56 protein-coding genes and 2 tRNA genes (1 of these 58 only partly in view) are annotated in these 54,527 nt (G+C 70.6%); 27 read left to right on the forward strand and 31 right to left on the reverse strand.

The window, feature by feature from the left end; translation table 11 throughout:
• From ACFQUV_RS07130 to ACFQUV_RS07140, 3 genes are all read right to left on the reverse strand, one after another.
• On the reverse strand, positions 1-477 hold the 5' portion of the coding sequence (locus ACFQUV_RS07130) for a hypothetical protein (RefSeq protein WP_129608079.1). Its footprint begins 1,557 nt before the window's first position; only the first 477 of its 2,034 coding nucleotides appear in the window; the start codon lies at positions 475-477; its stop codon lies off the left edge, out of view.
• Positions 474-1,358, reverse strand: coding sequence for a hypothetical protein (locus tag ACFQUV_RS07135; RefSeq protein WP_165363793.1), 885 nt, complete (start codon positions 1,356-1,358; stop codon positions 474-476). The genes ACFQUV_RS07130 and ACFQUV_RS07135 overlap by 4 nt, the downstream gene beginning before the upstream one ends.
• Positions 1,359-1,580: 222 nt before the next feature.
• On the reverse strand, positions 1,581-2,612 hold the full coding sequence (locus ACFQUV_RS07140) for a CBS domain-containing protein (protein ID WP_129608081.1): 1,032 nt from the start codon (positions 2,610-2,612) through the stop codon (positions 1,581-1,583).
• A gap of 265 nt (positions 2,613-2,877) precedes the next feature.
• Between ACFQUV_RS07140 and ACFQUV_RS07145 the strand changes: the two genes are divergently transcribed.
• The 3 genes from ACFQUV_RS07145 to ACFQUV_RS07155 all read left to right on the forward strand — a co-directional run bounded on the left by ACFQUV_RS07145 (position 2,878) and on the right by ACFQUV_RS07155 (position 6,669).
• Positions 2,878-4,305 (forward strand): bifunctional enoyl-CoA hydratase/phosphate acetyltransferase, encoded by a 1,428-nt coding sequence (locus ACFQUV_RS07145; RefSeq protein WP_129608082.1) that lies wholly within the window; start codon positions 2,878-2,880, stop codon positions 4,303-4,305.
• 117 nt (positions 4,306-4,422) lie between these two features.
• Positions 4,423-4,917, forward strand: a complete 495-nt coding sequence (locus ACFQUV_RS07150) for a hypothetical protein (protein WP_129608083.1) — start codon at positions 4,423-4,425, stop codon at positions 4,915-4,917.
• 174 nt (positions 4,918-5,091) lie between these two features.
• Complete coding sequence (locus ACFQUV_RS07155; RefSeq protein ID WP_129608084.1) at positions 5,092-6,669, forward strand: hypothetical protein; 1,578 nt, start codon at positions 5,092-5,094, stop codon at positions 6,667-6,669.
• Positions 6,670-6,673: 4 nt separating this feature from the next.
• On the opposite strand, the gene pyrC is transcribed toward ACFQUV_RS07155, so the two are convergent.
• From pyrC to ACFQUV_RS07175, 4 genes are all read right to left on the reverse strand, one after another.
• On the reverse strand, positions 6,674-7,723 hold the full coding sequence (gene pyrC, locus ACFQUV_RS07160) for a dihydroorotase (protein ID WP_129608085.1): 1,050 nt from the start codon (positions 7,721-7,723) through the stop codon (positions 6,674-6,676).
• A gap of 87 nt (positions 7,724-7,810) precedes the next feature.
• Complete coding sequence (locus tag ACFQUV_RS07165; RefSeq protein WP_129608086.1) at positions 7,811-9,766, reverse strand: ATP-grasp fold amidoligase family protein; 1,956 nt, start codon at positions 9,764-9,766, stop codon at positions 7,811-7,813.
• A gap of 329 nt (positions 9,767-10,095) precedes the next feature.
• Positions 10,096-10,422 carry a hypothetical protein gene (locus ACFQUV_RS07170; RefSeq protein WP_378394460.1) on the reverse strand — a complete coding sequence of 109 codons (327 nt, stop codon included), beginning with the start codon at positions 10,420-10,422 and terminating at the stop codon, positions 10,096-10,098.
• A gap of 38 nt (positions 10,423-10,460) precedes the next feature.
• Positions 10,461-11,486 carry a LysR family transcriptional regulator gene (locus ACFQUV_RS07175; protein ID WP_165364049.1) on the reverse strand — a complete coding sequence of 342 codons (1,026 nt, stop codon included), beginning with the start codon at positions 11,484-11,486 and terminating at the stop codon, positions 10,461-10,463.
• A gap of 128 nt (positions 11,487-11,614) precedes the next feature.
• On the opposite strand from ACFQUV_RS07175, the gene ACFQUV_RS07180 reads away from it, so the two are divergent.
• The 6 genes from ACFQUV_RS07180 (at position 11,615) to ACFQUV_RS07205 (ending at position 17,163) form a co-directional block, all read left to right on the forward strand.
• A complete protein-coding gene (locus ACFQUV_RS07180; protein ID WP_129610212.1) occupies positions 11,615-12,517 on the forward strand; it encodes a hypothetical protein in 903 nt (300 codons plus the stop codon).
• The gene (locus ACFQUV_RS07185) at positions 12,514-13,509 is read left to right on the forward strand and encodes an NAD(P)-dependent oxidoreductase (protein WP_129610214.1); all 996 of its coding nucleotides are present in this window, start codon (positions 12,514-12,516) and stop codon (positions 13,507-13,509) included. Before ACFQUV_RS07180 ends, ACFQUV_RS07185 begins: the two co-directional genes overlap by 4 nt.
• Before the next feature lie 36 nt (positions 13,510-13,545).
• Positions 13,546-14,334 carry an HpcH/HpaI aldolase/citrate lyase family protein gene (locus ACFQUV_RS07190; RefSeq protein WP_129610216.1) on the forward strand — a complete coding sequence of 263 codons (789 nt, stop codon included), beginning with the start codon at positions 13,546-13,548 and terminating at the stop codon, positions 14,332-14,334.
• Between the two features lie 18 nt (positions 14,335-14,352).
• Positions 14,353-15,666: a hydantoinase/carbamoylase family amidase gene (locus ACFQUV_RS07195; protein WP_244601650.1), complete on the forward strand. Its 1,314-nt coding sequence runs from the start codon at positions 14,353-14,355 to the stop codon at positions 15,664-15,666.
• Between the two features lie 127 nt (positions 15,667-15,793).
• The gene (locus ACFQUV_RS07200; RefSeq protein ID WP_129610218.1) at positions 15,794-16,186 is read left to right on the forward strand and encodes a phasin family protein; all 393 of its coding nucleotides are present in this window, start codon (positions 15,794-15,796) and stop codon (positions 16,184-16,186) included.
• 257 nt (positions 16,187-16,443) lie between these two features.
• Positions 16,444-17,163 carry a collagen-like protein gene (locus ACFQUV_RS07205; protein WP_129610220.1) on the forward strand — a complete coding sequence of 240 codons (720 nt, stop codon included), beginning with the start codon at positions 16,444-16,446 and terminating at the stop codon, positions 17,161-17,163.
• Positions 17,164-17,321: 158 nt separating this feature from the next.
• Here ACFQUV_RS07205 and ACFQUV_RS07210 read toward each other — a convergent pair whose 3' ends face one another.
• On the reverse strand, positions 17,322-18,323 hold the full coding sequence (locus ACFQUV_RS07210; protein ID WP_129610222.1) for a tripartite tricarboxylate transporter substrate-binding protein: 1,002 nt from the start codon (positions 18,321-18,323) through the stop codon (positions 17,322-17,324).
• Positions 18,324-18,361: 38 nt separating this feature from the next.
• On the reverse strand, positions 18,362-19,438 hold the full coding sequence (locus ACFQUV_RS07215; protein ID WP_129610224.1) for a tartrate dehydrogenase: 1,077 nt from the start codon (positions 19,436-19,438) through the stop codon (positions 18,362-18,364).
• Between the two features lie 185 nt (positions 19,439-19,623).
• On the opposite strand from ACFQUV_RS07215, the gene ACFQUV_RS07220 reads away from it, so the two are divergent.
• Complete coding sequence (locus tag ACFQUV_RS07220) at positions 19,624-20,469, forward strand: GntR family transcriptional regulator (RefSeq protein WP_307719471.1); 846 nt, start codon at positions 19,624-19,626, stop codon at positions 20,467-20,469.
• A gap of 153 nt (positions 20,470-20,622) precedes the next feature.
• Positions 20,623-21,102 carry a response regulator gene (locus tag ACFQUV_RS07225; RefSeq protein WP_129610225.1) on the forward strand — a complete coding sequence of 160 codons (480 nt, stop codon included), beginning with the start codon at positions 20,623-20,625 and terminating at the stop codon, positions 21,100-21,102.
• Positions 21,103-21,301: 199 nt separating this feature from the next.
• On the opposite strand, the gene ACFQUV_RS07230 is transcribed toward ACFQUV_RS07225, so the two are convergent.
• From ACFQUV_RS07230 to ACFQUV_RS07240, 3 genes are read right to left on the reverse strand one after another with little or no spacing between them, the layout of a single operon-like run.
• Positions 21,302-21,865, reverse strand: a complete 564-nt coding sequence (locus ACFQUV_RS07230; protein ID WP_207211535.1) for a hypothetical protein — start codon at positions 21,863-21,865, stop codon at positions 21,302-21,304.
• On the reverse strand, positions 21,846-22,478 hold the full coding sequence (locus ACFQUV_RS07235; protein WP_129610227.1) for a helix-turn-helix domain-containing protein: 633 nt from the start codon (positions 22,476-22,478) through the stop codon (positions 21,846-21,848). Before ACFQUV_RS07235 ends, ACFQUV_RS07230 begins: the two co-directional genes overlap by 20 nt.
• Complete coding sequence (locus tag ACFQUV_RS07240) at positions 22,475-22,684, reverse strand: hypothetical protein (RefSeq protein WP_129610229.1); 210 nt, start codon at positions 22,682-22,684, stop codon at positions 22,475-22,477. Before ACFQUV_RS07240 ends, ACFQUV_RS07235 begins: the two co-directional genes overlap by 4 nt.
• A 642-nt stretch (positions 22,685-23,326) precedes the next feature.
• On the opposite strand from ACFQUV_RS07240, the gene ACFQUV_RS07245 reads away from it, so the two are divergent.
• The 4 genes from ACFQUV_RS07245 to ACFQUV_RS07260 all read left to right on the forward strand — a co-directional run bounded on the left by ACFQUV_RS07245 (position 23,327) and on the right by ACFQUV_RS07260 (position 26,477).
• A complete protein-coding gene (locus ACFQUV_RS07245; protein ID WP_129610271.1) occupies positions 23,327-24,379 on the forward strand; it encodes a methionine ABC transporter ATP-binding protein in 1,053 nt (350 codons plus the stop codon).
• Entirely contained in the window at positions 24,369-25,034 is a 666-nt protein-coding gene (locus ACFQUV_RS07250; RefSeq protein ID WP_129610231.1) for a methionine ABC transporter permease, read from the forward strand. Before ACFQUV_RS07245 ends, ACFQUV_RS07250 begins: the two co-directional genes overlap by 11 nt.
• 124 nt (positions 25,035-25,158) lie before the next feature.
• Positions 25,159-25,980, forward strand: coding sequence for a MetQ/NlpA family ABC transporter substrate-binding protein (locus ACFQUV_RS07255; RefSeq protein WP_129610233.1), 822 nt, complete (start codon positions 25,159-25,161; stop codon positions 25,978-25,980).
• Positions 25,981-26,144: 164 nt separating this feature from the next.
• Positions 26,145-26,477, forward strand: a complete 333-nt coding sequence (locus ACFQUV_RS07260; RefSeq protein WP_129610235.1) for a hypothetical protein — start codon at positions 26,145-26,147, stop codon at positions 26,475-26,477.
• A gap of 251 nt (positions 26,478-26,728) precedes the next feature.
• Here ACFQUV_RS07260 and cysC read toward each other — a convergent pair whose 3' ends face one another.
• The 14 genes from cysC to ACFQUV_RS07330 form a co-directional block, all read right to left on the reverse strand.
• Positions 26,729-28,687: an adenylyl-sulfate kinase gene (gene cysC / locus ACFQUV_RS07265; RefSeq protein ID WP_129610237.1), complete on the reverse strand. Its 1,959-nt coding sequence runs from the start codon at positions 28,685-28,687 to the stop codon at positions 26,729-26,731.
• A complete protein-coding gene (gene cysD / locus ACFQUV_RS07270) occupies positions 28,687-29,655 on the reverse strand; it encodes a sulfate adenylyltransferase subunit CysD (RefSeq protein ID WP_129610239.1) in 969 nt (322 codons plus the stop codon). The genes cysC and cysD overlap by 1 nt, the downstream gene beginning before the upstream one ends.
• Positions 29,656-29,666: 11 nt before the next feature.
• Entirely contained in the window at positions 29,667-30,185 is a 519-nt protein-coding gene (locus ACFQUV_RS07275) for a DUF934 domain-containing protein (protein ID WP_129610241.1), read from the reverse strand.
• Positions 30,186-30,187: 2 nt separating this feature from the next.
• On the reverse strand, positions 30,188-30,925 hold the full coding sequence (locus ACFQUV_RS07280) for a phosphoadenylyl-sulfate reductase (RefSeq protein ID WP_129610243.1): 738 nt from the start codon (positions 30,923-30,925) through the stop codon (positions 30,188-30,190).
• Positions 30,909-32,570, reverse strand: a complete 1,662-nt coding sequence (locus ACFQUV_RS07285) for a nitrite/sulfite reductase (RefSeq protein ID WP_129610245.1) — start codon at positions 32,568-32,570, stop codon at positions 30,909-30,911. Before ACFQUV_RS07285 ends, ACFQUV_RS07280 begins: the two co-directional genes overlap by 17 nt.
• A gap of 17 nt (positions 32,571-32,587) precedes the next feature.
• Positions 32,588-32,926: a DUF2849 domain-containing protein gene (locus ACFQUV_RS07290; protein ID WP_129610247.1), complete on the reverse strand. Its 339-nt coding sequence runs from the start codon at positions 32,924-32,926 to the stop codon at positions 32,588-32,590.
• Positions 32,927-32,934: 8 nt separating this feature from the next.
• Positions 32,935-34,359, reverse strand: a complete 1,425-nt coding sequence (gene cysG / locus ACFQUV_RS07295) for a siroheme synthase CysG (protein ID WP_129610249.1) — start codon at positions 34,357-34,359, stop codon at positions 32,935-32,937.
• A gap of 26 nt (positions 34,360-34,385) precedes the next feature.
• The gene (locus ACFQUV_RS07300; RefSeq protein ID WP_207211536.1) at positions 34,386-35,486 is read right to left on the reverse strand and encodes a sulfate/molybdate ABC transporter ATP-binding protein; all 1,101 of its coding nucleotides are present in this window, start codon (positions 35,484-35,486) and stop codon (positions 34,386-34,388) included.
• Positions 35,452-36,321 carry a sulfate ABC transporter permease subunit CysW gene (cysW, locus tag ACFQUV_RS07305; protein WP_129610272.1) on the reverse strand — a complete coding sequence of 290 codons (870 nt, stop codon included), beginning with the start codon at positions 36,319-36,321 and terminating at the stop codon, positions 35,452-35,454. Before cysW ends, ACFQUV_RS07300 begins: the two co-directional genes overlap by 35 nt.
• Positions 36,322-36,361: 40 nt before the next feature.
• Positions 36,362-37,264, reverse strand: coding sequence for a sulfate ABC transporter permease subunit CysT (gene cysT, locus ACFQUV_RS07310; protein ID WP_129610251.1), 903 nt, complete (start codon positions 37,262-37,264; stop codon positions 36,362-36,364).
• 8 nt (positions 37,265-37,272) lie between these two features.
• Positions 37,273-38,337, reverse strand: coding sequence for a sulfate ABC transporter substrate-binding protein (locus ACFQUV_RS07315; RefSeq protein WP_129610253.1), 1,065 nt, complete (start codon positions 38,335-38,337; stop codon positions 37,273-37,275).
• Between the two features lie 401 nt (positions 38,338-38,738).
• Positions 38,739-38,814 (reverse strand) — tRNA-Glu (locus ACFQUV_RS07320).
• 115 nt (positions 38,815-38,929) lie between these two features.
• On the reverse strand, positions 38,930-39,064 hold the full coding sequence (locus tag ACFQUV_RS07325; protein ID WP_378394472.1) for a hypothetical protein: 135 nt from the start codon (positions 39,062-39,064) through the stop codon (positions 38,930-38,932).
• 153 nt (positions 39,065-39,217) lie between these two features.
• Positions 39,218-39,676 carry a VOC family protein gene (locus tag ACFQUV_RS07330; RefSeq protein ID WP_129610255.1) on the reverse strand — a complete coding sequence of 153 codons (459 nt, stop codon included), beginning with the start codon at positions 39,674-39,676 and terminating at the stop codon, positions 39,218-39,220.
• A 63-nt stretch (positions 39,677-39,739) separates the two neighbouring features.
• Between ACFQUV_RS07330 and ACFQUV_RS07335 the strand changes: the two genes are divergently transcribed.
• The 8 genes from ACFQUV_RS07335 (at position 39,740) to ACFQUV_RS07370 (ending at position 46,136) form a co-directional block, all read left to right on the forward strand.
• The gene (locus ACFQUV_RS07335; protein WP_111384966.1) at positions 39,740-40,501 is read left to right on the forward strand and encodes a Sir2 family NAD-dependent protein deacetylase; all 762 of its coding nucleotides are present in this window, start codon (positions 39,740-39,742) and stop codon (positions 40,499-40,501) included.
• A gap of 168 nt (positions 40,502-40,669) precedes the next feature.
• Complete coding sequence (locus ACFQUV_RS07340; RefSeq protein WP_111384967.1) at positions 40,670-41,275, forward strand: cold-shock protein; 606 nt, start codon at positions 40,670-40,672, stop codon at positions 41,273-41,275.
• Positions 41,276-41,668: 393 nt separating this feature from the next.
• Positions 41,669-42,157: a DUF192 domain-containing protein gene (locus tag ACFQUV_RS07345; RefSeq protein WP_129610258.1), complete on the forward strand. Its 489-nt coding sequence runs from the start codon at positions 41,669-41,671 to the stop codon at positions 42,155-42,157.
• Positions 42,158-42,315: 158 nt separating this feature from the next.
• The gene (locus ACFQUV_RS07350; RefSeq protein WP_244601651.1) at positions 42,316-42,990 is read left to right on the forward strand and encodes a hemolysin III family protein; all 675 of its coding nucleotides are present in this window, start codon (positions 42,316-42,318) and stop codon (positions 42,988-42,990) included.
• Positions 42,991-43,108: 118 nt separating this feature from the next.
• A tRNA-Pro gene (locus ACFQUV_RS07355) sits at positions 43,109-43,185 on the forward strand.
• 219 nt (positions 43,186-43,404) lie between these two features.
• Positions 43,405-43,710 (forward strand): ETC complex I subunit, encoded by a 306-nt coding sequence (locus tag ACFQUV_RS07360; protein ID WP_129610260.1) that lies wholly within the window; start codon positions 43,405-43,407, stop codon positions 43,708-43,710.
• Between the two features lie 532 nt (positions 43,711-44,242).
• The gene (locus ACFQUV_RS07365) at positions 44,243-45,145 is read left to right on the forward strand and encodes a hypothetical protein (RefSeq protein ID WP_129610262.1); all 903 of its coding nucleotides are present in this window, start codon (positions 44,243-44,245) and stop codon (positions 45,143-45,145) included.
• Positions 45,146-45,188: 43 nt separating this feature from the next.
• Positions 45,189-46,136: a metal ABC transporter solute-binding protein, Zn/Mn family gene (locus ACFQUV_RS07370; RefSeq protein WP_244601652.1), complete on the forward strand. Its 948-nt coding sequence runs from the start codon at positions 45,189-45,191 to the stop codon at positions 46,134-46,136.
• 150 nt (positions 46,137-46,286) lie between these two features.
• Here the strand turns inward: ACFQUV_RS07370 and ACFQUV_RS07375 are convergent, their stop codons facing one another.
• Positions 46,287-46,715 carry an HIT family protein gene (locus tag ACFQUV_RS07375; RefSeq protein WP_129610265.1) on the reverse strand — a complete coding sequence of 143 codons (429 nt, stop codon included), beginning with the start codon at positions 46,713-46,715 and terminating at the stop codon, positions 46,287-46,289.
• Between the two features lie 119 nt (positions 46,716-46,834).
• On the opposite strand from ACFQUV_RS07375, the gene ACFQUV_RS07380 reads away from it, so the two are divergent.
• Complete coding sequence (locus tag ACFQUV_RS07380) at positions 46,835-47,248, forward strand: PilZ domain-containing protein (RefSeq protein WP_244601653.1); 414 nt, start codon at positions 46,835-46,837, stop codon at positions 47,246-47,248.
• A gap of 48 nt (positions 47,249-47,296) precedes the next feature.
• Here ACFQUV_RS07380 and ACFQUV_RS07385 read toward each other — a convergent pair whose 3' ends face one another.
• The 3 genes from ACFQUV_RS07385 to ACFQUV_RS07395 form a co-directional block, all read right to left on the reverse strand.
• Positions 47,297-48,460 carry a GNAT family N-acetyltransferase gene (locus ACFQUV_RS07385; RefSeq protein ID WP_371851725.1) on the reverse strand — a complete coding sequence of 388 codons (1,164 nt, stop codon included), beginning with the start codon at positions 48,458-48,460 and terminating at the stop codon, positions 47,297-47,299.
• 200 nt (positions 48,461-48,660) lie between these two features.
• Complete coding sequence (locus ACFQUV_RS07390) at positions 48,661-49,440, reverse strand: glycerophosphodiester phosphodiesterase family protein (RefSeq protein ID WP_129607627.1); 780 nt, start codon at positions 49,438-49,440, stop codon at positions 48,661-48,663.
• 18 nt (positions 49,441-49,458) lie between these two features.
• Positions 49,459-49,923: a RidA family protein gene (locus tag ACFQUV_RS07395; protein WP_111384977.1), complete on the reverse strand. Its 465-nt coding sequence runs from the start codon at positions 49,921-49,923 to the stop codon at positions 49,459-49,461.
• Between the two features lie 205 nt (positions 49,924-50,128).
• Here ACFQUV_RS07395 and ACFQUV_RS07400 point away from each other — a divergent pair, with 205 nt between their 5' ends.
• Entirely contained in the window at positions 50,129-50,989 is an 861-nt protein-coding gene (locus tag ACFQUV_RS07400; RefSeq protein WP_165363758.1) for a cell envelope integrity EipB family protein, read from the forward strand.
• Here the strand turns inward: ACFQUV_RS07400 and ACFQUV_RS07405 are convergent.
• Positions 50,964-52,286: a DNA polymerase IV gene (locus ACFQUV_RS07405; protein ID WP_129607626.1), complete on the reverse strand. Its 1,323-nt coding sequence runs from the start codon at positions 52,284-52,286 to the stop codon at positions 50,964-50,966. The genes ACFQUV_RS07400 and ACFQUV_RS07405 overlap by 26 nt on opposite strands.
• A gap of 320 nt (positions 52,287-52,606) precedes the next feature.
• Here ACFQUV_RS07405 and ACFQUV_RS07410 point away from each other — a divergent pair, with 320 nt between their 5' ends.
• Both ACFQUV_RS07410 and ACFQUV_RS07415 read left to right on the forward strand, forming a co-directional pair.
• Entirely contained in the window at positions 52,607-52,978 is a 372-nt protein-coding gene (locus ACFQUV_RS07410) for a response regulator (protein WP_111385025.1), read from the forward strand.
• A gap of 11 nt (positions 52,979-52,989) precedes the next feature.
• A complete protein-coding gene (locus ACFQUV_RS07415) occupies positions 52,990-54,366 on the forward strand; it encodes a PleD family two-component system response regulator (protein WP_111385024.1) in 1,377 nt (458 codons plus the stop codon).
• The last annotated feature ends 161 nt before the right edge of the window (positions 54,367-54,527 follow it).

Consider the following 54,527-nt stretch of genomic DNA (forward strand, 5'->3'; position numbering starts at 1 on the left):
CGGCATCAGCCGGCGATGGGCGAGGCCGGCGTCCTCCGCCTCCTGCTGGGTCAGCGCCAGGATGCGCCAGTACTCGCGCCGCAGGTCGAGCCCGCGGTCGACCACGAAGGTCTCGAAGAAGGCGTTCCAGGCGATGTAGTTGCGATGCAGGTCGACGACCGTGTCGCGCGGCGTGGTGCGCCGCACCACCGCCACCAGCACGGCGAGGCGGCCGAGCGCCGTCGTGAAGGCCGCACGGTCGAGCGACAGCATGGTGCCGCGGAAGCTCTTCAGAAGCGCCAGGCACCCGCGCCCGAACGCCTCCCGGATATCGGGCTCGGCGTCGTGCAGCAGCGTCGCCGCGGCGTCCTCGGGCTCGGCGGCGGCCAGCCGTCCGAATCGCGCGCTGCCGGCCACCAGTCGTCGCACCGCCTCGCCGGGATCGGCACGCAGATCGAGCAGCCACTCGGCCTCCGGCGCATCGACGGTCGCGGTCATGAGGCATCCGCCATCCGGCTCGCGCCGAAGTCCGGGCGGCCGGTGGTTGAACGAAGGGTGGCGCGATGACGTTCCCGCGCGCCGACGAGGTCGGGAGCCGGAAGCGGTCCGGTCAGCGTGCCAAACCGTACCACATGATGGTGTTCGTAATCCAAACGCACATGGAGAACCTCCCGCACGGTCGGCCCGCCGGGCGGGCCGAGATCGACCGTGAAGCCGTGCGGGGTCCCCGACGGGACCGGGAAGAAGGCCGGATTGTTCTGGCATTCCAGCACGGTGGCGAGCGCGAAGGGACGGTCGATGCGGCGCGGCTCCGCCTGCGCGAAGACATCGAAGCCGGTGTACTCCATCAGGGCGAAGTGGAAGGTCTCGCCCGCCTTCACCGGGAAGAAGTGATAGAGGCCCAGCCGCAGGGCGAGCCGGTGCAGCCAGTCGGGTTCGGCGAGATCGTCCTCGACCTCGATCTTGGGCGCCGCGAAGGCCGGGCGCTCGCCCCGATATTCGGCGAACAGCTCGGTGAACGCCGTCAGCGTCTCCTCGTCCTTGTCACGAAGCGCCGTCTCCAGACGCTCGAAGCTCAGGCGGGGGTCCAGGCTGGCACGCGGGGCGATGAGGGTATCGATGCGCTCCAGCCGGATCATCTTCCGGTTCCGCTCGACGGTCGCCGGCAGCAGGGCGGCGGCGTTGAGGTCGGGGTCGAAGGTCGAGGGCAGATGGCCGCGCAGGGTGCCCTGCACGGAATCCCGGAAGTAGTCGGTCGTCGCCTCGCTCAGCTCGGTCGCGGCCGACCAGCCCTCGAAGTGGTCGCGCCGTACATCGCCGACGTTCTCCTCCATGTCGAAGTTGTCGGCGATCGCCAAGTCCCGGAGGACATCCGACATACGCCACCGGGCGAGCGCCGCCCGGAACTGTGGCTTCGTCAACTCCAATGGACCCCCCGTGGCGTTCGCGGCCGCATCTCCCCGGCGGCGCCGCCCCATCGCCGTCGATCTCGCCGAGCGGCTCTCGGTTTCACGATACCATGCACGCGACGGTAGAACGATGCCGGCCCGCCCGCAAGCGAGGGCGGCGAGCCGGGCCGGCTATGAACGCCGCTTGTGCGGTCACTTTCCCCAGGTCAGGAACAGGCCGACATCGCCCGGCAAGCCGCCCGGGAAGTCGACGATGCGGGCCGTCAGGCCGAAGCCCTGCGGGCGCAGCTCGTCCTTCCAGCGCAGGAACACCCGGGCCGGCAGGCCACGCAGCGTCGCCGGCCATTCGGGGTCCGGCACGTTCACGGCGCGGCCATGATCGCTGCACAGCTCGCACGGGAAGCGCAGCAGCAGGTGCTCGGTCTCGCCCTTGCCGGCGGCGATCTGGGCCTCGTGCATCATCCGGTTCCAGGCCGCGTCGGTCAGCGCGGCCGCCAGCATCTCGGACACCTCGTGGTGCCGCTTCTCCTCCGCGTGGCGATGGACGTCGGAGCGCAGTGCCGATTCGTCCTTCTCGTGGCGCTCGACCAGCCCGCGGAAGCCGGCGGCCGACAGCGCAGGCGCTGCCGGTGAGCCGGAGGCGGCCGGCGCTGCGTCCGCCGCCATCGGGGTGGGCGGCTTGTCCTTCAGGCGGGCCTGGAGGGCGCTCAGATGCTCCGCGGCCGCCTGGATCGGATCGGGCTGGCGCTCGGCCGGCGGCGGCTCGGCCGCCTGGCCATTGCCGGCGATCGCCCGGACCAGATCGGCGCGGCTGACGATGCCGACCATGCGGCCCTCGCGAACCACCGGCGCCCGCTTGATGTGGTTCTCGGCCAGCACGCCGGCGACGGCGACGATGTCGGCATCGTCAGGCACAGTCGTGACCGGCTGATGCATCACGTCGCCGGCGGTGCGTAGATCCTTCTCCAGATCGGCGACGAACGCGGCGCTCAGCTCCTCGCCCTCGGCCAGCATGCGCAGCCACCAGTCGCGGCGCGCCTGCCGATCGCTCTCGTCGCGGGGAATGAGGTCGCCCTCGCTGACCATGCCGACCAGGGCGCCCGCTGCATCGACCACCGGCACGGCACTGATGCCCTTCTGGTGAAGGAGCTTGGCGATCGCCCGCACCGGCGTGTCCGGTGTCACGGTGATCACGGTTCGGGTCATGATGTCGGCTGCTTTCACGGATGCTCGTCCTGTGTTCGCCGGCGGGCTCGGGCCGTCTCGCGGCCGCCGCCCTCCGGGACGGGCGGGACCGCGGCCGCGGGTGCGGCATCACGGCCGCAACCGCCATGGGACATCTCGGTCGGCCGGATGACTTTGACCTAGAGCAAGATTTTTGTAGGGCCACCCGGTACGATAACCGCAGGCGGCGAGCATCCGCGCACAGACGCGGGTCGACAACGGCTCCAAGACCGCCCGGCCACCATTCTAGGGAGAGACAGCGGTGATGAAAGGAAGCAGCGTGCGCAATACGACGTGGGACGAGCTGGAGGTGGGCGCGTCCGCCTTCCTGGAACGGACCTGCACGGCGCAGGACATGTATCTGTTCGCGCACGTCTCTGGAAATCTCAACCCGATCACGCTGCCGAGTGGCGACGATCCTGGCGCAAAGGGGGAGCCGGTGGCGCCCTCGCTGTGGGTCGGCTCGCTGGTGTCGGCGGTTCTCGGCAATCTGCTGCCGGGGCCCGGCAGCGTCTACCGGGCCCAGAGCTTCAACTTCGTCGAGCGGGTGCGCGTCGGATCGCGCCTGCGCATCGAGGTGAAGTGCATCGAGAAGCGGGAGAAGCCGCTCGCCCTGTTCGAGACGACGGTGCGCGAGGCGGATGGTCATCTGGTGGTGCAGGGCATCGCCGAGGTCGACGCGCCGCTGACCACTATCGTCACCGAGGCCCACAATCTGCCGACCATCATTCTCGACGATCACGAGCATTTCGCGCCGCTGATCGCCGCCGCCAAGCGGCTGCCGCCGCTGCCGACCGCGGTGCTCGGCCCGGATGATCGCCACGCGCTCGGCGGCACCGTGCTGTCGGCCGAGGAGGGGCTGATCGTGCCGATCCTGATCGGCGACGGCGGCCGCATCCGCGCCGCCGCCAAGGACCTCGGCGTCGACATCGGCCGCTTCGAGATGATCGACGTCGGCGACGACCGCGAGGCGTCGAAGCGCGCCGTCGATCTCGTCAACACCGGGCGGGCCGCCGCCATCATGAAGGGCAATGTCGGGGCCGGCCCGATGCTCGCCGCGGTGATGAAGCGCGACGGCGGGCTGCGCACCGGGCGCAAGCTCAGCCACGCCTTCGTGCTCGACGTGCCGACACTGGAGCAGCTCCTGTTCATCACCGACTGCGCCATCAACATCGCGCCCGATCTCTCGACCAAGGTCGACATCGTGCAGAACGGCATCGATCTCGCCCGCGCCTGCGGCATCGAGACGCCGCGGGTGGGGGTGCTGTCGGCGGTGGAGACCGTCAATCCCAACATCCCGTCGACGCTGGACGCGGCGGCGCTGTCCAAGATGGCCGAGCGCGGCCAGATCAAGGGCGGCATCGTCGACGGGCCGCTCGCCATGGACAACGCCATGGACGTCACCGCGGCGCGCACCAAGGGCATCACGTCGCTGGTGGCCGGCCGGGCCGAGGTGCTGATCGTGCCCAATCTCGAGTCCGGCAACATGCTGGCCAAGGAGCTGACCTTCGTGGCGCGGGCCGAATCGGCCGGCCTCGTGGTCGGAGCGCGGGTGCCGATCATCCTCACCAGCCGGGCCGACAATGACCGCGCCCGGCTCGTGTCCTGTGCGCTCGCCCAGCTCTACATCCATTGGAGCCGTACCGGCCGCTCCGCCTGCGCGCTGCCGGACGTGTCGCGGGCGGCCGAGTGAGCGGTCGCAACGCCGTCGCCGGATGAATCCGCGCGTCCTTCGGGACGCGCACCCACACAACCGGAGGTTCATGACGTGGCGCGCCCGGGCTTTGCCGGCGCGAACGGCGGAGGGTTGGTGCCGTCGCTCGATGCCGATCATCTGTTCTCGCGTCCCATGATGGACGCCGGCGTGCTCGCCCGCTGCGGCGAGCGGGCGCTGCAAACCATCGCGATCGCGGCCGATCACCTCGGCACCGCGCATGGGATGCGGCTGGAAGGGCAGCTCCGCCGCTGGGGCCAGGTCGGCGATCGTGTGTGCGCCTATGCGTTCGGCCCCGGCGCGCTGCCGATGGAGGTTCACGAATACGCCCTCGACGCGGTCCGCCGCACCGTCGGGGTGATCGACCGGGCCGGCGCGCCGGTCGGCGTGCTCGCGGTGCTCGGCGGCGAGCCGGCCGCCGCCGACAATGCCTTCGTGCTCGCCGAGCGGGCGTGGACCGAGCTGGTGGTCCAGACCATCGACTTTCAGCAGGATCTGCTCGAGCTGTGGGCCGCGGTGGTCGGCCAGTCGCTGACGGTCATCTCAGGCTGCACCGAGGATGCCGCCGGCCGCGGTCCGCGCCGCCGCTGAGCGAGGTCGCCGATCGCGGGCTGTTGTGGTGCAGCCCACGATGGTGTTTCGATGCTCGTTATGCGGTTCCCCTCTGCAGGTAAAAGCACTAGCTTGGCGCGCGCGTGGGTGCGGCGCCACCTATGCGGCGGAACCGAAGCCGTGGCGGGTTGCATGGGGCATCGAGGGGCCGGGGTGAAAGGTCGCGGGCGGGCGGCACTGGTAGCCGCCGCGGTCGCGGTGGCTGTGGCGGGGCTCGCGGGGCCGGTCGGCGCCGCCGGCGGCACCGGCCTCGACCTGCCGCCGGGCGGCACCCGGACCGAGGCTCTGACGGTGCCGCCGCAGGCCGGGATCGCCGCGGAGTTCGCGGCCACCACATCGGCGGCGGCGTTCGGCCACCGCGCGCTTCAGCATCTCGACCTCGCTCTCGCCGGCCATGCGGCCCACGCGCCCGACAGCGCGCCGGCCATCTCCCGCCGGGTTCATGCGGTGCTGCGCTCGCACGCCGATGCGCTGGCGCGGTTCGTCGCCTTCGTGGCGTTGTCGCCCGCCTGGGAGGATGCCGGCCACGAGCTGACCGAGCGCCTGGTGCCGGCCCTCGGGCTGGACGATGTCGACGCCGCCCGCGCGATGCTGATCGGCAGCATCGGCGTGGCGGACCCCGACCGCGATCCGGCGGTCACGGCACTGGAAGACTACCGGCGGGCGGTTCAGGCGCTGGTCGCGGCGGCGGCACCGCTCGCTGCGCGCATGGCGATGCAACGCGACCACGACCGGATCGGCGGCCCCGACCACGGCGGCAAGGACGACCGCCGCTTCCGGCAGCTTGTCGCCCAGTTCGGGGAGACGCTGGCCGACGTGTCGATCTACATCCCCTCGTCGCCGCCGGAGCTGTTCCGGCCCCGGGTGCCGCCGCCCGAGAAGGTGTTCGACGTGGCCTTGCTGTGGGATGACCACGACAACGAGTGGCACCGCATTGCAGCCGACGTGCCGGTGGAGGACATCTTCCGCGATGTGTTCATCGCCACCGGCAAGCGACCGACGCCGGGCCAGCTCAAGTACCTCGCCGGCACCTACGGTCAGATCAGCATCCGCCGCGGCACCATCGAGGCGATCGCCGATGTCCTGGACGGTGCCGCGCCGGAGTCGCCCGTGAGGCTCGCGCTCGCCCGCTCGCCTGACGGCGAGGCGCTGCGTGCGGCGTTGGCCGAGCGCTGGCGCCTGTCGGCTCGTTACGTCTATGACGCCGCCTTCCGCGCGGCGATGCTGCGCACCGTCGACGGGGTCCGGCAGGGTCTGGTCGAGCAGGCCGGGCCGGCTGCCGCCGACCTGCGCAGGCTCGACGACCTCCTCGACCGTTTCGGCCTGACCCTCGACTCCCAGTGGGCCGCCGCAGTCCCCCCCTCGGTCGGCACCCTCAAGGTGACGGCCTGGTTCTCCGACGACCCGCGCACCAAGTTCACCAGCATCTGGCGCTTCGACAAGGAGGAGGTGCGCATCGATATCGATCAGGGCCGCGCCACCGGGGTTCGGCGCGGCAATGTGGTGCAGACCGAAGGGTCGATCCCGGGCCGCAACTGCATCGCGACCGACGTTCGCACCTTCGCGCCGGACGGCCGCCTGAGCTTCTCGGCCAGCTATCGCTGCGTGCGTGAGAACGGCGTCGTCGAGGTCAGCAACCGGGTCGGCGTCGGCACCTGGGAGGTGGTCGGCGACGACGCGAGGCCCTCGTCGCCGGTCCAGCAGCCGGCGGCGAGCCGCCGGTCGCGCTGACTGGTCAGGTGCCGGCGCTCTCCGCGACGCTCCAGCGCAGGCCCTCGTCGGAGCCGAAGGCACGCAGGCTGCCTTCGCCGGGCACCGGCACCTCGGCGAGCGGGGCCGGCGGCGTGTCGACCAGCGTCACCCGCTCCTCGTTGGGCGGCAGGCCGTAGAAGGCGGGGCCGTTGAGCGACGCGAACGCTTCGAGCCGATCGAGCGCATTCTCCTCGGCGAACACGGTGGCGTAGCATTCGAGCGCCGCCGGGGCGTTGAACAGCCCGGCGCAGCCGCACTCCGCCTCCTTGAGATGGCGCAGATGCGGCGCCGTGTCGGTGCCGAGGAAGAACGACGGATCGCCGCTCGTCGCGGCGGCGCGCACCGCCAGGCGGTGGACCTCGCGCTTGGCCACGGGCAGGCAGTAGTAGTGCGGCCGGAGGCCACCGCGGAAGATCGCGTTGCGGTTGATCATCAGGTGCTGCGGTGTCACCGTGGCACCGATCAGCGGGCCGCCGGCGCGCACGTAGTCGACCGCCTCCTTGGTGGTGACGTGCTCCATCACGACCTTGAGGCCGGGGAAGCGGCGCCGGGTCGGATCGAGCACGCGCTCGATGAACACCGCCTCGCGGTCGAAGATGTCGACCGTCTGGTCGTTCACCTCGCCGTGCACCAGGAGCGGCATGCCGGCCTTCTCCATCGCGGCCAGGACCGGCGCGATGCGGGCCACATCGGTGACACCGTGGCTCGAGTTGGTGGTGGCGTGCGCCGGGTACAGCTTGGCGGCCGTGAAGATGCCGTCGCGGTGGCCGGCGACGAGGTCGGCCGGGTCGGTCGCGTCGGTGAGATAGCAGGTCATCAGCGGCGTGAAGCGCGCATCGGCCGGCACCGCCGCGAGCACGCGTTCGCGGTAGGCGGCCGCCATCGCGGCCGTGGTGACGGGCGGCGTGAGGTTCGGCATCACGATGGCGCGGCCGAAGCGGCGGGCCGTGAAGGGAACGACGGTGCGGAGCACGGCGCCGTCGCGGAAATGGACGTGCCAGTCGTCCGGACGCCGGATGGTGATCGACGCCATGGGTCTCTCGTGTGACGGGTCTCGAGGGCTGTGGTGGCGCCGTCGGACGACGCGCCTGTCCGACCCTACGTCCGGGCCGGGCGCCGATCAATGCACGGGTGAGGCGAGCGCAGGGTCGGGGTTCGCCCGGTCTGCGGCCTGCTGGAGCAGCGCGGGCGCCGTCCCGGCCGGCGGCTCGCGGCCCGGCAGCAGGGCGGGATCGAAATCGGGCTCCCACAGCCGCCCGAGCACCGTGTTGAGTTCGGGCGGGTCCCACAGGAGACAGCCGGAATTGCTGTAGGGCGTCAGCTCGCCGACCCGGATGCCCGCGTCGGTGATGTAGAAGTCGACCCGCAGCATGGTGAAGCCCGCCGCGATCGCCTCGGCGAGGCGGATGATCTCGGCGCGATGCGCGGGCGCGAGCGGCAACGCGACGGTCGGCACCCGCGATCCGATCGCGAGCGGCCGGCCGCTCGGGTCGATCCAGTCACAGCACTCCGCCGGAGTCGCCCGCTGGCCGTGCAGGATGCGCATCAGCTTGAGCCGGCCGCCGAACACGAAGGCGAGGACCTCCATGGGCGTCCCGCCGTCGGGGCCGATCAGCAGCGGCTCGGCGATCAGGCGACGCGGGATGCCGCGATAGCCCCACTCGAACGACAGGTTGAAATAGTCGTGGCGCAGCCAGCGGGCGGCCTGGCGGGTCAGGCGTTCGGTATCGCGGTCTGCGGCGGAGCGGACGAGTGCCACGAATCCCGACGAATGGGTCGGCTTCAGCACGAAGCGCTCGGGCAGGGCCGCCCAGTCGATCGCGTCGGCCCGCCGCCAGACGCCCAGCGTCGGAACGATCGCGTCGCGGCCGACGCGCTCGGCCGCGAACGCCTTGGCGGCGACCTTGTCGCACAGAATCTTCAGGCGACGGTCGCGGTCGTGGATGATCCGGTGCAGCAGGCGCTCGTTGAAGCCCGTCGGCCGGGTGAGGTCGCCGGGTGCCCGGCGGAGCATGGCCCGGTACTTGCGGACCATGCGCTCGGCGATCAGCCGGGTTTGAAGCAGCGGCGTCCGCATCGCGAGACGCTGGAGATGGAACGACAGCGTCCGCCGCGACAGTTGCTCGATCGTCTCCGTCTGCTTGCCGATCTCTTCGACAAAGAAGCGCGCCCGGATCGTTTGCAACTCGAGCAGCCGCACCGTCAGAAGATGCCGCCAGTCGACCGGACGGGCGAGCCGCGCCCGATAATCATCGGGGTCGAATGGATGAGCCGGTGCGTCGGCGTAGCCCAGCGCTGCGAAGGCCCCGACCGTGGTGTGCTGCCCGACCTGCCCCACATAGGTGGCGAGCCGCACCGGCAGGGTGACGGCGAAGCGGCCGGTCGACAGCAGCGCGACGTGCTTGGCGTAGTCCTGGCTGGTGCCGTGAACGACGGTGACGCCGTGGCGTGCGAACAGGAAGCGGATATCGTGGTCGTGCCGCTCGTGATAACGGAAGCGCCGAATGATGCGCAGATACTCGGCCGCGAAAGGCGCGGTCCGCCTCAGATGCGCGGTCTTGACCGCATAGCCCCACAGGCTGTGGACGAAGCGGGGGCCGTCGTCGACGGGCGGAACCGGAGTCTGACCCGTCAGGTACTCGTTGACGTGCCCGTGCGCCGTGACGATCGCAACCTCGTCGTGGGCGAGGCCCCATGTCATGAGCTGGCTCATCGCCTCCATGTAGTCCGGCCCGAGCACGAGATCGTCCTCGAAGAACAGCACATAGGGAGCTGCGGATCGTGCGAGCGCGAGGCGCTCCGCAGCGTCGTAGATCAACGCGATGCCCTGATTGGTGGCGTGGGTGTGGACCGTGGCTCCCGGCAGCAGCTCGCGCACCGCGGCCAGCACCTCGCCGGTCAGGTCGGGGCGGCCGATCTCCTGGTCCTGCGAGCCCGTGTAGCCATCGGCCCAGACATGGATCTCGGCGCCCGCGAAGGCGTCGCTCTGAACCGCGAGGGAGGCGAGAGTGCGGCGCGTGTAGTCCGGCCGATTGAATACGAGAACATTGACGACGTCGAACAGCCGGTCGGCCATTGGTTCACTCGGTCGATGCAGCGGCGCTGCTCAGGGGTCATGAACGATCTAAGGTCGGGGTCTGGCGAGAGAGGCTGCCGTGCGATCGGCTCCGGTGAGCCGATCGGATTCGGGGAAGGAGCACGCCATGTCGCACAGGTTGCGCCGACAAGGCTAGTCTTACCGTCTGGCTAGGCAGGTGAAAAGACGCCGCGTCGCGCGACACGGATCATCGATCCTGCGTCACGCTGTCTGGACGCATCCATGTCGGTCTGACTGGAGGGAAGGCGGACTTCCCCAGACGTCTCGCGTCATTACGTTCGACGTCGGAGTGGCCTAGCCCGAACAGGTCAGGAACGGTCGTCGAACCAGCGGGCATGCGGCGGGGCCACCGCTACGCCGCGCCGCACCCACGTACCGAACGCTTGCTCGCAGGCGCGGCGCATCGCGGGCGTGGCGGGGCAGAAATCGGCGGCCGCGCAATTGGGGACCGCCGTGCAGCGGCACTCTGCCGCGAGGCGGGCCGGATTCGCCAGCGCCGCGAGGCTGTAGGGGCGGCCGCTCTGCGCCACCGCGGCGGAGCGCTGGTGCGGGCAGGGCGGTCCGGCGGCTTCCGCCGCAGTGCGCGAGGCACGATTGGTTCGACTGGAGGGGCGGGCGGGAAAGTCGATCAGCATGGCGGGGGCTCCGGGGGCAGAGCGGCGTCTGCGGCCGCTCAGATCTCGACGCTCTGGGATGCGGCGCGCGACGTCCCGGCGCGGCGCCGTCTCGGCGTCTCGGAGACGTCGTCCTGCGTCGGCACGGCGGCGCTCAGTGTGATGGCGCGGTCTTGGCCGAGCACCTTGCCGTCGCTGATCACGTCGCCGATCGCCTTGACGATGGCGCGCGCCGCCGGCGACAGGCCGATGCCGTGGCGCCACACCACACGGATCGTGCGTTCGAGCACCGGGTCGCGCAGCGGCCGATACACCAGCATCGGGTGCTGGCCCGGCGGCAGCGCCAGCCCCGGCAGCGCCGTGATGCCGACGCCCTGCTCGATCAGGCCGTAGATCGTGACGAGATTGGAGACCTCCGAGGCGATCGCGAGCCGGATGTTATGAGGCGCGATGGCGTTGTCGATCAGCGCGCGGATGCCGTGCTCGACCGTCATCGCGATGAATGGATGACCTTGCAGCTCGGTCCATGTCAGCTCGGGCTTCGCGGCCAGCGGATGTGATCTCGGCAGCGCCGCGTAGAAGCGGTCGCGTCCGATCACCAGCCCGTCGAGCGACGGCGTCGCCGTCTCGAAGCTGCCGATGCCGAGATCCGCCTGGCCGTCGAGCACCGCGGTGGTGATGGCGGTGAGATTGACGTCGCGCACCACCACGCGCAGGCCGAGGCGCGACGCCTCGCCGGCGATCACCGCGGGCATCACCCGGAACGCGATCGAGGGCAGGCAGGCCACCACCACGCGGCCGCGCTTGCGGGCCGCCGCCTCCTGGATGTCGGCAATCGAGGTGTCGATCTGGCGGAGCAGATGACGCGCCGTCGGCAGGAAGCCCATGCCGAGCCCGGTGAGCTTCACGCTGCGTGTGGTGCGATGGAACAGGGCGCTACCGATCTGTTCCTCGAGCTGCTGGATCGAGTGGCTGAGGGCCGGCTGTGACAAGGCCAATGTCTCGGCCGCCGCGACAAAGCTGCCTTTGTCGGCCACCAGAACGAAGGCCCGGAGCTGGCGGAGCGTCACATTATTCCGGTTCATCGATCAATCATTTAGATCATTCGATTGGATAGCGCAATCGAAACCGTCTCATATAGACTACGGCTGGCGGCGCCTTCGGTGCGCCCGGCTCGGAAAAAAAGCTCCCGCGACCTTCGGCAGGCTTGCCCATGGCACTCTCCGGCTCTCGGCCCGACGTTCTTCTCGTTCCGCTGATCGATGTGAACTGGCTGGTCTACGCGCCCTTCGATCCGGGGCGCGACTTCCGGGTCGATCCTCCCAAGGTGGAGCAGAGCGTCGGCGAGACCCGCAGCATCTGTCGCCTGCTCGCCGGGCTGACAGGCGGTAAGTATATCTTGTCGCCGCACTCCGGCACCTACTGCCGCACCGGCTATTACGACGGCGCGATGCTGGACGTGTACCGCGAGGCGGTCGCCGACGGGGCGGAGCTGTCGATCCACCTGCACGAGGAGATCAAGGGCGCCGGCACCCGCTACATGGAGCGGGACCACGTCACCGCGGTCTATCTCGACTGCAAGCGACGGCTGGAGAACGCCGGCATCCGCCCAGTCGCCTACCGGGGCGGGCACTACGCCTACACGCCGTTCATGAACGAGCTGCTGCCGCAGACCGGCGTGTTCATCGACTGCTCGTGCTCGCCCGGCGCCGACCATCCCGAGCGCGAAGCAATCTGGGTGCATGCCGAGACCACGGGCTACTACCTGCCCATGGATCCGCGCCGGCCGGCCGCCGGCCAGGCCCGCTCGCCGGTGTTCGAGATCCCGATCGGATGCGACGGAGAGGGTTTTGCGTATCGAAACTTGCTTCATATCGAACAGTCCGAGCTCGACAACCTCCAGCGCGTGTGGGGCGTCATCCGCGAGCGGGCGCGACGGACCGGCGAGCAGCAGATCGTGCATTGCCTGTTCCACACCGGGTCGGTCGGGCGGCCGGAATGGCTGGAGCGATTCAAGCGGTTCCTCGCCTGGGTGCCCGACAATGGCGGCACCTTCGTGACCACCGTCGAGGCCAAGGCCGCCTATGACGCGAGCTCGAAGGAGCGCGCCGCGTGAGCGGGCGGGGCGTCTGCCTGCTGGTGCAGCCGATCCATCCGAGCGGCGTCGCGGTGCTGGAAGAGGCCGAGCTGACGGTACGTCAGGCGAGCGCCGCCAGCATGGACGTAGTCGCCCGCGAGGTCGGCGACGCGGTCGCCGCCATCACCCGCAACGCCGGCTTCGATCGCGCCGCGATGGCGGCGGCGGCGCGGCTCGCGGTGCTCGGCAATCACGGCACCGGCTACGATCCGGTCGACGTCGCCTATGCGGCGGAGATCGGGCTGCCGATCGTCTACACGCCGTTCGCCAACGTGCAGTCGGTGGCCGAGCAGGCGATCGCCCAGATGATGGCGCTCGCCAAGCGGACCCGCGAATGCGATCGCGCGGTCCGCCAGGGCCGTTTCGACTTCCGCTATGCGCGGGATTTCCACGAGCTCGCCGGCAAGACGCTGCTGGTCTGCGGCTTCGGCAAGATCGGTCGGCGCACCGCCGAGATCGCCCGGCTCGCCTTCGGCATGCGGGTGCTGGTGCACAGCCCGAGCGTCGACGCCGCCGAGATCGCGGCGGCCGGCTGCGTGCCGGTGGCGGATCTCGATGCGGCCCTAGCCGAGGCCGACATCGTGTCGCTGCATCAGCGGCTGACGCCGCGCACCCGCGGCCTGTTCGACGCGGCGCGTCTCGCCCGCATGAAGCCCGGCGCCGTGCTGGTGAACACCGCGCGCGGCGCCCTCATCGAGCCCGTCGCGCTGATCGCCGCGGTCGAGAGCGGCCGGCTGCGCGGCGCCGCCATGGACGTGTTCGAGACCGAGCCGCTGCCCGCCGATCATCCGTACACGCGGTGCGACGGCATCCTGCTGTCGCCCCACACGGGAGGCGCCACCGAAGAGGCGCTGGAGCGCACCGCCGTCGAGACGGCGCGCCAGGTGGTCGACGTGCTGGCCGGGCGCCGGCCCGAATTCCTGATCGACCCTACGGTGTGGACGCGCCGGCGCGTGCCCGCTATCGCCTGACGATCGACCAAACGCCATCGCGACGACGAGGAGGCCATGATCAGATCCAACGCCGTCAAGGCGCTCCAGAAGGCCGGCAAGCCCGCCTTCGGCACCTGGATCACGCTGTGCCCGCATCCGCGCGTGGTGAAGATCCTGGCGAGCGCCGGCTTCGACTTCGTCATCATCGAGATGGAGCACACCGACTTCACCATGGAGACGGTGGGGCTGCTCGCCATGTATGCGCGCGAATGCGGGCTGACGCCGATCGTCCGGCCGCCCGGAACGCTCAAGCCGCACGATCTGACGCGGCCGCTCGATGCCGGCGCGCAAGGCTTGCTGCTGCCCTCGGTGGAGACGGCCGAGCAGTTCATGGAGATCGTTCGCGCCACGCGCTATCACCCGATCGGCCAGCGGCCGATGAACCTGCGTGGGCCGCACACCGATTACTTCGCCGGCGAGGCGAAGGAGATGCTGGCGCATCTCAACCGCGAGACCATGCTGGTGGTGATGGTGGAGTCCCGCCGGGCGATCGATAATCTCGACGCGATCTTGAAGACGGGCGCGGTCGACTGCGTGATGATCGGCCCCGATGATCTGTCGCAGGACCTCGGCATCCCGGCCGAGATGCAGAACCCGGTGCTGCATGCCGCCTATGACGAGGTGTTCTCGATCTGCCGCCGGCACGGCGTGCCCTACGGCCTGTCGGCGCAATCGCCCGAGATGGCGGAAGGCTGGGTCGCCAAGGGCTGCACCTGGATTCCCTATCAGAACGACGCCGCCATGGTGTTGAACGCGGCGCGCGCCGCGGTGCCGAAGCTGATGAAGGCGGGCGGCCGCGCCTGAGCCGGACGGAGGCGGGGCGTGGTGGCGACGGACGAACGGCGGCGGGCGGTCAACGAGGGAGCGCGGCTGGCCCAGCAGCTCTTCGATGCGCTCGCGGCCCGCACGGCCGATCCGCCGGGCGTCACGCGGATCGCCTATGGGGACGGCGAGTGCGCGGCTTTCGCGCTGATGGCGGAGGCGGCCCGCTCGCTCGGTGGCGCGGTCGACTTCGACGCCGCCGGCAACCAGTTCCTCACCCTCCCGGGACGCGACCGCAGCCGCACGCTCTACATCGGCTCGCATCTCGATTCGGTGCCGCACGGCGGCAATTTCGACGGTGCCGCCGGCGTCGTGCTCGGGCTGGCGCTGGCCGCCGCGCTGGCGCATCTCGGGCGCGAGCCGCCGGTCGATCTCTGCGTGCTGTGCCTGCGGGCCGAGGAGAGCTGCTGGTTTCCGCACAGCTACATCGGCAGCAAGACGGCGCTCGGCCGCCTCGATCCTGCGGTTCTCGACGAGGTGCGCCGCAGCGACACCGGCGAGACGCTGGCGTGGCACATGCGCGACCTCGGCTTCGATCCCGCGGCGGTTCGTCGCGGCGTCAGCCGCATCGCCCCCGACCGTACGGTCGGATACATCGAGCCGCACATCGAGCAGGGGCCGGTGCTGGTCGATGCGGGCGTTCCGATCGGGCTCGTCACCGGCATCCGCGGCAGCCTGCGCTTCCGCGACGCGGCGTTCCACGGCGCCTATGGGCATTCGGGGGCGACGCCGCGCCGGCTGCGGCGCGACGCCGTGGTGGCGGCCGCCGCGTTCGTCACCGCCATGCAGGAGGTGTGGGACGGGTTCGAGGCGCAGGGCCACGACCTCGCCGTCACCTTCGGGATGATCGGCACCGATCCGGCACAGCATTCTTTCTCGAAGGTGGCGGGCGAGGCGCGTGTCTGCCTCGATCTGCGCAGTCTGAGCGCCGAGACGTTGGCCGCGGTGTCCCGTTCCGTGGAGGAGATCGCCGAAAGCCTCGCGACACGCCATGGCGTGCGTCTCGCGCTCGGCCCGCGCAGCGGCAGCACGCCCGCCGTGATGACACCGGCCGTCGTCGATCGCCTGGTCGCGGCGGCGGCGGCGGCTCAGGTGTCGACACTTATGGTGCCGAGCGGGGCCGGGCACGACGCCGCAACCTTCGCGGCGGCCGGATTGCCGACCGGCATGGTGTTCATCCGCAATCGGAACGGCAGCCATAACCCGGATGAGCATATGGCGATCGCCGATTTAGCCGACGGGCTGGCCATTCTGGTGTCGCTGTTGCTGGACTTTCCTGTCGACAGTTGGCGCTCTGCGCCGGCGAGTTGTTGAGCGTCGTCGATCCCCTCTATACTGCGGCGCAATAATTTTTGACCAGTCGCCACCGCCGTGCCTATCATGCTGGCGTTCGCTCACATTCCTTCCACTCGCCCGCACGCCGCCTCCCGCGGAGGCTCGCGTGTCCCAGGAGATCGACATGAAAACCGGCACGCCGTTCGAGATGCCCGCCGACCTTCGTAAGATGACCGAGCAGAGCATGGAGCAGGTGCGCTCGGCCATCAGCAGCTATCTCCAGTTCTTCCAGCGCGGCGTTCCGGGCATGCCGATGCTGGGTGGCACCGAGCTGAGCAACAAGGTGCTGAGCTATGCCGAGCGCAATGTCGCGACCGCCTTCGATTTCGCTCAGAGCCTGATGGCCGCCAAGGACGTTCAGGAAGTCCTCAAGATGCAGACGGAGTTCCTGCAAGCGCAGATGCAGGCGATGACCGAGCAGGTGAAGGACCTGAGCGAGACGGCCATCAAGGCGGTGACCGACCCGACCAAGATGGGCAAGTCCGGCCCGTCCTCCTGATCCGATCGCGACGCGGTGGCGGCGGCCGGCTCGTCCGCGCCGCCGCGGCACCGCTGCCGCCGCGGCACCGCTGCCCTTGCGGGTCGCCGCGCCGCGGCCCGTCCGGTCTCGACCGGCCGCCCGGCCGGTTCCATGACCCGTGCTGCGGCCCGGCGCCGATCGCCGCGCCGATTGCGAGAGCGGCGGCGCGGCGCGCCAGCCGGTCCCCGGCGGGGCCGATCAGCGGCTCGTCAGCCAGCGGAAGGTCGATCAGAACCATGCGAACGATCACGCTCGGGGCCGTGACGGCCCTGCTCGCCGTCGGTTCGGCCGAGGCAGCGATCGAGATTGCGGCCGCCCGCATCGAGGCGGGGGAGATCGTCGTGCTCGGTCGTGTCGCCCGGCCGAACGAGAAGGTCACCTTCGACGAGAAATTCGAGGTGGTGTCGGGGCGCGACCGGCGTTTCGTCTGGCGCGCCGTCTATCATCCGGCGGACTGCACCGTGACGGTGCAATCGGCCGGCGAGACGCGCGACATCGTCGTCGCCAATTGCGGCCAGGTGGGACCACGCGGCGAGACCGGGGCGCCCGGCCCCAAAGGCGACGCCGGCCCCAAAGGCGACGCCGGTCCCAAGGGCGACATCGGTCCCAAGGGCGACATCGGCCCCAAGGGTGAGGCGGGGCCGAAGGGGGACGCTGGCCCGCAGGGCCTCGCCGGTCCGCCCGGTCCGCCCGGTCCTCCCGGGCCACTCGGGCCGAAGGGGGAGCGCGGCGAGGCTGCCGCGCCGGCCACCACGACAGTCCCAACGGCTGCGCCGCTGCTGCGCACCGTCACCCGCGGCTGCGACGGGCCGGGGTCCTGCCGGGCCGCCTGCGAGGCCGACGAGGTGTTGATCACGGCGTTGCCGATCCCGGCCGAGCGCACCCTGACGGCGGCGGCGTGGACGGGCGAGCGACTGCCCGGCGAGGTCAGCATCGTGTGCGGCCGGACGCGGTGAGGAGCGGCTGACTCCGCCGCATCCCCGCGCGTCGCCGGCCACCCATTCTGGCCGGACGAGACGGCCGACCCCGCTCGTTCGGGATCGGCTGGTCTTCGGTTCTGAGGATCGTCGCGCAGGCGGGTGGTTCCCACCGCGCTGCGCGCGCGCTCGGTCGGTCAGTTGCCCTTCACGCCGGCCGCCTTGATCACCGTATCCCACTTGGCCACCTCGGCGGCGAGCTGGCTGCGCAGCGCCTCGGGCGTCGCCTGGGCGAGCGGCACCGGCACGGTGCCGAGGCTGGCGAACCGCTCGATCACCTTGGGGTCCTGGAGGGCCGCCTGAAGGGCCGGCACCAGCTTGTCGGTCGCCTCCTTGGGCAGACCGCGCGGCGCCCACATGGCGTGCCAGGCCGACACCTCGAAGCCCTTCATGGCGCCCTCATCGAGGGTCGGCAGCTCGGGCAGCGACGACACCCGAGTCTTGGTCGTCACCGCGTAACCCTTGATGCGCCCTTCCTTGATGTGGTTCGTCGTGTTGGTGGTCTGGTCGCACAGGAGATCGATCTGGCCGCCGACCAGATCGTTCATGGCCGGGCCGGTGCCGCGATAGGCGACCTGGGCGAGCTGAAGCTTCAGCTCGCTCATGAACAGCAGCGCACACAAATGGGCGGCCGAGCCGACCCCCGCATGGCCGAAGCTGGCGCTGTCCTTGTTGGCCTTCATCCAGTCGATCAGCGCGGCGATCGAGGTCGGCGGCAGGCCGGCCTTGGAGACGATGGTCATCGGCACGTCGGTGATGCGGCCGATGTGATCGAAGTCGGTGACCGGATTGTATTTCAAGCCGTCGTACAGGGCCGGCGCGGTGGCGTGGGCGATATGCCAGATCGCCAGCGTGTAGCCGTCGGCCGGCGTGCGGGCGATGCGGGCCATGCCGATGGTGCCGCCGGCGCCGCCCTGGTTCTCGACGATGACGGTCTGGCCGAGCGTCTTGGTCATCGACTCGGCGATCAGCCGCGCCACCGTGTCGGTCGGTCCGCCGGCCGCCGAGGGCACCAGGATGGTGATCGGCTTGCTGGGCCAGGTCTCGGCCGAAAGCGGAGTCGCGAGGCCGAAGAGGGCGAGGCCGGCCGCCGCGGCCCGCACGGCCGCGCCGACCCGTCGCGCGGAGTCGAAGCGCATGGGCTGTCTCCCGCGAGGCGATGCGCCGGAGCGGCCGGCTACCGATTGTCTCCGAGCAGCGCCTCGCAGACCGCGTCGGTGACCTGAGCGGTGGTCGCGGTGCCGCCGAGATCCGGCGTGTGCAGCCGCGGATCGGCGGTGACGCGCTCGATCGCGCGCATCAGGCGCGCCGCGGCGTCGCGTTCGCCGAGATGCTCGAGCATCATGGCGCCCGACCAGAAGGTGGCGACCGGATTGGCGATGCCCTTGCCGGTGATGTCGAAGGCGGAGCCGTGGATGGGCTCGAACATCGACGGGAACTCGCGCTCGGGATTGATGTTGCCGGTCGGCGCGATGCCGAGCGAGCCGGCCAGCGCGGCCGCCAGATCCGACAGGATGTCGGCGTGCAGGTTGGTCGCCACGATGGTGTCGATGCTGTCGGGGCGCATCACCATCCGCATGGTCATGGCATCGACCAGCATCTTGTCGCAGTCGACATCGGGGAACTCGGCCGCCACCTCGGCGGCGATCTCGTCCCACATCACCATGGCGTGGCGCTGCGCGTTGGACTTGGTGACCACCGTCAGGCGCTTGCGCGGCCGCGAGCGGGCGAGCCCGAAGGCATAGCGCATGATGCGAGTGACGCCGGTGCGGGTGAACATCGCGACGTCGGTGGCGGTCTCGTGCGGGAAGCCCTTGTGGACGCGGCCGCCGACGCCGGCATACTCGCCTTCCGAGTTCTCGCGCACGATCACCCAGTCGAGCTCGGGGCCGGAGACGTGGCGCAGCGGGCTGGTGATGCCGGGCAGCACGCGGGTCGGCCGCACATTGGCGTATTGCTGGAACGGCTGGCAGATGGCGAGGCGCAGGCCCCACAGGGTGACGTGATCAGGCACGTCGGGGGCGCCGACCGCGCCGAAGAAGATCGCGTCGTGGTGGCGGATCTGGTCGCGGCCGTTCTCCGGCATCATGCGGCCGTGCGCCTTGTAGTAGTCGGACCCCCAGTCGAAGTGGTCGACCGCGAGGCGGAAGCCGCCGTCACGCTCGGAACAGACGGCGAGCGCCCGGAGGCCGGCCGCGATCACCTCGGTGCCGATGCCGTCGCCCGGAATGGCCGCGATCCGATAGCTGCGCATGTCGTCCTGCCTTCGTCCTGCTTCCGTCTCGGCTCGCGGGTCGAGGCCGTTCGGGTGATCGTTGTCCGGGGCGGGCACGGGGGGAGCCCTGCGTCTTGCATACCGCCTTCCATGGAAGGTGACGAATCCGCTATACTACCGCCGGCCATCGAGAGTCAATGATCCATAGGAGCTTCCATGCAAGCATGCCCCGCACGCGATGCCCGAAGGGCGCTTCGATGACGGCGCGGCGGGCCGGCGCGGCACCATCTCGCGCGGCGCCATCCCGCGCAGCGCCGCTGCGGACCGCGCGGCCGGCGGCGGGGCCGGCCCGAGGTGAGCCGGTCGCCGACACGTCGGTCGACGGTGCACCGGCGGCGGACGAGCGGCCGTCCTCGCTGGTCGAGGACGCTTACCGGGCCCTCAAGGCGGCGGTGCGCGACAACGTGTTCCCGCCCGGCTATCAGGGCTCCGAGCAGGAGATCGCGGTGCGGCTCGGGATGAGCCGCACGCCGGTGCACGAGGCGCTGATCCGGCTCCAGGAGGAGGGGCTCGTCCGCGTGCTGCCGAAGCGCGGTGTCGTCGTCTGTGCGCTGTCGCCCGACGACATGCGCGAGATCTACGACCTGATCGGCGTTCTCGAAGGGCTCGCCGCCGAGCTGCTGGCGGGCGCCGCGGACGCGGCCCGGCGGCCGGCCATCGCGGCGCTCGACGCCGTCAATGCCGACATGCGTGCGGCCCTCGATCGCGACGATCTCGACGCCTGGGGCGAGGCCGACGGCCGCTTCCACCGGCTGCTGGTCGAGCATTGCGGCAACGCCCGGCTCGCCCGCGCCTACCACACCGTGATGGACCAGTCGCATCGCGCCCGCATGATGACGCTGCGGCTGCGGGCGAAGCCGACGCGCTCGCTCAAGGAGCATCTCGCGCTCACCGCGGCGATCCGCAAGGGCGACGGCGCGCGCGCCGCCATGCTGGCGCGGACGCATCGGCAGCGGGCCCGCGACGAGCTGCTGCCGCTGCTCGCCAGCCTCGGCATGCGGCATTTGTGAGAGTGACGGCTGCGGGGTCACGGCCGCGTGGTGAACGAGGGCTTTCGTCGGGCCGGAAAATTCGGCGTTTTTTCGCAGTTCGAATTAACGCGACGTTCGCGGGGCGAGCGTAAACCCATACCCGTGGTTCGAACTGCCCGGAAGGAGGCCGACATGCTCGACCCGGCGACGCGCCCGGTGCCTGCGGCGGCCATGACGGCCCATGCCGCGACGATGTGCGAGGCGGCGGCCACGCCCGCCACCGTACTGGTGATCGACGACGACGACGTTCAGCGCATGGTGTTGTGCAAGACCGCCGAGCGAGCGGGCTTCGTCGCCACCGGCGCGGCGACCTTCGGGGCCGCGATGGCGCTGCTGCGCCAGCACACCTACACGGTCATCACGCTCGATCTCTCGCTCGGCGCCCGCAACGGCCTCGACGTGATGCATGCCCTCGTGGGGATCGGCTGCCGCACTCCGATCGTCATCGTCAGCGGCGCCAATGCGGCGTTGCGCAGCGAGACGGTGGCGCTCGCCGGCCTCATCAAGCTCGATGTGCGCCACTCGCTGCCGAAGCCGGTGGATCTCGCGCTGCTGCGCCGGGTGCTGAGCAGCATCCGTGAGGAATCGGCGACGCTGCCGGTTGTGGGCTGACGCGAGGTTTCGGTCGGCGCCAGGGCGCGCAGGACGCCTGCGAGCGGACGCGGGCGTGGCGGAAGCGTGTCGTCTCCAACATCGCGGATGCTCCTCCAGCCGCGTCGACGTCGCCTCCGCTGACATGGCGGTCGCGTCGTTGCAGCGGAGGAAAGCGACGCGCAGCCGCACGTCGTGATTGCGGCCTCGTCCGCTGGTTCTAGTCTTCGATCGACCGACGGGGAGGACCCGTCACACGACCGGAGACGACCATGACTGCCACGATGACGATGCCGACCATGCAGACCGCCACGGCGGCCACCGCGATGCCGGCCACCGCCATGCCCGCCATGGGCATGCCGGGCATGGCGATGCCGATGGGGATGACGGGCATGGGCATGATGCCCATGATGATGAACCCGATGATGAATCCCATGATGTCGATGGCCGGCATGATGCCGATGACGATGCCGACCCCGATGATGATGTGCCGGGCCACCTGCACCATGACGGAGACCGGCATGACCTGCGAGATCACCGCCATGGACGCCGCCATGAAGGACATGGTGATGCAGTGCTGCCAGGCGATGTGCAACGCCATGGCGGCCGGCATGCCGATGATGATGACGTGCGGCGGCATGACCTTGTGTTGCATGCCCATGAAGGCGTGATACGGGTGCCGACCGGGCTGCGTCGCCGGACCAAACTCCTGTGACGGCGCCGCGGCCGACACGACAGATAGCGGACGATCGGCCGAGCCCCGCTCAGCCGATCGTCGCCACATAGGTCATCACCAGATACAGCACCGCCTCGGTGGAGCCGAAATTGCGGTAGCCGTGCGGAACGTCGGCCTCGAACAGCAGGGCGTCGCCTTCGGCGAGATCGATCGGCGGCTGCTGTCCGATCAGGATCTCCACCGCGCCGCGGGCGACGATCAGGTTCTCCCGGGTGCCGGGCGCGTGCGCATCGGCGTCCTCGCGGTGGAACGGCGCGATCCGCACCTCGTAGAACTCCACCTGCCGGGCATCGTCGAACGGAAACAGCGCCCGCGACGTGAAGCGCCCCTCGCTCGAGGCCAGCACCTTGGCGCGATCACGGCGTAGCACCAGCGCCCCGGCATGCTTCTCCGCCGTCAGCAGCGTCGCGAACGGAACCCCGAGCGCGATCGCCACCTTCCACAAGAGTGCGATCGTCGGCGTGCTCTTGCCGGTCTCGATCTGCCCCAGCATGGCGCGGCTGACGCCGGACAGGCGGGCGAGGCGCTCCAGCGAATGGCCCTGCCGGGTGCGCAGACGCCGCAGGTTTCGGCCGACCACGACGGCGAGGTCGGACCCGTCGGCATCGCGGCCGACCGGGTGGTCGTCCGGGTACTGATCGGGCGGACTGTGCTGGTTCATGGCACGGTGTGACGGTCCGGCGCAGTCGGGGCGGCGAGCCAGAGCGGCGTCCACATCATCAGGCACGGCACCGGCAGCATGATCATGGCGAAGAAGGGCGGCACCATCGGCGCCGCGGCTGCGGCCGCGTGGTGCGCTGCGGCGGGGCGCCGGCGGGCGGCCCGATAGGCCGACAGATCGATGATGGTTGCGCTGGCGGTGCTCATGCGAACTCCGAGACTCCGTCTGTCGCGGCGGTATCCCATGGATGACGCGCCCGGCGTGCAGCCGCAAGGGGCGGCGGCGAAAAGCGAAGCGCCTCTGCGATCGCGGCCGGTGACAGACGTGATTTTCTCCTTCCCGCGACGCCACGAGACGGCCCTGTGCCGACCAGGCACGAGACTCGCCCGCCGGTCGGGGCCGATGGCTGCGCTGCCGGCGGGCGGCGAACGAAATTTCGCGACCCAGGGGTATCGAGAGGAGGATTCGGCCCGCGCCGGCCGAAAATTTGAAATCCGCTTCGGTTGATTCCGGCGGCGATCTGCGCGACCTATTGGGGTATCGGCCGATGGCTCTCTCGAACCCATCGGACGATCGCGGGATTTGACGGAGCAGCTTGCGGCCGCGCACCAACCGCTAAAGCGCCACGAAGGCGTTCGTGGGCTCCGATTTGCTTGGAGAGGAGCCCCATGGCCATCTCGACAGTCTCACCTCGATCGATCTCCGCTGCCGCGGCCACCACCACGGCGCGCCCCGCGACCTTCTCGCTGATGGACGCGCTGGTCGGGCGTGTCGGCGATCTCGCGGCCGACCTGCGGTCGCGCGTCACTCCGACCGGCAGCGCCGCCCAGCATGCCGCCGCCGCGGCGATGGATGTGCCGGCCGTCCGCTTCGAGGCGGTGTCGCGGATCTTCCCGGCCCGCAAGAGCGATCCGGCGGTGGCGGCGCTCGATCACGTCTCGCTCGATGTGGCGCCCGGCTCGATCTACGGCATCATCGGCCGCTCCGGCGCCGGCAAGTCCACGCTGGTGCGCCTCGTCAACGGCCTCGATCGGCCGACGCAGGGACGGGTGCTGATCGACGGCGTCGACCTCGCCGGGCTCGACGCGCCCGGTCTGCGCGCGCTCCGCCGGCGCATCGGCATGATCTTCCAGCATTTCAACCTGCTGTCGTCGCGTACCGCGGCCGCCAATGTGGCGCTGCCGCTGGAGCTCGCCGGCGTGCCGGCCGAGACGATCCGGACGCGCGTCGCCGAGCTTCTGGATCTGGTCGGGCTCGCCGACAAGGCGAACCGCTATCCGGCCGAGCTGTCGGGTGGGCAGAAGCAGCGTGTCGGCATCGCCCGGGCGCTCGCCACCGAGCCCAAGGTGCTGCTGTCCGACGAGGCCACCTCGGCGCTCGACCCGGAGACCACCGAGCAGATCCTGGCGCTGCTGAAGCGCGTCAATGCGCTGACCGGCGTCACCATCGTGCTGATCACCCACGAGATGCGCGTGATCACCTCGATCTGCGACCGCGTCGCCGTGCTGGAAGGCGGCCGGGTGGTGGAGGAGGGTGCCGTCTACGGCGTCTTCGCTCATCCGCGGGCCGAGACGACGCGGCGTCTCGTCGCCGCCGTCAACGGCACCGCGCTGCCGCCCGAGCTGTCGGCGCGGCTGCGCGCCGATCCGGCTGGCGCCAGCCTCACGGTGTTGCGCATCGTCTTCACCGGAGACGAGGCGACCGAGCCGATCCTGAGCCGGCTGTCGCGCAGCCTCGACATCGAGGTGAACATCCTGGCCGGCCGCATCGACGAGATCGGCGGCGCGCCGTTCGGGACCCTGGTGGTCGGGGTGCCATCGCGGCCAGATCTGGTCGCCGCCGTGACGGAGCTGGTGCGGTCGAACGGTCTCGGCGTGGAGGTGCTCGGCCATGTCGCCTGAACTCGTCCGCCTGGTCTTCGATGCCACGCTCGAAACGCTCTACATGGTGGCGGCGGCCGGCCTGCTCGGCACGCTGTTCGGCCTGCCGCTCGGTGTCTTCCTCGCCACCAGCGGGCGCGGCGAGCTGTTCGCGGCACCGCTCGTCAATCGTGTGCTCGGCACGATCGTGAACGCGGCGCGCTCGACCCCGTTCATCATCCTGGTGGTCGCCATCATCCCGTTCACGCGGCTGCTGGCCGGCACCTCCATCGGCACCACGGCGGCCATCGTGCCGCTCACCGTGGCGGCGACGCCGTTCATCGCCCGCATCGTCGAGGCGGCGATCCGCGAGGTGGATCACGGGCTCGTCGAAGCCGCCAAGGCGATGGGCGCGACGCCCTTGCAGATCGTCCGCAAGGTGCTGCTGCCGGAGGCGCTGCCCGGCCTCACCCTCGGCCTCACCCTGACGGTGGTCAGCCTGATCGGCCATTCGGCCATGGTGGGCGCCGTCGGCGGGGGCGGTCTCGGCGATCTCGGCATCCGGTTCGGCTACCAGCGATTCATGCCGGACGTGATGCTGGTGGTGGTGGTGGTGCTGATCGTGCTGGTGCAGGCGGTGCAGAGCGCCGGCGAGGCGCTGGCCCGCCGCGCCGACCGGCGCGTCCGCCGCGGCTGAGCGATCGCCGAGCGAGCGCGGCGACCGACCCGTCGCCGTGCGCGGGCGATCGCCGAAATCGGCGGTCGTCCGACCTTTCCGTCTTTCAATCCGTCCGTCTCATCTCTTCGTCAGGAGAGCCGTCATGTCGCATGCCTTCACCCGCCGGATCTTCGCCACCACGGTGGTGGCCGCCGTGATCCTTCCGCTCGCCGCCACGGCGCAGACGCCGTCGTCGGCGCCCGCCCCCCAGACGATCCGCATCGGCGCCACCGCCGGCCCGCACGCCCAGATCCTCGAGGTGGTGAAGGGCGTCGCCGCCAAGCGCGGGCTCGACCTGAAGATCGTCGAGTTCTCCGACTACATCACGCCGAATGTCGCGCTCGACGCCGGTGACCTCGAGGCCAACTCGTACCAGCACGGTCCCTTCCTGGAGCAGCAGAAGAAGGACCGCCGGTTCCGGCTGGAGAGCGTCGGGTCGACCGTCAACTTCCCGATCGGCCTCTACTCGAAGAAATACAAGAGCTGGGACGCGGTGCCGGACGGCGCGCGCGTCGCCATCCCGAACGATCCGACCAATGGCGGCCGCTCGCTGCTGCTGCTCCAGGACAAGGGCGTGATCAAGCTGCGCGACGGCGTCGGCTGGTCGCCGACCGTGCTCGACGTGGTGCAGAATCCGAAGAAGCTGCGCTTCGTCGAGATCGAGGCGGCGCAGACGCCGCGCGCCCTCGACGACGTCGACGCCGCCGCGGTCAACACCAACTACGCGATCCCGGCGGGCCTCAATCCCGGTCGCGACGCCATCCTGCGCGAGGACCCGAAGGGGCCATACGTGAACCTGATCGTCGTGCGGGCCGCCGATCGCGACAAGCCGTGGGTGGCGACGTTCGTCGAGAGCTATCGGTCGCCGGAGGTCAAGGCGTTCATCGAGCAGAAGTTCGACGGCGCCGTGCTGGCCTCCTGGTGAAGCGGCCGGATCAGCCGTGAGCGTGGTGGCGCGCGAGAGATCCTCGCAGCCACTGACGATCTTCTCCCGGCCTCCACCGGAGGCCGGGTTCTTTCTCCGGATCGCACGAGAATAACGAGACCGTTCGTCTTGATGACGATGCCGCGCCGGCGCAACCTTGGCGCATGGTCACCACCCGTCTCGCTCCGCACGATCTCCCGACGCGCCTCCGGCGCATCCTGTCGGATCTGGCTCGGTCCTATCGGGAGGCGGCGGCGCCGGAGCTCTGGCACGTCGTTCACGACGGCCGCGTCCATGGCGTTCTGAGCCGCGACGGCTGTCACTGGACGCTGGCTTGGACAGATGTTGCCGACCCGCGGCTCGTGGCGTTCGGCGGGCCGCTCGTCGGTGAGGCCGACGACATCGGCGCGGCACTCGTGCGACATCTCGCGGCGACCGCGCCGGCCGGAACGGCGGGCGCCGAGACGCTCCGCCTGTCGCCGGTGCTTGTGGTGTAGCCGCCAGGTTTTGCCGCAGCCGCGCGGTCCGCCCGCTCCCGCAGCCCACTCTCCGCTCAGTCCCGCGCAAGCGGGACTCCAGACGGGCGCCGAGTCATACGAGATCCGGCTGATCAACTCGATGGTCATTCCGGAAGCCGCGAAGCGGCTGTCCGGAATCCAGCCGAGAGCTCCGAGTTTGCCGCTGGATTCCGGGCTCGCCGCTGCGCGGCGCCCCGGAATGACGGCGCACGGATCACCGCAAAACAGTATCAGAGTTGGGCGCCGTCCAGCGCCGTCGCCGGCAGGGGACGCACGCGCGCCAGGATCGCCTGCACCAGACGCTCGGCCGCGACATCGGGCGTGGTCGTCGCGGTGTCGATCACCAGCGCCGGGTCGCGCGGGGGCTCGTACGCCTGGTCGCGGCCGGTGAAGTCGACGATGCGGCCGCTCTCCGCCTTGGCATACAGACCCTTGGGATCGCGGCTGCGGCAGGTCTCGGCCGGTGCATCGATCAGCACCTCCATGAAGCGGCCGGCCGGGAACAGCGCCGCCGCGGCCGCGCGATCGGCGCGGAACGGCGAGACGAGAGCGACCAGCACGATCAGGCCGGCATCGACCATCAGACGCGCCACCTCGCCGACGCGACGCACGTTTTCGGCGCGCCCGCGCGGGTCGAAGCCGAGATCGGCGTTGAGGCCGCGCCGCAGGTTGTCGCCGTCGAGCACCATGGTGTGATGACCGAGAGCGACGAGGCGGCGTTCCACCAGGCTCGCGATGGTCGACTTGCCGGCGCCGGGCAGGCCGGTGAGCCAGACCGCCAGCGGCTGCTGGGCCTTCAGATGCGCCCGCACGTCGGGGTCGACCGCGTCGGCCTGGGGATGGACGTCGCGGGCGGCGTCGAGCGGCGCCACGATCAGTCCGGCCGCGGCGGTGGTTCCGGTCGCTCGGTCGATCAGGATGAAGCCGCCGGTGGCGCGGTTCTCGGCGTAAGGGTCGATCGCCACCGGCAACGCCGTCTCGACATGGACGCGGCCGATGCCGTTGAGCATCAGCCGGTCGTCTGCGACACGGTCGAGGCTGCCGAGATCGAGCCGGTCCACCACGCGGAGCAACGTCGCCGGCACCGAGGCGGTGCCGATCTTGAGCAGGACGCGATCCCCCGCCGCGGCGTCGCGGTCGGTCATCCAGACGAGATCGGCCGAGAAGCGCCGCGTCACCGTCGGGCGCTCGCGCGGCGGCACCAGCACGTCGCCACGGCCGACATCGACCTCGTCCGCGAAGGTGAGCGTCACCGCCGCGCCGGCAGTGGCCTCGGGCAGGTCGCCGTCCATGGTGACGATGCGGGCCACCCGGGTGGTGCGGCCCGAGGCGGCCACCACGACGGGATCGCCGACCACCACGCGGCCGCTCGCCACCGTGCCGGCGGCGCCGCGGAAGTCGGCGTGCGGGCGGCTCACCCACTGCACCGGAAAGCGGAGCGGGGCATCGGCCGCATCGGCTATCTCGATCGTCTCGAGATGCTGAAGCAGGGTCGGCCCACCGTACCAGGGCGTCGCGGCGCTGACGCGGACCACATTGTCACCAAAGCGTGCCGACAGCGGGATGGCCGTGACGGTGCGCAACGCGAGCGGCGCCGCGAAGCTCCGGAAGGCATCGTCCACCTCGGCGAAGCGCGCCGCCGACCAGCCGACCAGGTCCATCTTGTTCACCGCCAGCACCACGTCGCGGATGCCGAGCAGCGCCACGATGGCGGCATGCCGTCGCGTCTGCTCCAGCAGACCCTTGCGGGCGTCGACCAGCAGCACCGCGAGCTCTGCCCCGGAGGCGCCGGTCGCCATGTTGCGGGTGTACTGCACATGGCCGGGCGTGTCGGCGACCATGAAGGCGCGTCGCGCCGACGAGAAGAACCGATAGGCGACATCGATGGTGATGCCCTGCTGGCGCTCGGCTTCCAGGCCATCGAGCAGCAGGGCGACGTCGATGTCGTCGCCGGTGGTACCGAAGCGGCGGCTGTCGTGTGAGAGGGCGGCGAGCTGATCCTCGAACACCGCCTGGGTCTCGTGCAGCAGGCGGCCGATGAGGGTCGACTTGCCGTCGTCGACGGAGCCGCAGGCGATCAGCCGCAAGGCGCCCCGCGCGCGCACGGCGGCGGACGCCGCGTCGTCCTGCGGTGGCGTCGGGCGGGCCGGAGCGGTGGGTCGGATCAGGGTCGGCGTCACGGTCGACATCAGAAGTAGCCCTCGCGCTTCTTGGCTTCCATGGAGGCGGCCAGTGCGGCGTCGACCAGGCGGCCGTTGCGTTCCGACACGCGCGACGCGACGATCTCGGCCACGATGCCGTCGAGGTCGGTCGCGGGGGATTCGACCGCGCCGGTGAGCGGCCAGCAGCCGAGGGTGCGGAAACGCACCACGCGCGGCTCCACCCGCTCGCCGGGGCGGAACCGCATGCGGGGATCGTCGACCACCAGCAGGGCGCCGTCGCGCTCCACCACCGGGCGCTCGGCCGCGAAGTAGAGCGGCACGATCGGGATCGCCTCGGCGCGGATGTAGTCCCACACGTCGAGCTCGGTCCAGTTGGAGAGCGGGAAGACGCGCATGGAGTCGCCCGGGGCGAGGCGCGTGTTGAACAGGCGCCACAGCTCGGGCCGCTGGTTGCGCGGGTCCCAGACATGGTTGCGCCGGTGCGAGAAGATCCGCTCCTTTGCGCGCGACTTCTCCTCGTCGCGCCGGGCGCCGCCGAAGGCGGCGTCGAACCCGTAGGCATCGAGCGCCGCCTTGAGGGCTTCGGTCAGCATCAGGCGGGTGTACTCGCCGGTCTCGGTGTCGAACGGGTTGGTGCCGGCCGCGGCCGCCTCGGCATTGGTGTGGACGAGCAGATCGAGCCCATAAGTGGACGCCATGCGGTCGCGATGCGCCAGCACCGCGGCGAAGTCCCAGCCCGTCGCGATGTGCAGGAGCGGGAAGGGCGGCCGTCCCGGAAAGAACGCCTTGCGGGCGATGTGCAGCATCACCGAGGAATCCTTGCCGACCGAGTAGAGCATCACCGGCTTGCGGAACTCGGCCGCGACCTCGCGCATGATGTGGATCGCCTCGGCCTCCAGGCGGCGCAGATGCGGCGACAGGCGCCGCTGCTGCTCCGGCGGACGCGCGGCTTCGGCGGTGGACGGGCGATCGACGAGCACTTCGGCGCTGCGCATGGCGGGCCTCATCACAGATGCGGGGCCGAGACGCGCCGCCATGGGTGCGACTCGGGCCTGATTTCGGACGCCTCGGCGGAGGCGGGTTGATAGTGGTGCCGCACGGCGACGACACGTTGGTCGCGTAGCGCCGCGACGGTGCCGGGATGCGAGACCTCGAAGGCATCGAAGCCGCAGCGGCGCATCAGCGGAATCTGGTCGTGGAGCACATCGCCGATGGCGCGCAGCTCGCCCCGATAGCCGTGGCGCTCGCGCAGCAGCCGGGCCAGCGAGTAGGGACGACCGTCGCCATATTTCGGGAAGCGCAGCGCGATCAGCGCGAGACGCGGCAGATCGGGAACGATGCCGGCGAGAGTGTCGCCGGCGGTGAGCACCACCCCCACCGGGTCGGTGCGGCCGAGCAGCGTGTCGCGCTCGGTGAGGAACCGGGTGCGCGACACCGCCACCGCACCCGTCGCGGGCAGGGGCGTGTCGTCGGTCGGGAACGTCCAGTCGTCGGTCACGAACGCACCGGAGCGATAGAGCGGCATGATCAGGACTCCGTCGTGACAGCGATGCTGCGGCGGCCGTGCAGGCCGCACTCGGTTTTCTCGAAGCCGCGCCAGCGGCCGGCGCGGCTGTCCTCGTCGACGGCGACGCGCGACGTGCAGGGCACGCAGCCGATCGATGGATAACCCTGCGGCGCCAGCGGGTGCTCGGGCAGCCCGTGAGCCCGACGCCAGGTGGCGGCGCGCTCGGCCGTCCAGCCGGCGAGCGGGTTGATCCTGATGCGCGCGCCGTCCCATTCGGCGGGAGGGAGATCCCTGCGGGTCACCGCTTGGTCGCGCCGCCGCCCGGTCAGCAGGGCCGCGAAGGGCGTGATCGCGGTCTCGAACGGCGATACCTTGCGGAGCCCGCAGCAGGCGTCCGGGTCCTGGCCCGCGAGCGCCTCGTGCGGGTCCAGGCGGGCGAGCGCGGCGGCCGCGGGCCGCACGGTGCGCACGTCGGCGAGGCCGAGGCGGGCGACGAGCGCGTCGCGATACGCGAGCGTCTCCGGGAACAGCCGCTGCGTGTCGACGAGGATCACCGGCGTCGCCGGATCGACGCGCGCCACCATGTGCAGCAGCACTGCCGCGTCGGCCCCGAACGAGGAGACGAGCGCGATCCGACCCGCGAACCGGCGGAGCGCGTCGACGACGATCTCGGGCGCATCGGCGTGTCGCCAGGTGGCGACGAGATCGCGGACCGTGGCGGCGGCTCCGGGCGAGGCGTCGTCACTCGGCCGCAGCATAGAGGGCCTCCCGGAACGGCGCTTCGCCGAGGCGGCGATAGGCGGCGAGGAAATTCTCCCGAGGCGAGGTGCGCAGCGACAGATAGGTGTCGATCACCGTCTCCACCGCATCGACGATGCGACGCGACGAGAAGCCGGGGCCGACGATCTCGCCGATCGTGCAGGTCTCGTCGCCCGATCCGCCGAGGGTGATCTGGTAGAACTCCTCGCCCTTGCGTTCGAGGCCGAGAATGCCGATGTGGCCGACGTGATGGTGGCCGCAGGCGTTGATGCAGCCGGAGATCTTGATCTTGATGTCGCCGATCTCGTGCTGGCGATCGAGATCCGCGAAGCGCTCCGAGATCCGCTCGGCGACCGGGATCGAGCGCGCGGTGGCGAGGGCGCAGTAGTCGAGTCCCGGGCAGGAGATGATATCGGTGACGAGACCCGCGTTCGGGGTCGCGAGGCCCGCCTGGCGCAGCGCCGCGAACACCGCGGGCAGGTCGTCGCGGCGAACATGCGGCAGCACCAGGTTCTGCTCGTGGCTCACCCGGATCTCGTCGAAGGCGTAATGCGCCGCGATGTCGGCGACCGCCTCCATCTGGGTCGCGGTCGCGTCACCGGGTGGGCCGCCGACCGGCTTCAGCGACACCGTCACGATGGCGTAGCTCGGCACCTTGTGGGGGTGCGCGTTGCGCGATGCGAAACGAGCGAAATCGGGATCGGCCGCGATCGCCCGCTCGAACACGACGGAGCGTTCCGGCAGAGCCGCGAAGGGTGGCGGGGCGAAATAGGTCGCGATCCGGTCGCGCTCGGTGGCGGGCAGATCGAGCGCCTCGTCGCGCAGCGCCGCGAACTCCGCCTCGACGGCCTTGCGGAATGCCGCCTCGCCGCTCTCGTGAACGAGGATCTTGATGCGCGCCTTGTACTTGTTGTCGCGTCGCCCCTCCAGATTGTAGACCCGCAGGATGGCGGTGCAGTAGGCGAGGAGATCGCGCTCGGGCAGAAAGTCGCGGATTTTGCGCGCCACCATCGGGGTGCGGCCCTGGCCGCCGCCCACATAGACCACGAAGCCGAGCGCGCCGGCCGTGTCGCGTGTCACCTGCAAGCCGATGTCGTGGGTCTGGATGGCGGCGCGGTCGTGCGGACTGCCGGTCACTGCGATCTTGAACTTGCGCGGCAGGAAGGTGAACTCCGGGTGGAGCGACGACCACTGCCGCAGGATCTCCGCATAGGGCCGCGGATCGGCGATCTCGTCGGTCGCGGCGCCGGCGAAGTGATCGGCCGTCACGTTGCGGATGCAGTTGCCGGAGGTCTGGATGGCGTGCATCTCGACGGCGGCGAGCTTCTCCAGGATGTCGGGCACGTCCTTCAGGGCGATCCAGTTGAACTGGAGATTCTGCCGCGTCGTGAAGTGGCCGTAACCGCGGTCGTGATCGCGAGCGATAGCGGCGAGCTGCCGGAGCTGGCGCGACGACAGCGTGCCGTAGGGGATCGCGATGCGCAGCATGTAGGCGTGGAGCTGGAGATAGACGCCGTTCATCAGCCGCAGCGGCTTGAACTGGTCCTCGGTCAGCTCGCCCGACAGGCGGCGGCCCACCTGGTCGCGGAACTCGGCGACGCGCTCCTGCACGAAGGCGCGGTCGAACTCGTCGTAGCGGTACATGGGCGCACTCCGTCCGATCAAGGGGTCGGCCGCGCAGCGCGCCCGATGCGGGGCGCGTCGATCGGCAGCGTGATGGTGGGGCCGCTGGCGCGGATCAGCTCGCGCAGCGCGGTCGGCCGCACGAAGGCGCCGTCGCGCACCACCGGCACCAGCGCCAGATCGACCACCCGATCGGCGGCGACGTCGGCGTCGGCCCGCAGCCGCAGGGCGTCGGCCTCGGCCGGCGTCGTGGCGATCTCGGCCGTCGCCAGGTCCGCCGACCAGCGGCCGTCCGGCGTGCGGAACACCACCGTGCCGGTGGCGAGATCGTTGGCGGTGGCGACCACCGGCGCGAACGTCTTGGAGCGTTTCGACATGATGCACCTCAGGCGGCGGCCGGCACGGCGGCGACACGATGGAACGGCTCGGCGCCGGCGAGCTCGCCGTGCGCCACGGCCGCGCCGATGAGGATCAGCACCGGGCCGGCGACGTCGTCGCGGGTCGTGAGGCCCGGCAGGGCGGCGAGAGGGCCGGTGAACAGACGCCGATCGGGGCGGCCGGCGTTCTCCACCGCCACGACAGGAGTCCCGGCTGGCAGGCCGGCGGCGAGGAGCTGCGCCGCCATGCGGTCGGCGACGCTGCGGCCCATGTGGACCGCGACGGTGCCACCGGCCGCGGCGATCGCGGCCCAGTCGGACGGCACGGCGCCATCGGCCCCATGGGCCGTGGTGAGCACCAGATGCGACGCGACGCCGCGCAGCGTCAGCGGAATCCCGGCGTCGGCCGCGGCGGCGAGCGAGGCCGTGACACCGGGAACGATCTCGTGGTCGATGCCGGCGGCACGCAGCGCCGCGATCTCCTCGCCGGCGCGGCCGAACACCATCGGGTCGCCGGCCTTGAGGCGGACGACGCGGCGGCCCTCGCGGGCGAGCCGCACCAGCAGGGCGTCGATCTCGGCCTGCGGCACCGAATGATGACCCTTGCGCTTGCCGACCGCGATGCGGGTGGCATCGCGCCGCCCCATGGCGACCACCGCGTCGGGCACCAGCGCGTCGTGGACGATCACGTCCGCCTCGATCAGGAGACGGTGAGCGCGCAGTGTCAGTAGATCCTCGGCCCCCGGGCCGGCGCCCACCAGGAACACCTTGCCGCTCGGCGTTTCGCGTTCGGCGTCGCCGGCGAGCATCTTGAGGGCGATCACCCGGGCGCGCTCGTCCTCGCCCGCGAGCGCCGCGGCGGCGGCGCGTCCCCCGAACACCGCCGACCAGAACCGCCGCCGCGCAGCGCCGTCCGGCAGGCGCTCCAGCACGGTGGCGCGAAGGCTCTCGGCCAGCGCGGCGAGGCGGCCGAATCCGGGGGGCAGCAGCGCTTCGATGCGGGCGCGGACGAGCTGGGCCAGAACCGGGGCGGCGCCGTCGGTGGCGATGGCGATGGACACGGGCGCGCGGTCGACGAGGGCGGGCGTGGTGAAGTCGCACAGATGCGGCCGGTCGACCACATTGACCGGGACGCGGGCGGCGCGGGCCAGCGCGGCGAGCCGGGCGTCGCGCGCGGCATCGCCGGTCGCCACCACCATCAGGACGGCGTCGCCGAGCAGTGCGGCGGTCGGCTCGCTGGCCGTGAGCGTGATCGCGTTCTCTCCAGCGAAACGGTTCAGCGTCGCGTCGGGTGCGTCGCTGCACAGGACGAGCCGCGCCTGCGTGCGCACCAGGAGGCGCAGCTTCTGGAGGGCCTGCTCGCCGTCGCCCACCACCAGGACGGTGCGGCCGGCGACGTCATAGGAGACAGGAAAATAGCGGAAGCGCGCCATGCGGGACCTCGGTGACGGTGCGGCGCTCAGGCCGGAAAGACGCGGAGATTGGCGAAGGCGACGCGGATGCGGTCGCCGCGGCGCGCGGTGCGGCCGGCCGGCAGCACCACGTCGACCGGCGGCAAGCCGTGGCCGAGCATCACCTCGGCGCGATGGCCGGAACCGGCGCGGCGGACCGCGGCGATCTCGACCGCGATGCCGTGCACATGATCGGCGACCGGCACCAGATCGTGCGGCCGCACGAACAGCACGGCCGGGCCGTCGTCGCGCCGCGTTCCATCCGCCGCGACGACGGGACTCGGGATCATGTGGGCGCCGACCCGGAGGCCGGCGGCTTCCGCCGCGGCGGGCAGGCGGACGGCGTCGCCGACGAAGCCGGCCACGAAGGCGGTGGCGGGATGATCGTAGATCTCGTCCGGCGTGCCGACCTGCTCGATGCGGCCCCGATGCATGATGGCGACGCGGTCGGCCAGCTCCAGCGCCTCGTCCTGGTCGTGGGTGACGAACAGGGTGGTGTGGCCGGTGCGATCGTGCAGCTCGCGCAACCAGCGGCGCAGATCGCGCCGCACCTGCGCATCGAGCGCTCCGAACGGCTCGTCGAGCAGCAGCACCTTGGGCTCCACCGCCAAGGCGCGTGCGAGCGCGACCCGCTGGCGCTGGCCGCCGGACAGCTGCGAGGGAAACCGGCGTTCCAGGCCGGCGAGCTGGACGAGGTCGAGCAGCTCGCCGACGCGGCGACGGATGGCATCGCGAGGCGGCCGCGCGCGGCGCGGCCGCACGCGCAGCCCGTAGGCGATGTTCTCCGCCACCGTCATGTGCTTGAACAGGGCGTAGCTCTGGAACACGAAGCCGACGCGCCGCGCCTGCACCGGCACGAAGGTCGCGTCCTCGCCGCCGAAGAAGATGCGTCCGCCGGTCGGTTGCTCGAGGCCGGCCACGACGCGCAGCAGCGTCGTCTTGCCGGAGCCCGACGGACCGAGCAGCGCGACCAGCTCGCCCGCCTCGACCGCGAGATCGACACCGGCGAGCGCCGCGGTGGCGCCGAACGCCTTGGCCAGCCCCTCGGTGCGGATCGCGACGGTGCCGGACGCCTCAGAGGCGGCGTGACCGTTCGAGCTGATCGCCACCGCGCCATTCCAGGATCGACTTGGCGACGAGGGTGACGAGAGCGAGTCCGGCCAGGAGGGAGGCGACCGCGAAAGCAGCGACGAAGTTGTATTCATTGTAGAGGATCTCCACATGGAGCGGCATCGTGTTGGTCAGGCCACGCACATGGCCGGAGACGACCGAGACCGCGCCGAACTCGCCCATGGCGCGGGCATTGCAGAGAAGCACGCCATGGAGCAGCGCCCATTTCACATTGGGCAGCGTGACGCTGAGAAAGGTGCGCAGGCCCGAGGCGCCGAGTGTCAGCGCGGCCTCCTCCTCGCTGGTGCCTTGCTCCTGCATCAGCGGAATCAGCTCGCGGGCCACGAACGGCACCGTCACGAACACGGTGGCGAGCACCAGGCCGGGCACCGCGAAGACGATCTGGACGTCGTGGGCCGCGAGCCATTCACCGAACACGCCTTGGGCTCCGAACAGGAGAACGAAGACCAGCCCCGATACCACCGGCGACACCGAGAACGGCACGTCGATCAGGGTGACCAGAAGGCTCTTGCCGACGAACTCGAACTTGGTGATCGCCCAGGCGGCGGCGAGGCCGAACACGAGGTTGAGCGGCACCGCGATGCCGGCGACCATCAGGGTCAGCCGGATGGCCGCCTGCGTGTCCGCATCGGCGAAGGACTCGAGATAGTGCCCGACGCCGCGCCGTAGCGCTTCGGTGAACACCGCGAGCAACGGCAGCACGACCAGCAGCGCCAGGATGCCGACCGCGGCGGCGACGAGCGCCATCTGGACCGGCGCGCTCTCGTCGACGACGCCGCCCCGGCGCTGTGTCGCGGGAGCGTGACGGGGCATGGCATCGAGGCATGCGCCGACGGCCGCATGGGGCAGCGTCTCAGACATGGCCCAGCCTCCGCCGGCTCCAGGCCTGGAGCAGATTGACGGCGAGCAGCATCAGGAACGAGATCCCCAGCATGACGGTCGCGATGGCGGTGGCGCCGGCATAGTCGAACTCCTCCAGGCGCACGACGATCAGCAGGGGCGCGATCTCGGAGCGGAACGGCATGTTGCCGGCGATGAAGATCACCGAGCCGTACTCGCCGACGGCCCGCCCGAAGGCGAGCGTGAACCCGGTCAGTACCCCCGGCAGGACGGTCGGAGCGATGACCCGCCACACGGTCTGGCGGCGCGAGGCGCCGAGCGTCGCCGACGCCTCCTCGATCTCGCGATCGAGATCGGCCAGCACGGGCTGCACGGTGCGCACCACGAAAGGCAGGCCGATGAAGACGAGAGCCACGAAGATGCCGAACGGCGTGTAGGCGACCTGCACGCCCCACGGCGCCAGCAGGCCACCGATCCAGCCGTTCGGCGCCCACACGGCGGCGAGCGCGATGCCGGCCACCGCGGTCGGCAACGCGAAGGGGAGATCGACGATGGCATCGAGCAGCCGCCGCCCCGGGAAGTGATAGCGGGTGAGCCCCCAGGCGACCACCGGGCCGAGCAGCGCATTGACGGTGGCGGCCGCGAGCGACAGGCCGAAGCTCACCTGAAGGGCGGCGAGCACGCGCGGCGACATCGCGACCGCCCATACGCCGGCGAGGCCGAGACCGCTCGCCCGCAGCACCAGCACGGCGAGTGGCACCAGAACCACGAGCGACAGGTAGAGTACGGTGAAGCCGAGCGTCGGGCCGAAGCCCGGCAGCGCGCTACGCCGCCGGAGACGGATGGGCGGCACCGAGGTGAGTGTCGGCCCGCTCGTCATCGGCCCGCTCGCCGCCTGCACCGGCACGCTCGCCATCCGCGGGATCATCGCGACGGGACGCCGGGCTTGTAGATCTGATCAAACATGCCGCCCTCGGCGAAGTGCTCGGCCTGGGCCTTGCCCCAGCCGCCGAACACGCCGTCGATGGTGACGAGACGGATGCGCGGGAAGCGCGCCAGATCGACCGCATCGGCATGCTCGGGCCGCGACGGGCGATAGAAGTGAGCCGCGATGAGCCGCTGTGCCTCGGGCGTGTAGAGGAAGTCCAGATAGGCCTGCGCCACCGCACGGGTGCCGCGCTTGTCCACCACCTTGTCGACCAGCGCCACCGGCGGCTCGGCGAGGATCGACAGCGTCGGATAGACGATGTCGAAGGCGTCGGCGCCGAATTCCTTCTGGGCCAGGAACGCCTCGTTCTCCCACGAGATCAGCACGTCGCCGATGCCCCGCTGGGTGAACGTCGTGGTGGAGCCGCGCGCGCCGGTGTCGAGCACCGGAACGTTGCGGAAGATGCGGGCGACGAGATCCTTGGCCTTGGCCGGATCGTTGGAGCGGTCGAGCTCGAAGGCCCAGGCCGCGAGGTAGTTCCAGCGCGCGCCGCCCGAAGTCTTCGGGTTCGGTGTGACCACTGCGATGCCGGGCCGGGCGAGATCGTCCCAATCCTTGATGCCCTTCGGGTTGCCCTTGCGCACCAGCAGCACGATGGTCGACGTGTAGGGCGACGAGTTGCCGGGCAGGCGGGCCTGCCAGTCGGTCGGCAGGAGCTGACGGCCTTCGCGCGCGATGGCGTCGATGTCGCCGGCGAGCGCCAGCGTGACCACATCGGCGTCGAGACCGTCGATCACGGCGCGGGCCTGGCGGCCGGAGCCGCCATGCGAGGTGCGGATCGTCACCTTCTGGCCGGTCTTGGCCTGCCACTGCTTGACGAAGGCATCGTTGATGTCGCGATAGAGCTCGCGGGTCGGATCGTAGGAGACGTTGACGAGCGTCACGTCCTGGCCGCGGGCGAACAGCGTGGTGCCGAGCACGACGGCGAAGGCGAGCGCGACGGCGGCGAGATCGCGTCGACGCGGGCGTGCCTCGCGGGCGATGGTATGAGGTCCGGTCATGGTGACGGTCCGCTCTCCAAAAACGGGAAGCCGAACACCATAAAACCGATCTCGCGCATGCGAACTCAAGGGCTCGCGCCAAATAAGAACCCGATCGGTCGCGCTTTGCGCGTGAACGAACGTGATCTTCCGTCGGCACGCCGAGTGGGAGAAAACCACTTCGGTCGATCATTGAGTCCAACGGGGTGCGAGCGGCGGAGCGGCTGTCCGACGACAAGGCAGCGGGCTCGCGACCGGGCATGCCGGACGAGGCGGACGCCGCGATGCCGGCGTCACTGAGGCGACGATGGATCGTAGGAATGGATCGTGGAAGCCGGCGGGGCGCGGCCGCGCGAGTGGGCACGCGAGACCTCTCGACGACCGGGCAGAGGGCTCAGGCGAGACGGCGCGGTGCAGTGGACTGGCGCGCCCAAGGGGAATCGAACCCCTGTTTTCGCCGTGAAAGGGCGACGTCCTGGACCGCTAGACGATGGGCGCGGGCACCGCGCGGGCGTGCCGCGGCGGTGTCGAGCGGCGACATATAAAGGCGTTTCCGGCGGCCGGCAAGCGAGCCTGCGGGGTCTCCGGCCGCCCGCGGCAGCCCGTCGGGCTCTCACCCTTTGCCGTCCGGGCGGTGCCGTCCACGCACCATCCCTTGCCGGCCGGCGCGGCCGGCGCGGCCGGCGAGCGACGAGGCGCTGTCGCCGCCCGGAGGTTTGATCCGCTCCTCGCGGAGCGCGTCGCGCATGGCGCTCGCGGCCGGGGGAGCCGGCCGGAGGCGGGCGTCGCCGGCGGCCGTCGCGGCGGCAGCGGCAGGCGCCGACGGGGACGGTTCCGCCGCGGCTGCTTGCCGCGTCGTCCCTGATCGACCATCAGGCGGCGACCCGCCGCGGGCGCGCCGTCACCAGTGGCCGGTATTGGGCATCGAGGCCCAGGGCTCCTGGCGGGGCAGGGGCTCGCCCTTCTGCAACAGCTCCACCGAGTGGCGGTCCGGCGAGCGGACGAACGCCATCTGGCCGTCGCGCGGTGGCCGGTTGATGGTGACGCCGGCGGCCTGGAGGCGGGCGCAGGTGGCGTAGATGTCGTCGACCTCGAAGGCGAGGTGACCGAAATAGCGCGCCTCGCCGTAATCCTCGTCGCCGTCCCAGTTGTAGGTCAGCTCCACCAGCGGGGCCGGGCGGCCGTGGGCCTGGCTGGCGCCGACCACCGCGCGGTCGCCGGGGGCGGCCAGGAACACCAGGGTGAACCGCCCCTTGTCGTCGTCCCGGCGGCTGATCTCCGTCAGGCCGAGCTTGCCGCAGTAGAAGTCGAGCGCGGCCTCGAGGTTGCGGACGCGCAGCATCGTGTGCAGATATCGCATGAAGTCCTCTCGATCGGTCGGGGGGGCCGTCGTCGGACGCCGGCCGCCTCCGCGGGTGCATATATGATCGCTTCGGACGTCGACACAGCCCGCGACCAACTCGCCGCCCTCGTGGCCCGTGCCAGCGTGGTGCTGCCGTTCACGGGGGCCGGCATTTCCACCGAGTGCGGCATTCCGGATTTTCGCTCGCCCGGCGGCCTGTGGACCAAGAACGCGCCGATCGGCTTCGACGAGTTCCTGGCCAGCCAAGCGATGCGCGACGAGGCATGGCGGCGCCGCTTCGCCATGCAGAGCGAGTTCGGGGCCGCACGGCCCGGTCGCGGCCATCGCGCGCTGGCCAGCCTGTACCGGCAGGGTAAGGCGCCCGCGGTGATCACCCAGAACATCGACAATCTCCACCAGGCGTCCGGCATCGAGCCCGAGGACGTCGTGGAGTTGCACGGCAACACCACCTACGCCTTGTGCCTCTCCTGTGCGCGGCGCTACGAGCTGGTGTGGGTCCAGGAGCGGTTCGTCGCCGAGGGCCACGCGCCCGACTGCCCGGACTGCGGTGGACATATCAAGACGGCGACCATATCGTTCGGTCAGGCTATGCCGGAGGTGGAGATGCGCCGTGCCGAGGCGCTCACCTTGCGCTGCGATTTGTTCCTGGCGATCGGCTCGTCGCTGGTGGTGTGGCCGGCCGCCGGTTTCCCGCTGCTCGCCAAGCGCAATGGTGCGCGACTCGTGATTCTCAACCGTGAGCCGACCGAGCTCGACCATGCCGCCGATCTCGTGGTGCGGGCCGACATCGGCACGGTGCTGGAGACGTTCGTGTCGTCCTAATTCGTCGTGTTGGGCGAATGCGGCACGACGTCATACACAGATTTCGCCCAACACCTGCGGCGATCTCATTTTCCTGTTTCCCATCGCGGGCGGCCTGGATATCTTTTCGGCCAAGAGATTCGGTCAAGCGCTCTTCAAGAGGCGCCTAAAGCGGCGGCGTACGTCCCCATGGCCACGGACGATTTCGGGTCTAAAGGGCCCATCGCGGGCTACGGCGTGTCTGAACCTCTCGGCGACTTCGCCGACGACGCGGCGACGACCGTCGTCGAGATCAGCGGCGTCATCAAGTGGTTCGACGTCGCCAAGGGATACGGCTTCATCGTCCCGGACAACGGCATGCCGGACGTGCTGCTGCACGTCACCTGCCTGCGTCGCGACGGCTTCCAGACGGCCTACGAGGGCGCTCGTGTGGTCTGCGAGGCGCTGGCGCGGCCGAAGGGCTTCCAGGCGTTCCGCATCGTCTCGATGGACGAAACCACCGCCGTGCATCCGGCCCAGATGCCGCCGCCGCGCACCCACGTCAACGTGGTGCCGACCAGCGGGCTGGAGCGGGCCGTGGTGAAGTGGTTCAACCGGCTGCGCGGGTTCGGCTTCCTGACCCGCGGCGAGGGCACGCCGGACATCTTCGTCCACATGGAGACGCTGCGGCGGTATGGCCTCACCGAGCTGCGGCCCGGGCAGACCGTGCTGGTGCGCTTCGGCCCCGGCCCGAAGGGCCTGATGGCCGCCGAGGTGCGTCCCGACGGCGGACCGCACGCGCTCGCCTCCCACTGAACGGCGGTCCCCCGAGCCGCAGTCGGAATTGTCCGGCCCGTGTCCTCCCGCAAGGGGTGACGGTGTCGCGGCTCTGCTCGTCGGTCCATCCGATTCTTTCGGCGCGTCGCCGCCGTTGCCGGTGCCGAGAGCCGGCGCGGCCCGCCGAGCGATCCCGTCGGTTCCGAGAGCCAGGCCGTGATCTCCCGAACCGCATCGGTGTGTCCCCAAGTCCCCAGAGCCGCCGAAAATCCCGGCCACCGTGTCGGCGACGGGTGGTGACTGCCGGTGTTCCGTCAGTCGTGTGACACGGCCCGGGGACGCGCTCGCTCCGCGTTCCGGAGTCCATCGCGCCGGAAAATGCTCTACGGTGACGCCGCGCCCCCGGCGGCGCAGCCTTCACAAGGGTTCCGCATGATCGTTCGTCGCATCACCCGCCGCGCGCTTCTCGCGCTTGTGCTGCCGTCGCTGGTCGCCGCCCTGGTGATCGCGACGGACCTCGCCCCGCGTGCCGCCGCGGCGGAGCGGCAGATTCTCGAGATCGCCACCCGCAGCGGCGTGCACGTCTTCTCGGTCGAGCTCGCCAAGACCGACGCGGAGCGGGCGCGCGGATTGATGTACCGCCGCTCGCTGCCCGAGGGCGAAGGCATGCTGTTCGATTTCGAGCGCGACGCGCCGGTCTCGATGTGGATGCGCAACACCTATGTGTCGCTCGACATGATCTTCATCACGTCGGACGGCCGCATCCTACGCATCGCCGAGGGCACCGAGCCGCTGTCGGAGCGCACGATCCCGTCCGGCGGTCCGGTGCGTGCCGTGCTGGAGGTGGTGGCGGGCACCGCGCGGCGTCTCGGTATCGCGCCGGGCGACCGGGTCGGGCATCCGATGTTCGCGGGACGGTGAGAGGCGCCGCGCCGTCACGCTCGCGACCGTGGATGCTCGCGTGCGCCGACGCGATCGGGCCTGGACACGGCGACGCGAACGGCCGATCGTCGGCGGCCACACCGGAACCACGATCGCACGTCGCCGGTTGATGGCGGCGTCCAACAGGCGGAGTTGCCGTGCCCCCCTGCATCCGGCCGAGGCGATCCTCGTGGGACTACGACCGCGCCGAACTCCTCGCCGACGGCGTCATGCACGTGGTCGGCAGTTGTCTCGCCGTCGTCGGCGCGGCCGCGCTTCTGATCGCCGCCGCATTGGATCAGCTCGCCGGGCCGCTGACGCCGGCGACCTTGACCTATTCGGTGTCGCTCGTCGCCATGATCGGCATCTCGGCCGTCTACAACATGTGGCCGCCGTCATCCATCAAGTGGTTCCTGCGTCGATTCGACCATTCGGCGATCTACCTCTTGATCGCCGGCACCTACACGCCGTTCCTGGCGCCTTTGAAAGACGATCTTTCGGCGGGGCTCCTGCTGATCGCGGTGTGGCTGACGGCCGGCATCGGGATCGCGCTGAAGCTCGGCTGTCCGGGTCGCTTCGATCGCCTGTCCTATGTGCTGTATCTGCTGCTCGGTTGGAGCGGCGTCGCGATCTTCGGCACGCTGAGCACCTCGCTGCCGTTCTGGACGCTGCTCCTGCTGGTGATCGGCGGTGTCCTGTATTCGGTCGGGGTGGTGTTCCACCTCTGGCGGAATCTGCGCTTTCAGAACGCGATCTGGCATGGCTTCGTGCTGGGGGCCGCCGTGTGCCACTACATCGCCGTGTTCGGGTATGCCGCATTGGCCGAGGCGTGACGGACGACTGCGGGCGCCGGCCGGCTCCGGGCGGCGCAGCGATTTGTTCCCGCTCGGGTTTCTGCTAGAGTGCCGCGGTGAATCGGCAAGCCCACGAAAACATTCATGTTTTTCGCGGCGGGGTATAGCGCAGCCTGGTAGCGCGGGAGTTTTGGGTACTCCAGGTCGCAGGTTCGAATCCTGCTGCCCCGACCAATCTGGCCGATCATGGCAGTCACGGGTTCCAGTGCCTGGTCGGGTGATTCCGACGCGCGGCCTTGCCGCCGGCTGCGGCCCGGCCAGCCCGGCGAGCTGGGAGCAGCGGCGGACGCATCCGAGCCCCTGGCACCGAGCCCTTGCATTTCGTCCGCCAGCTCTTAGGACTGGCCTGTCCCGTGCCGGCGGGAGTGCCGGAATCGAGGCCGAGGCCGATCCATGATCGCACGCATCTACAAGCCTGCTCGCAACGCCATGCAGTCGGGGACCGCCAAGACCCGCCACTGGGTGCTGGACTACGAGCCGGACGAGCCGCGCCGGGTCGAGCCGCTGATGGGGTGGACCAGCTCCGGCGACACCCGCCAGCAGGTGCGGTTGCGCTTCGACACCCGTGAGGAGGCGATCGCCTTCTGCGAGAAGCGCGGCATCCCGTACCAGGTGCTGGAGCCCAAGGTGCCGAGTCGCCGCACCATCGCCTACGCCGACAACTTCGCCTACTCGCGCCGCGGTCTCTGGACCCACTGAGCGCGGCCCCTCGCGCCTCCCGATCCACCCGTGCCGGTGCGGGCAGGCTGTAGCGAGCCCGCCGGCAGGGGCTGCCGTGGCGGGACGCCCGCCATCACCCCTCCGCGAACGGCCAATGTCGTGGTGCCGAGCGGGTCGACAGGCTTCAAAAATGTGATAGTGTAACATTACATTTTGGAGTCGTGGGGAGGGGCCTATGAACACACGCGCGAGGATCACCGGACACGTCCGGGTGGCGATGACGGCCGGCATGGTGCTGTGCGGCGGCGGTGCGGCTCTGGCGCAGGCCGTGAGTCACGGACCGGCTGGGCAGCCGGCGAGCCCGATCGCGGCGGCGGTTCAGCGCCAGAAGACGGTCCACCGGCACGGGCCCGGTGGAGACGAGGCCCGTCACGCTCGTGCGAGCCGACCGCATGCGGGCCGTCAGCATGCGAGTCACCACCATGCGGGTCACCACGATGCGGGCCACCACCATGCGGACCGCCGGGATCCCGGACGCGGCCTGCCGTCTGCGGTGGGCGCGCCGGCGCCTATGCGTCACCTCCACCGGCCGACCGCACAGCCGCACACGCCCGGCGACGCGCACGGGCACGACGAGGCGCTGACCGAGTTCCTGTTCGCCTACACGGTCGGCACCGACATCGCGCCCGCCCATCACCGCCATCTCTTGGTCGACACCAGCGGCGGTTTCGGCAAGGGCAGCGGTACCTATGGGGCGGTGGGCCAGCGGATCGAGCTCGGCTTCGTGCCGTGGGAGAACTTCCATGTCGGGCTCGGTGCCTCGATGGCCTATCACGCCATCTCCGGCGTCGACGGCCTGGAGGCGGCGTCGCCGCGCGGCCTGCCGGCCCCCGAAGAGGCCGCAGTGTCGTCGCTCCGTCGCGGCCAAGCGCGCTTCGACGGTCTGTCGCTCGAGTTCCGCCAGCGCCTGCTCGAACGGGAGCGGGCGCCGTTCGGGCTCACCGTCGTGGTGGAGCCGCATTGGGGCCGCGTCGAGGAGGTCTCGGGTGCGCCGGTCACCAAGCACGCCGTCGGCTTCTTGGTGGCGGTCGACAAGGACATCGTCCCGAACACGCTGTTCACCGCGCTCAACGTGTTCTACGAGCCCGAATGGGTGAAGCTGCGCGACACCGGCGAGTCCGAGCGCGAGTCGACCTTCGGGGTGTCGGGCGCCGCGATGCTGCGGCTGTCGCCGACCGTCTTCGCCGGCGCCGATGCGCGGTGGCTGCGCAAGTACGAAGGTGCCGCCATGCAGACGCTGGCCGGCGAGGCGGTGTTCGTCGGGCCGGCGATCTACGCGAGCGTCGGCGGCGTGCTGGTCAGCGCCGCCTATGGGGTGCAGGTGTGGGGGCGCGTTCCGGGTGTCGACGAGTCCCTCGACCTCGATCATTTCACCCGGCATCAGGCCAAGCTGCGCGTCGTCGCGCATTTCTGACGGGCCGTGCCGAGAGCCGAGCCGACACACCATGGAGACGTCCGTGATCAGACGATCGATCCTCGCCGCCGCCGCGCTGCTCGTCTTCGCCGGGCCGGTCCTTGCGCAGGAGCCCGCGCCCGCCACCACGCCGCCGGCGGAGCCGCTGCGCGTCGTCGCGAGCTTCTCGATCCTCGGCGATCTGGTGAAGCAGGTCGGCGGGCCGCGCGTCGCGGTCGAGCTATTGGTCGGCGCCGATGCCGACATGCATGCGTTCCAGCCGTCGCCGGCCGACTCGCGCAAGCTCGCGGGCGCACGTCTCGTGGTGATCAACGGCCTCGGCTTCGAGGGCTGGGCCGAGCGGATGATCAAGGCGTCCGGCTATGCCGGGTCGGTGGTGGTGGTGACGCGCGGGCTGAAGCCGCTGGCCCGCGCCGGCGGTGGCGGCGATCACGGCCATGGTCACGATCATGGCGGGGACGATCCGCATGCTTGGCAGTCGGTGGCCAACGCGAAGCTCTATGTGGCCAACATCCGCGACGCGCTCGCCGCCGCCGATCCGAGCGGCGAGGCCGCCTATCGGGCGGCCGCCGAAACCTATCTGCAACGTCTCGACCAGCTCGACCGCGACATCGTGGCGGCCTTCGCGAGCATTCCGAAGGAGCGGCGCCGCGTCATCACGGCCCACCAGGCGTTCCGCTATTTCGGCGCGGCCTACGGGATCACGGTGCGCGGCGCCAAGGGGATCGGCGACGAAGCGGAGCCGACGGCGCGCGACATCGCCGAGCTGATCCGCCAGATCAAGAAGGAGCGCATCCGTGCCGTGTTCGTCGAGAGCACCGCGAACCGGCGGCTGATCGAGCGCATCGCCAAGGAGACCGACGCGCGCGTCGGCGGCGTGCTTTACGCGGACGCGCTGTCGGGGCCGGGCGGTCCGGCGCCCGGCTATGTGGAGATGATGCGGCACAACACCGAGGCGATCGCGGCGGCCTTGCGGGTCACCGGCGACTGACACGGCGGCCGGCGACGCTGCATCGGCGAGGCGCCGTCAGCGGCGTGCCCTCGGCGGGTATCCGATCCAACGTGGTCGAACACCGCTCTGGAAATCTCTGCTTGATCGCATTTTCAGCGGCGAACCGGAGTCCACCTCGCCGGAAAATGCTCAGCGCGCCGTCAGCGCGGCGGCGAGCCGAGTCGCCTGCTCGGCCAGCACGCCGGCCTCTTCCTTGAAGGTGGCGGCCGGCTTCAGCGGCACGCCGTCCTTGCGCGGCAGAACGTGGACGTGCAGGTGGAACACCACCTGGCCGCCGGCCGGCTCGTTGAACTGCTGGATGGTGATGCCGTCGGCGCCGAACACCTGGGTGGCCGCCTTGGCAATCATCTGGGCCACCGTGTGGACATGGGCGAGGTCGGCGGGCGCGATGTCGTAGATGTTGCGGGCCGGCGCCTTCGGGATCACCAGCGTGTGGCCGGGGCAGCGCGGCATGATGTCGAGGAACGCGAAGGCCCGCTCGTCCTCGTAGACCTTGTGACACGGCAGCTCGCCGCGAAGAATCTTCGCGAACACGTTGGATTGGTCGTAGCTCGCCATCTCGCCCTCGCAGTCCTCGCGTCTGGTGCTTCGGCTGCCGTGCTTCGGCTGTCGTGCTTCGGCTGTCGTGCCTCGGCGACCGTGACGCCCCTGGAGCGACGACTATCGTCGCCTCCGGCATGGATGGCAAACCGCCCCGCCGCGCGTCAAGCGTAGCCGGCCCGAGCTATAAAGTAGCCGGATTTAATCGTCTGTTCACACAGTTCGCATTAATCTGCCATCAACTCTCGATCGACGACATCCGTCTCGACGACCTGCGGGGGGTCGTCAGTCTCGGAGCCGCCATGCTCGAAAAGCGCCGGCACATGCGGGTGAAACCGAGCGGCCTGGTGCCGAAGGTCGGCAAGATCTATGTCGATGCGAAAAGCCCGACAGTCGATTGCCAAGTGATCGACATCAGTGCCGGCGGGGCCTGCCTCTACGTCCAGGGCACCGCACCCATCCCGAAGCGCTTCGTCTTCCTGCACGGCGGCGCGAAGAAGTCGAGCCGCCTGGTGTGGGAGCGTGGCCGCAAGATCGGCATCCAGTTCTGAGGCGAGCGCCCGGTCGACCGGCTCCGTGGCTCCCGCGGTCTCACAGGCTCAATCGGTCTCCATCTCGGCCTCCGACGGCGGCCGGATGTCGATGCCGCCGTCCTTGCGGAACGGGCTCGCGGCGGCCAGCTCGCGCGCGGCGGCATCCACATAGGCGCGCTCGCGCACCAGATAGTCGGCGATCGCCCGGCGCAGCGCCGGATCGGCGATGAAGTGGGCCGACCAGGTGGTGTTGGGGAGATAGCCGCGGGCGAGCTTGTGCTCGCCCTGGGCGCCGGCCTCGACGCGCGCCAGCCCGCGCTCGATCGCGAACTCGATCGCCTGGTAGTAGCACAGCTCGAAATGCAGGAACGGATGGTGCTCGACGGCGCCCCAGTGGCGGCCGTAGAGGGTCGCGCCGCCGATGAAGTTGAGCGCCCCGGCGACGAAGCGGCCCTGCCGCCGCGCCATCACCAGCAGGATGCGGTCCGCCATGGCGGCGCCGATGCGCGAGAAGACGTCGCGGGTGAGATAGGGCCGGCCCCATTTGCGCGAGCCGGTGTCCATGTAGAAGGCGAAGAAGGCGTCCCACGCCGACTCGTCGATCGCCGCGCCGGTGAGGCGGACGATCTCGATGCCGTTCTGAACCGCCTCGCGCCGCTCACGACGGATCGCCTTGCGCTTGCGTGCGGCCAGCGCGTCGAGGAAGTCGTCGAAGGTGCGGTAGCCCGGATTGTCCCAATGGAACTGCTGATCGGTGCGCAGAAGAAAGCCGTGCTCGGCGGCGAGCTGCCATTCGGCCTCGGTCATGAAGGTGACGTGCACCGAGGAGGCGCCTTCGTGCCGGCACAACGCGACGAGCCCGTCGGCGAGGGCGGCCTGCGCGATGTCGGCTCGCGGCCCCGGGGCGACCAGCAGGCGGCGGCCGGTCGCCGGCGTGAACGGCACCGAAACCTGGAGCTTCGGGTAATAGCGGCCGCCGGCGCGCTCGTAGGCGTCGGCCCAGCCGTGATCGAACACGTACTCGCCGCGCGAATGGGACTTGAGATAGCACGGCGCGACGCCGAGCACGGTGCCGGCGGCGTCCTCCAGCACCAGGTGGCGCGGCTGCCAGCCGGTGCGGGCGCAGGCCGAGCGCGAGGCTTCCAGCGCCGCCAGGAAGGCGTGCGACACGAACGGGTCGAAGGTCGCCAGCTCTGGATTGGCGCAGGCGTCCCAGCTCGCGGCCGGCACCTCGGCGATGGCGGGGAGGACGCGGATGCGCCAATCGGCATTGGTGCCGGCGCGGTCGGGCTCGGGTCGGTCCTCGCCGGGGCAGGCGCTTGTGGGATGGTCGGGGGTCGGGGGCAGGGGGTGGCCTCCACGGTCGGGGTCGCGGTGTTCGAGAGCCTGAACTCCCGGACTGGCTCGTCCCGGAATTTAGGGCCTGGAGTCTACGCCCGAAACCCCTCGAAGATCACCTGATCGGCCCCGGCGAGAGCCCGGCGCCGGACCGCCTCGGAGCGGACCGTCCAGGTGAGCACCGGGCGGCCCAGCGCGCGGGCGAGGCGCGGCGGCCAGGTGCGGAGGTCGTCGACGTTCCAGGCGAGGAAGCGCGGCGCCGCCCGCAGCGTGGCGGCCGCGAGCGCGAGCCGGGACGGGGCGGGGTCGTGCCCGGCGGCGGCGCGGCGCCGGCTCTGGCCGACCAGACCGTGGGGCACGGCCGGCATCGCAGCCGCAAGCGCCGCCACCACGGCGGGATCGAACGACATCACCGCGACCCGCGCCGGGCGGGCCGACACCAGCGCGGCGACCCGGCGGGCCAGCCGGAGGTCGCCGTCGAAGCGGCTCTTGATCTCCAGCAGGAGCGGAACGCGGCCGTCGACGCGGTCGAGCAGGCCCGCGAGGGTCATCATCGGCTCGCCTCCGGCATGGAACCGGCGGGCCTGCAACGCGGCCGATGTGAGGTCGGCGAGCGGCTCCGAGCCTTCGACGAGCCGACCGAGCCGGTCGTCGTGGTGGACCATGGCGTCGCCGTCGCGGCTGCGCTGAAGGTCCACCTCGATGCCGTAGCCGGCCTCGAGCGCCGCCGCCACGGCGGCGGCACTGTTCTCGACGAGGCCGGCCGCGGCATCGTGCAGGCCGCGATGGGCGATCGGACGCTCCACCAGCCAGTCGAGGCCACTCGCGGCGAGACCACTCGTGGCGAGACCGCCCGTGCGGCGCCCGCTCATGTGGCGCGAGCCGCCACGTCAGGCGACCTCGAAGGTGCCTTCGACCTCGACGGCGGCGTCGCCCGGCAGCACCGCCACCCCGATGGTGGTGCGGGCGTGGCGGCCCTTCTCGCCGAACACCTCGACCATCAGGTCGGAGGCGCCGTTGAGCACCTTGGGGCCGTCCAGGAACGACGGCGTCGAAGCCACGAAGCCGCCGAGCCGCACCACCCGGGTGACCTTGTCGAGATCGCCGAGCGCCGCCTTTACTTGGGCCAGCAGGTTGATGGCGCAGATGCGCGCCGCCTCGCGGCCCGCCTCCAGCGACACCTCGGCGCCCAGCTTGCCGATCGCGACCGCCTTGCCGTCGACCAGGCAGAGCTGCCCCGACACGAACAGGAGCCGGCCCGAGCGGACGAAGCCGACATAGTTGGCAATCGGGGCCGCCGGCGTCGGCAGCGTGATACCCAGTGCGGCGAGCTTCTGTTCGGCGCTAGTCGTCATTCCATAGCCTCCCCGGCCAGTTGCATGCGGGACGTGGTCCCGCGCGACGTTGTCCCCGATCGGCGATCGTCACGCAATGGGGGCACCGCATGTCTCCGTGGGTCACGCTGGCGGGTCGGCGGCGGTTGCGGCGGCCCCGGGGCGCTCCTATCTTCGACCGACCATGCGCCGGGATGCGGGCGCGGATGAGGAGATCGGCGCGGCGATGCACAGAGGCTCTCTCGGACTTCGCTGCGGCCCGGTGATGGCCGCCGTCCTCCTCGCGGCGGCGGGCACCGGGCTCGGCGCGGTGCCGGCCGCGGAGGCCGCGCCCGGCCTCGTGGCGCATCGGGCCGTCTACGATCTCAAGCTCGTCCGCTCGCAGGGCAAGCGCACCCTCCAGTCGGTCCGCGGGCGCATTCTGTACGACTTCTCCGGCAATGCGTGTGACGGCTTCGTGCTCCAGTTCCGCCAGGTCTCCGAGCTCGACAACGGCGAGGGCAAGGTGGCGGTCAGCGACCTGCGCGCCTCGACCTGGGAGGAGGGCGCCGCCAAGAGCTTCCGCTTCAGCTCGCAGAACTACATCAACAACCGGGCCGGCGACATGGTCGACGGCAAGGCCGAGCGGCGCGACGGCAAGGTCACGGTGTCGCTGGTCAAGCCGAAGGAGGCGACGTTCGACGCCGACGCCGGCCTGGTGTTCCCGACCGAGCACATGCGCCGCGTGCTCGACGCGGCGCGCGACGGCAAGACGCTGCTGGAGCTGCCGGTCTACGACGGCTCCGAGACGGGCCAGAAGCTCTACCAGACCCTCACCGTGATCGGCGCGCCGATCGGCCCGGAGAGCCGCCCCGAGGGTGACGCCACCGCCGGTCAGGCGGCCCTCGAAGGGCTGCGGCGCTGGCCGGTGACCATCAGCTATTTCGATCGTGCGGCCGCCCAGGGCGAGCAGACCCCGGTCTACTCGATCGCCTTCCAGCTCTTCGAGAACGGTGTGTCGCGGGCGCTGCGGCTCGACTACGGCGACTTCGTGGTCTCCGGCGAGATGTCGCAGCTCGACATCAAGCCCGATCGCTCCTGCCCCTGACGGGCGGCCGCGCCGGCGCGTCCTTCGGGGCGCGCTCGGCTCCGTCCTCGAGCACCAGCCCGCGGACCACGGCCGCACGCCCGAACTTTTCGCGGATGCGGTCGACCGCGTGCTCGGCGGCGGCGACGCGGCCGGCGCGGCGGTCGACGAGATCGGGCGGGTCGGCCGCGTCCCCCGGCCCCAGGCTGCCGACCCCAACCCCGATCAGCCGAAACCGGGTGCCGTCGATCTCCGGCGCCAGCAGGTCGCGGGCGACGGTGAAGAGGGTGTCGGCCAGGGCGGTGGGGTCGGGCAGGCCGCGCGAGCGGGTGCGCAGCCGGAAGTCGGACCGCTTCAGCTTCAGCGTCACGGTGCGGCCGGCGAGGCCCTTGGCCTTGAGGCGGCCCGCCACCGTCTCGCACAGCGGCCACAGCACCTTCTCCAGCGCGCGGAGATCGGCCAGGTCGGCGTCGAGCGTCGTCTCGGCCGAGATGCTCTTGGCCGGCCGGTCGGGCGTGACGGCGCGGGCGTCGATACCGCGGGACAGGCGGGCGAGGCGCAGTCCCTCGGGTCCGAAGGCGCGCATCAGGCTCGTCTCGTCGGCCCGTTGCAAGTCGCCGACGGTGCGATAGCCGGCGCGCGCCAGCGCCGCCGCGGTCGCCTGGCCGACCCCGAAGATGGCGGTGACCGGCTTGGGCGCCAGGAGGCGTATCGCGGCGGCCGGCCCGAGCACCGAGAAGCCGCGCGGCTTCTCGAGATCGGAGGCGAGCTTGGCCAGAAACTTGTTGCTCGACAGGCCGACCGACACCGTGATGCCGATCTCGCGCTCCACCCGCGCCGCGAAACGGGCGAGGGTGCGGGCCGGCGAGGCGCCGTGCAGCCGCTCGGTGCCGGTCAGGTCGAGGAATGCCTCGTCGATCGACAGCGGCTCGACCAGCGGGGTCAGCGCCAGCATCAGGCTCCGCACCTGGCGTCCGACGCCGGCGTATTTCGCCATGTCGGGGCGGATCACCACGGCGTGTGGGCACAGCCGGCGGGCCTCGAACATCGGCATGGCCGAGCGCACCCCGAAGGTGCGGGCGATGTAGCAGGCGGTGGCGACGACGCCGCGGCGGCCGCCGCCGATGATGACCGGCTGGTCGGCGAGGTCCGGCCGGTCGCGCTTCTCGATCGCCGCATAGAAGGCGTCGCAATCCACATGGGCGATGCGGAAGTGGTCCAGCTCCGGGTCGCGCACCAGCCGCGGCGAGCCGCAGCGGGGGCAGCGTGTCGCCGCCTCCGGCGCGTCGGTCAGGCAGTCGCGGCAGAAGCCGGCCATGCGGCGATCCTGGTGGATGGAGGGCCGATCCTCCGGCCCGGCTGCGAGTCGATCAAGCCCGGTCGGTCGGGTGCATCGATCGCGCCCGCGCCCGCGCCACCTCTCGCGGGCCGCTGGCGGCCCGCCGGCGGGCCGCCCGCAGCCCGTCCAAGGTGCGCCGCGAGAGGCGGATTCGTTATACTTAACAAATCCTTTACCGGATGCATTTGTTTGCGATTGTGAAAGGAATTCCGTGTAGGCTGCATTAGTACGACGCATGTCGTCGGGCCGACGCAAGGCGTCTCGACAGGCGGGACGGTCGTGGACCGGAGGGTGATGGGATGGCGAAGACCGTCCTGATCGTGGAGGACAACGAGCTCAACATGAAGCTCTTCCATGATCTGTTGGAGGCGCACGGCTACCAGACGATCGGCACCCGCAACGGTGTCGAGGCGCTCGATCTCGCGCGCCGTCATCGTCCCGATCTGATCCTGATGGACATTCAGCTTCCCGAGGTCTCCGGCCTCGAGGTGACGCGCTGGCTCAAGGACGATCCCGCCCTCAAGGCGATCCCGGTGGTGGCGGTGACTGCCTTCGCCATGAAGGGCGACGAGGAGCGCATCCGGGAGGGCGGCTGCGAAGCCTACCTGTCCAAGCCGATCTCGGTGGGCAAGTTCATCGAGACGGTCCGCCACTTCCTCGGCCAGCCGTGAGGTAATTGCCGATGACCGCGCGAATCCTCGTCGTCGACGACGTGCTCGCGAACGTGAAGCTGCTCGAGGCGCGGCTGTCGGCGGAGTATTTCGACGTGATCACGGCGCTGTCGGGGGCCGAGGCGCTGACCATCTGCGAGCGGGCGCAATGCGACATCGTGCTGCTCGACGTGATGATGCCCGACATGGACGGCTTCGAGGTGTGCCGGCGCCTGAAGTCCAATCCCAAGACTCATCACATCCCGGTCGTCATGGTGACGGCGCTCGACCAGGCGTCTGACCGGGTGCGCGGCCTGGAGGCCGGCGCCGACGACTTCCTCACCAAGCCGGTGTCCGACATCGCGCTGGTGGCCCGGGTGCGCTCGCTGGTGCGGCTCAAGCTGATGACCGACGAGCTGCGCATGCGCGCCGTCACGTCGCGTGAGATCGGCATCGAGAACCCGGTGCTGGAGTCGATCGCCGACACCGGCCGCGGCGGCCGTGTGCTGCTGATCGACGATCGCGAATCGTCGTGGGACCGCATCGCCGGCATGCTCTCGGCCGAGCACACGGTTGACGTCGAGCCGGACCCGGCCGAGGCGCTGTTCCGCGCCGCCGACGGCGAGTACGACATCGTCGTCGTGTCGCTCGCGCTCCAGAGCTTCGACGGGCTGCGGCTGTGCAGCCAGCTTCGTTCCCTCGACCGCACCCGCAACGTGCCGGTGCTGGCGGTGGCCGATGCCGACGAGGAGAGTGCCCGCCTCAATCGCGGGCTCGAGATCGGCGTCAACGACTACGTGTTCCGGCCGATCGATCGCAACGAGCTGCTCGCCCGCGCCCGCACCCAGGTGCGCAAGAAGCGCTTCACCGAGCGGCTGCGCGACAACGTCCAGCTCTCCATCGAGGCGGCCATCACCGACGCGCTCACCGGGCTGCACAATCGCCGCTACATGGAGACCCATGTGTCGACCCTGGTCGAGCAGGCGATCGCCCGCGGCAAGCCGCTCGCCGTGCTGGTGCTCGACATCGACTTCTTCAAGGCCATCAACGACACCCATGGCCATGACGGCGGTGACGACGTGCTGCGCGAGTTCGCCATGCGGCTGCGCAAGTCGATCCGCGGTATCGATCTGGCCTGCCGGTTCGGCGGCGAGGAGTTCGTCGTGGTGATGCCGGACACCGATCTCGGCGTCGCCGCCAAGGTGGCGGAGCGCCTGCGCCGGCGAATCGCCTCGGAGCCGTTTCTGATCCACGCGACCGGCAAGACCGTCGAGGTGACCATCTCGGTCGGGCTCGCCGGGCTAGGCGGACCCGACGATAACCCGACGAAGGTGCTGAAGCGTGCCGACGAGGCGCTGTACCGGGCCAAGCGGGACGGCCGCAACCGGGTGGTGGCCGCCGCGGCGTAGCTCCGGTGTCCGGGCGGGGCCTCAGGAACGCCCCATAAGTGGCTGCGTCATCAACCTTAATCGTTCAGGTTGACGAGATGTCGCGGAGCCCTGACACCCGACGGAGGTTGATTTCTCGCGCATATGCGATAGATTTTAGTCGAAATAGCTCGGGAGAGCGA

This window comes from Rhodoplanes sp. P11, from assembly GCF_964266735.1.
In the GTDB taxonomy this organism is placed as follows: Bacteria; Pseudomonadota; Alphaproteobacteria; order Rhizobiales; family Xanthobacteraceae; genus Rhodoplanes; species Rhodoplanes serenus.

What these genes read in the sequence shown, in the direction of transcription:
- ACFQUV_RS07345 (WP_129610258.1), top strand. Translation starts at nt 41,669, where the DNA reads ATGATCGTTCGTCGCATCACCCGCCGCGCGCTTCTCGCGCTTGTGCTG.
- ACFQUV_RS07280 (WP_129610243.1), bottom strand. Translation starts at nt 30,925, where the DNA reads ATGCTGCGGCCGAGTGACGACGCCTCGCCCGGAGCCGCCGCCACGGTC.
- ACFQUV_RS07165 (WP_129608086.1), bottom strand. Translation starts at nt 9,766, where the DNA reads ATGGCCGACCGGCTGTTCGACGTCGTCAATGTTCTCGTATTCAATCGG.
- ACFQUV_RS07235 (WP_129610227.1), bottom strand. Translation starts at nt 22,478, where the DNA reads ATGAACCAGCACAGTCCGCCCGATCAGTACCCGGACGACCACCCGGTC.
- ACFQUV_RS07205 (WP_129610220.1), top strand. Translation starts at nt 16,444, where the DNA reads ATGCGAACGATCACGCTCGGGGCCGTGACGGCCCTGCTCGCCGTCGGT.
- ACFQUV_RS07415 (WP_111385024.1), top strand. Translation starts at nt 52,990, where the DNA reads ATGACCGCGCGAATCCTCGTCGTCGACGACGTGCTCGCGAACGTGAAG.
- cysG (WP_129610249.1), bottom strand. Translation starts at nt 34,359, where the DNA reads ATGGCGCGCTTCCGCTATTTTCCTGTCTCCTATGACGTCGCCGGCCGC.
- ACFQUV_RS07230 (WP_207211535.1), bottom strand. Translation starts at nt 21,865, where the DNA reads ATGTGGCGACGATCGGCTGAGCGGGGCTCGGCCGATCGTCCGCTATCT.
- ACFQUV_RS07330 (WP_129610255.1), bottom strand. Translation starts at nt 39,676, where the DNA reads ATGCGATATCTGCACACGATGCTGCGCGTCCGCAACCTCGAGGCCGCG.
- ACFQUV_RS07390 (WP_129607627.1), bottom strand. Translation starts at nt 49,440, where the DNA reads ATGAGCGGGCGCCGCACGGGCGGTCTCGCCACGAGTGGTCTCGCCGCG.
- ACFQUV_RS07315 (WP_129610253.1), bottom strand. Translation starts at nt 38,337, where the DNA reads ATGACCGGACCTCATACCATCGCCCGCGAGGCACGCCCGCGTCGACGC.
- ACFQUV_RS07340 (WP_111384967.1), top strand. Translation starts at nt 40,670, where the DNA reads ATGGCCACGGACGATTTCGGGTCTAAAGGGCCCATCGCGGGCTACGGC.
- ACFQUV_RS07210 (WP_129610222.1), bottom strand. Translation starts at nt 18,323, where the DNA reads ATGCGCTTCGACTCCGCGCGACGGGTCGGCGCGGCCGTGCGGGCCGCG.
- ACFQUV_RS07135 (WP_165363793.1), bottom strand. Translation starts at nt 1,358, where the DNA reads ATGTCGGATGTCCTCCGGGACTTGGCGATCGCCGACAACTTCGACATG.
- ACFQUV_RS07335 (WP_111384966.1), top strand. Translation starts at nt 39,740, where the DNA reads ATGATCGCTTCGGACGTCGACACAGCCCGCGACCAACTCGCCGCCCTC.
- ACFQUV_RS07275 (WP_129610241.1), bottom strand. Translation starts at nt 30,185, where the DNA reads ATGCCGCTCTATCGCTCCGGTGCGTTCGTGACCGACGACTGGACGTTC.
- ACFQUV_RS07145 (WP_129608082.1), top strand. Translation starts at nt 2,878, where the DNA reads ATGAAAGGAAGCAGCGTGCGCAATACGACGTGGGACGAGCTGGAGGTG.
- ACFQUV_RS07170 (WP_378394460.1), bottom strand. Translation starts at nt 10,422, where the DNA reads ATGCTGATCGACTTTCCCGCCCGCCCCTCCAGTCGAACCAATCGTGCC.
- ACFQUV_RS07190 (WP_129610216.1), top strand. Translation starts at nt 13,546, where the DNA reads ATGATCAGATCCAACGCCGTCAAGGCGCTCCAGAAGGCCGGCAAGCCC.
- cysC (WP_129610237.1), bottom strand. Translation starts at nt 28,687, where the DNA reads ATGTCGACCGTGACGCCGACCCTGATCCGACCCACCGCTCCGGCCCGC.
- cysD (WP_129610239.1), bottom strand. Translation starts at nt 29,655, where the DNA reads ATGCGCAGCGCCGAAGTGCTCGTCGATCGCCCGTCCACCGCCGAAGCC.
- ACFQUV_RS07285 (WP_129610245.1), bottom strand. Translation starts at nt 32,570, where the DNA reads ATGTACCGCTACGACGAGTTCGACCGCGCCTTCGTGCAGGAGCGCGTC.
- ACFQUV_RS07240 (WP_129610229.1), bottom strand. Translation starts at nt 22,684, where the DNA reads ATGAGCACCGCCAGCGCAACCATCATCGATCTGTCGGCCTATCGGGCC.
- ACFQUV_RS07220 (WP_307719471.1), top strand. Translation starts at nt 19,624, where the DNA reads ATGCCCCGCACGCGATGCCCGAAGGGCGCTTCGATGACGGCGCGGCGG.
- ACFQUV_RS07175 (WP_165364049.1), bottom strand. Translation starts at nt 11,486, where the DNA reads ATGAACCGGAATAATGTGACGCTCCGCCAGCTCCGGGCCTTCGTTCTG.
- ACFQUV_RS07410 (WP_111385025.1), top strand. Translation starts at nt 52,607, where the DNA reads ATGGCGAAGACCGTCCTGATCGTGGAGGACAACGAGCTCAACATGAAG.
- pyrC (WP_129608085.1), bottom strand. Translation starts at nt 7,723, where the DNA reads ATGGCGTCGATCACCATCCGGCGTCCGGACGACTGGCACGTCCATTTC.
- ACFQUV_RS07290 (WP_129610247.1), bottom strand. Translation starts at nt 32,926, where the DNA reads ATGTCGAAACGCTCCAAGACGTTCGCGCCGGTGGTCGCCACCGCCAAC.
- ACFQUV_RS07375 (WP_129610265.1), bottom strand. Translation starts at nt 46,715, where the DNA reads ATGGCGAGCTACGACCAATCCAACGTGTTCGCGAAGATTCTTCGCGGC.
- cysW (WP_129610272.1), bottom strand. Translation starts at nt 36,321, where the DNA reads ATGCCCCGTCACGCTCCCGCGACACAGCGCCGGGGCGGCGTCGTCGAC.
- ACFQUV_RS07245 (WP_129610271.1), top strand. Translation starts at nt 23,327, where the DNA reads ATGGATGTGCCGGCCGTCCGCTTCGAGGCGGTGTCGCGGATCTTCCCG.
- ACFQUV_RS07380 (WP_244601653.1), top strand. Translation starts at nt 46,835, where the DNA reads ATGGATGGCAAACCGCCCCGCCGCGCGTCAAGCGTAGCCGGCCCGAGC.
- ACFQUV_RS07400 (WP_165363758.1), top strand. Translation starts at nt 50,129, where the DNA reads ATGCACAGAGGCTCTCTCGGACTTCGCTGCGGCCCGGTGATGGCCGCC.
- ACFQUV_RS07180 (WP_129610212.1), top strand. Translation starts at nt 11,615, where the DNA reads ATGGCACTCTCCGGCTCTCGGCCCGACGTTCTTCTCGTTCCGCTGATC.
- ACFQUV_RS07215 (WP_129610224.1), bottom strand. Translation starts at nt 19,438, where the DNA reads ATGCGCAGCTATCGGATCGCGGCCATTCCGGGCGACGGCATCGGCACC.
- ACFQUV_RS07365 (WP_129610262.1), top strand. Translation starts at nt 44,243, where the DNA reads ATGCGTCACCTCCACCGGCCGACCGCACAGCCGCACACGCCCGGCGAC.
- ACFQUV_RS07255 (WP_129610233.1), top strand. Translation starts at nt 25,159, where the DNA reads ATGTCGCATGCCTTCACCCGCCGGATCTTCGCCACCACGGTGGTGGCC.
- ACFQUV_RS07325 (WP_378394472.1), bottom strand. Translation starts at nt 39,064, where the DNA reads ATGCGCGACGCGCTCCGCGAGGAGCGGATCAAACCTCCGGGCGGCGAC.
- ACFQUV_RS07260 (WP_129610235.1), top strand. Translation starts at nt 26,145, where the DNA reads ATGGTCACCACCCGTCTCGCTCCGCACGATCTCCCGACGCGCCTCCGG.
- cysT (WP_129610251.1), bottom strand. Translation starts at nt 37,264, where the DNA reads ATGGCGAGCGTGCCGGTGCAGGCGGCGAGCGGGCCGATGACGAGCGGG.
- ACFQUV_RS07395 (WP_111384977.1), bottom strand. Translation starts at nt 49,923, where the DNA reads ATGACGACTAGCGCCGAACAGAAGCTCGCCGCACTGGGTATCACGCTG.
- ACFQUV_RS07225 (WP_129610225.1), top strand. Translation starts at nt 20,623, where the DNA reads ATGCTCGACCCGGCGACGCGCCCGGTGCCTGCGGCGGCCATGACGGCC.
- ACFQUV_RS07250 (WP_129610231.1), top strand. Translation starts at nt 24,369, where the DNA reads ATGTCGCCTGAACTCGTCCGCCTGGTCTTCGATGCCACGCTCGAAACG.
- ACFQUV_RS07405 (WP_129607626.1), bottom strand. Translation starts at nt 52,286, where the DNA reads ATGGCCGGCTTCTGCCGCGACTGCCTGACCGACGCGCCGGAGGCGGCG.
- ACFQUV_RS07360 (WP_129610260.1), top strand. Translation starts at nt 43,405, where the DNA reads ATGATCGCACGCATCTACAAGCCTGCTCGCAACGCCATGCAGTCGGGG.